The sequence below is a fragment of the Streptomyces sp. NPDC045955 genome, assembly GCF_056430805.1.
The window spans coordinates 92,976-150,646 of the sequence record NZ_JBWKKY010000013.1; the positions used below are offsets into that span (position 1 = coordinate 92,976).

41 protein-coding genes and 5 pseudogenes (1 of these 46 only partly in view) are annotated in these 57,671 nt (G+C 71.6%); 17 read left to right on the forward strand and 29 right to left on the reverse strand.

All coding sequences use genetic code 11. From position 1 onward, the window contains the following. Window positions 1-514 (reverse strand): annotated as a pseudogene (locus AC07F0_RS26385) (hypothetical protein); the annotation flags it as partial. Here AC07F0_RS26385 and AC07F0_RS26390 point away from each other — a divergent pair. The 8 genes from AC07F0_RS26390 to AC07F0_RS26425 all read left to right on the forward strand — a co-directional run bounded on the left by AC07F0_RS26390 (window position 500) and on the right by AC07F0_RS26425 (window position 11,264). Continuing rightward, window positions 500-2,182: an ATP-binding SpoIIE family protein phosphatase gene (locus AC07F0_RS26390; protein ID WP_478982541.1), complete on the forward strand. Its 1,683-nt coding sequence runs from the start codon at window positions 500-502 to the stop codon at window positions 2,180-2,182. The pseudogene AC07F0_RS26385 and the gene AC07F0_RS26390 sit on opposite strands and share 15 nt — an antisense overlap. Window positions 2,183-2,250: 68 nt before the next feature. Next, complete coding sequence (locus AC07F0_RS26395; RefSeq protein WP_478982399.1) at window positions 2,251-3,909, forward strand: sugar ABC transporter ATP-binding protein; 1,659 nt, start codon at window positions 2,251-2,253, stop codon at window positions 3,907-3,909. After that, the gene (locus AC07F0_RS26400; RefSeq protein ID WP_478982401.1) at window positions 3,906-5,039 is read left to right on the forward strand and encodes an ABC transporter permease; all 1,134 of its coding nucleotides are present in this window, start codon (window positions 3,906-3,908) and stop codon (window positions 5,037-5,039) included. Before AC07F0_RS26395 ends, AC07F0_RS26400 begins: the two co-directional genes overlap by 4 nt. Window positions 5,040-5,085: 46 nt before the next feature. Next, window positions 5,086-6,249: a substrate-binding domain-containing protein gene (locus AC07F0_RS26405; protein ID WP_478982403.1), complete on the forward strand. Its 1,164-nt coding sequence runs from the start codon at window positions 5,086-5,088 to the stop codon at window positions 6,247-6,249. A 169-nt stretch (window positions 6,250-6,418) separates the two neighbouring features. Further along, the gene (locus AC07F0_RS26410) at window positions 6,419-7,525 is read left to right on the forward strand and encodes an FAD-dependent oxidoreductase (protein WP_478982405.1); all 1,107 of its coding nucleotides are present in this window, start codon (window positions 6,419-6,421) and stop codon (window positions 7,523-7,525) included. A 144-nt stretch (window positions 7,526-7,669) separates the two neighbouring features. Continuing rightward, window positions 7,670-9,070 (forward strand): cytochrome P450, encoded by a 1,401-nt coding sequence (locus AC07F0_RS26415; RefSeq protein WP_478982407.1) that lies wholly within the window; start codon window positions 7,670-7,672, stop codon window positions 9,068-9,070. Between the two features lie 396 nt (window positions 9,071-9,466). Beyond that, the gene (locus AC07F0_RS26420) at window positions 9,467-9,691 is read left to right on the forward strand and encodes a hypothetical protein (RefSeq protein ID WP_478982409.1); all 225 of its coding nucleotides are present in this window, start codon (window positions 9,467-9,469) and stop codon (window positions 9,689-9,691) included. 157 nt (window positions 9,692-9,848) lie between these two features. Continuing rightward, window positions 9,849-11,264, forward strand: coding sequence for an MFS transporter (locus AC07F0_RS26425; RefSeq protein ID WP_478982543.1), 1,416 nt, complete (start codon window positions 9,849-9,851; stop codon window positions 11,262-11,264). A 17-nt stretch (window positions 11,265-11,281) separates the two neighbouring features. Here the strand turns inward: AC07F0_RS26425 and AC07F0_RS26430 are convergent, their stop codons facing one another. Then, window positions 11,282-13,270, reverse strand: a complete 1,989-nt coding sequence (locus AC07F0_RS26430; RefSeq protein ID WP_478982411.1) for a GDSL-type esterase/lipase family protein — start codon at window positions 13,268-13,270, stop codon at window positions 11,282-11,284. A 316-nt stretch (window positions 13,271-13,586) separates the two neighbouring features. Here AC07F0_RS26430 and AC07F0_RS26435 point away from each other — a divergent pair, with 316 nt between their 5' ends. After that, entirely contained in the window at window positions 13,587-16,970 is a 3,384-nt protein-coding gene (locus AC07F0_RS26435; RefSeq protein WP_478982413.1) for an NACHT domain-containing protein, read from the forward strand. Between the two features lie 40 nt (window positions 16,971-17,010). On the opposite strand, the pseudogene AC07F0_RS26440 reads toward AC07F0_RS26435, so the two are convergent. From AC07F0_RS26440 to AC07F0_RS26455, 4 genes and pseudogenes are all read right to left on the reverse strand, one after another. Further along, window positions 17,011-19,921 (reverse strand): annotated as a pseudogene (locus AC07F0_RS26440) (ATP-binding protein). Between the two features lie 209 nt (window positions 19,922-20,130). Then, window positions 20,131-21,135 carry a (-)-alpha-amorphene synthase gene (locus AC07F0_RS26445; protein WP_478982415.1) on the reverse strand — a complete coding sequence of 335 codons (1,005 nt, stop codon included), beginning with the start codon at window positions 21,133-21,135 and terminating at the stop codon, window positions 20,131-20,133. Then, window positions 21,119-22,603, reverse strand: a complete 1,485-nt coding sequence (locus tag AC07F0_RS26450; RefSeq protein ID WP_478982417.1) for a cytochrome P450 — start codon at window positions 22,601-22,603, stop codon at window positions 21,119-21,121. Before AC07F0_RS26450 ends, AC07F0_RS26445 begins: the two co-directional genes overlap by 17 nt. 213 nt (window positions 22,604-22,816) lie before the next feature. After that, on the reverse strand, window positions 22,817-25,711 hold the full coding sequence (locus AC07F0_RS26455; protein ID WP_478982419.1) for a glycosyl hydrolase 115 family protein: 2,895 nt from the start codon (window positions 25,709-25,711) through the stop codon (window positions 22,817-22,819). A gap of 551 nt (window positions 25,712-26,262) precedes the next feature. Here AC07F0_RS26455 and AC07F0_RS26460 point away from each other — a divergent pair. Then, the gene (locus AC07F0_RS26460) at window positions 26,263-26,973 is read left to right on the forward strand and encodes a chorismate mutase (RefSeq protein WP_478982421.1); all 711 of its coding nucleotides are present in this window, start codon (window positions 26,263-26,265) and stop codon (window positions 26,971-26,973) included. 127 nt (window positions 26,974-27,100) lie between these two features. Here the strand turns inward: AC07F0_RS26460 and AC07F0_RS26465 are convergent, their stop codons facing one another. From AC07F0_RS26465 to AC07F0_RS26485, 5 genes and pseudogenes are all read right to left on the reverse strand, one after another. Beyond that, complete coding sequence (locus tag AC07F0_RS26465) at window positions 27,101-27,544, reverse strand: DUF779 domain-containing protein (RefSeq protein WP_478982423.1); 444 nt, start codon at window positions 27,542-27,544, stop codon at window positions 27,101-27,103. Between the two features lie 79 nt (window positions 27,545-27,623). Beyond that, a complete protein-coding gene (locus AC07F0_RS26470) occupies window positions 27,624-28,055 on the reverse strand; it encodes an SDR family oxidoreductase (RefSeq protein ID WP_478982425.1) in 432 nt (143 codons plus the stop codon). Window positions 28,056-28,101: 46 nt separating this feature from the next. Next, window positions 28,102-28,344 (reverse strand): annotated as a pseudogene (locus AC07F0_RS26475) (hypothetical protein); the annotation flags it as partial. Window positions 28,345-28,466: 122 nt separating this feature from the next. After that, the gene (locus AC07F0_RS26480; RefSeq protein ID WP_478982427.1) at window positions 28,467-30,509 is read right to left on the reverse strand and encodes a CocE/NonD family hydrolase; all 2,043 of its coding nucleotides are present in this window, start codon (window positions 30,507-30,509) and stop codon (window positions 28,467-28,469) included. Between the two features lie 45 nt (window positions 30,510-30,554). Then, a complete protein-coding gene (locus AC07F0_RS26485) occupies window positions 30,555-31,850 on the reverse strand; it encodes an ATP-grasp domain-containing protein (RefSeq protein ID WP_478982429.1) in 1,296 nt (431 codons plus the stop codon). A gap of 211 nt (window positions 31,851-32,061) precedes the next feature. Here AC07F0_RS26485 and AC07F0_RS26490 point away from each other — a divergent pair, with 211 nt between their 5' ends. Continuing rightward, window positions 32,062-32,967, forward strand: a complete 906-nt coding sequence (locus AC07F0_RS26490; RefSeq protein WP_478982431.1) for an SDR family oxidoreductase — start codon at window positions 32,062-32,064, stop codon at window positions 32,965-32,967. A gap of 21 nt (window positions 32,968-32,988) precedes the next feature. On the opposite strand, the pseudogene AC07F0_RS26495 reads toward AC07F0_RS26490, so the two are convergent. Continuing rightward, a pseudogene (locus AC07F0_RS26495) lies at window positions 32,989-33,237 on the reverse strand (ATP-binding protein); the annotation flags it as partial. A gap of 264 nt (window positions 33,238-33,501) precedes the next feature. Continuing rightward, window positions 33,502-34,119 carry a LysE family translocator gene (locus AC07F0_RS26500; RefSeq protein WP_478982433.1) on the reverse strand — a complete coding sequence of 206 codons (618 nt, stop codon included), beginning with the start codon at window positions 34,117-34,119 and terminating at the stop codon, window positions 33,502-33,504. 111 nt (window positions 34,120-34,230) lie between these two features. On the opposite strand from AC07F0_RS26500, the gene AC07F0_RS26505 reads away from it, so the two are divergent. After that, window positions 34,231-34,683: an Lrp/AsnC family transcriptional regulator gene (locus AC07F0_RS26505; RefSeq protein WP_020275150.1), complete on the forward strand. Its 453-nt coding sequence runs from the start codon at window positions 34,231-34,233 to the stop codon at window positions 34,681-34,683. Between the two features lie 51 nt (window positions 34,684-34,734). Here the strand turns inward: AC07F0_RS26505 and AC07F0_RS26510 are convergent, their stop codons facing one another. Further along, window positions 34,735-35,685 (reverse strand): aminoglycoside phosphotransferase family protein, encoded by a 951-nt coding sequence (locus AC07F0_RS26510; protein WP_478982435.1) that lies wholly within the window; start codon window positions 35,683-35,685, stop codon window positions 34,735-34,737. Window positions 35,686-35,951: 266 nt separating this feature from the next. Between AC07F0_RS26510 and AC07F0_RS26515 the strand changes: the two genes are divergently transcribed. Further along, window positions 35,952-36,608, forward strand: a complete 657-nt coding sequence (locus tag AC07F0_RS26515; protein WP_478982545.1) for a DUF5701 family protein — start codon at window positions 35,952-35,954, stop codon at window positions 36,606-36,608. Window positions 36,609-37,019: 411 nt separating this feature from the next. Here the strand turns inward: AC07F0_RS26515 and proP are convergent, their stop codons facing one another. Beyond that, window positions 37,020-38,516, reverse strand: a complete 1,497-nt coding sequence (gene proP, locus AC07F0_RS26520) for a glycine betaine/L-proline transporter ProP (RefSeq protein WP_478982437.1) — start codon at window positions 38,514-38,516, stop codon at window positions 37,020-37,022. Window positions 38,517-38,731: 215 nt separating this feature from the next. Here proP and AC07F0_RS26525 point away from each other — a divergent pair, with 215 nt between their 5' ends. Further along, window positions 38,732-40,243: an MFS transporter gene (locus AC07F0_RS26525; RefSeq protein WP_478982439.1), complete on the forward strand. Its 1,512-nt coding sequence runs from the start codon at window positions 38,732-38,734 to the stop codon at window positions 40,241-40,243. A 57-nt stretch (window positions 40,244-40,300) separates the two neighbouring features. On the opposite strand, the gene AC07F0_RS26530 is transcribed toward AC07F0_RS26525, so the two are convergent. Beyond that, window positions 40,301-40,801, reverse strand: coding sequence for an ATP-binding protein (locus AC07F0_RS26530; RefSeq protein WP_478982441.1), 501 nt, complete (start codon window positions 40,799-40,801; stop codon window positions 40,301-40,303). A 235-nt stretch (window positions 40,802-41,036) separates the two neighbouring features. Here AC07F0_RS26530 and AC07F0_RS26535 point away from each other — a divergent pair, with 235 nt between their 5' ends. Continuing rightward, window positions 41,037-42,776 carry a PP2C family protein-serine/threonine phosphatase gene (locus AC07F0_RS26535; protein ID WP_478982443.1) on the forward strand — a complete coding sequence of 580 codons (1,740 nt, stop codon included), beginning with the start codon at window positions 41,037-41,039 and terminating at the stop codon, window positions 42,774-42,776. A gap of 3 nt (window positions 42,777-42,779) precedes the next feature. Here the strand turns inward: AC07F0_RS26535 and AC07F0_RS26540 are convergent, their stop codons facing one another. Continuing rightward, window positions 42,780-43,811 carry a zinc-dependent alcohol dehydrogenase gene (locus AC07F0_RS26540; RefSeq protein WP_478982445.1) on the reverse strand — a complete coding sequence of 344 codons (1,032 nt, stop codon included), beginning with the start codon at window positions 43,809-43,811 and terminating at the stop codon, window positions 42,780-42,782. A 78-nt stretch (window positions 43,812-43,889) separates the two neighbouring features. Here AC07F0_RS26540 and AC07F0_RS26545 point away from each other — a divergent pair, with 78 nt between their 5' ends. Then, the gene (locus AC07F0_RS26545; protein ID WP_478982447.1) at window positions 43,890-45,605 is read left to right on the forward strand and encodes an IlvD/Edd family dehydratase; all 1,716 of its coding nucleotides are present in this window, start codon (window positions 43,890-43,892) and stop codon (window positions 45,603-45,605) included. Between the two features lie 196 nt (window positions 45,606-45,801). On the opposite strand, the pseudogene AC07F0_RS26550 reads toward AC07F0_RS26545, so the two are convergent. The 5 genes and pseudogenes from AC07F0_RS26550 to AC07F0_RS26570 form a co-directional block, all read right to left on the reverse strand. After that, window positions 45,802-46,386: pseudogene (locus AC07F0_RS26550) on the reverse strand (sigma-70 family RNA polymerase sigma factor); the annotation flags it as partial. Between the two features lie 19 nt (window positions 46,387-46,405). Next, complete coding sequence (locus AC07F0_RS26555) at window positions 46,406-47,410, reverse strand: TAXI family TRAP transporter solute-binding subunit (RefSeq protein WP_478982449.1); 1,005 nt, start codon at window positions 47,408-47,410, stop codon at window positions 46,406-46,408. After that, window positions 47,407-48,798 carry a sensor histidine kinase gene (locus tag AC07F0_RS26560; RefSeq protein ID WP_478982451.1) on the reverse strand — a complete coding sequence of 464 codons (1,392 nt, stop codon included), beginning with the start codon at window positions 48,796-48,798 and terminating at the stop codon, window positions 47,407-47,409. Before AC07F0_RS26560 ends, AC07F0_RS26555 begins: the two co-directional genes overlap by 4 nt. A gap of 25 nt (window positions 48,799-48,823) precedes the next feature. Continuing rightward, window positions 48,824-49,483, reverse strand: coding sequence for a response regulator transcription factor (locus tag AC07F0_RS26565; RefSeq protein WP_478982453.1), 660 nt, complete (start codon window positions 49,481-49,483; stop codon window positions 48,824-48,826). Between the two features lie 20 nt (window positions 49,484-49,503). Further along, window positions 49,504-50,853, reverse strand: a complete 1,350-nt coding sequence (locus AC07F0_RS26570) for an MFS transporter (protein WP_478982455.1) — start codon at window positions 50,851-50,853, stop codon at window positions 49,504-49,506. Between the two features lie 169 nt (window positions 50,854-51,022). Here AC07F0_RS26570 and nshR point away from each other — a divergent pair, with 169 nt between their 5' ends. After that, window positions 51,023-51,832, forward strand: coding sequence for an NshR/TsnR family 23S rRNA methyltransferase (nshR, locus tag AC07F0_RS26575; RefSeq protein ID WP_478982457.1), 810 nt, complete (start codon window positions 51,023-51,025; stop codon window positions 51,830-51,832). Window positions 51,833-51,887: 55 nt separating this feature from the next. Here the strand turns inward: nshR and AC07F0_RS26580 are convergent, their stop codons facing one another. From AC07F0_RS26580 to AC07F0_RS26610, 7 genes are all read right to left on the reverse strand, one after another. After that, window positions 51,888-52,253, reverse strand: a complete 366-nt coding sequence (locus tag AC07F0_RS26580) for a hypothetical protein (protein WP_478982459.1) — start codon at window positions 52,251-52,253, stop codon at window positions 51,888-51,890. 1 nt (window position 52,254) lies between these two features. Beyond that, complete coding sequence (locus AC07F0_RS26585) at window positions 52,255-52,920, reverse strand: DUF5825 family protein (RefSeq protein WP_478982547.1); 666 nt, start codon at window positions 52,918-52,920, stop codon at window positions 52,255-52,257. 22 nt (window positions 52,921-52,942) lie between these two features. Then, on the reverse strand, window positions 52,943-54,883 hold the full coding sequence (locus tag AC07F0_RS26590; RefSeq protein ID WP_478982461.1) for a RiPP maturation radical SAM C-methyltransferase: 1,941 nt from the start codon (window positions 54,881-54,883) through the stop codon (window positions 52,943-52,945). Between the two features lie 89 nt (window positions 54,884-54,972). Further along, window positions 54,973-56,037 (reverse strand): hypothetical protein, encoded by a 1,065-nt coding sequence (locus AC07F0_RS26595; protein ID WP_478982463.1) that lies wholly within the window; start codon window positions 56,035-56,037, stop codon window positions 54,973-54,975. A gap of 210 nt (window positions 56,038-56,247) precedes the next feature. Further along, the gene (locus AC07F0_RS26600; protein ID WP_466351039.1) at window positions 56,248-56,451 is read right to left on the reverse strand and encodes a thiocillin/thiostrepton family thiazolyl peptide; all 204 of its coding nucleotides are present in this window, start codon (window positions 56,449-56,451) and stop codon (window positions 56,248-56,250) included. A 67-nt stretch (window positions 56,452-56,518) separates the two neighbouring features. Beyond that, window positions 56,519-57,460, reverse strand: a complete 942-nt coding sequence (locus AC07F0_RS26605; protein WP_478982465.1) for a thiopeptide-type bacteriocin biosynthesis protein — start codon at window positions 57,458-57,460, stop codon at window positions 56,519-56,521. Further along, on the reverse strand, window positions 57,441-57,671 hold the final stretch of the coding sequence (locus tag AC07F0_RS26610; protein WP_478982467.1) for a lantibiotic dehydratase. Its footprint extends 2,439 nt past the window's final position; 231 of the gene's 2,670 nt are visible here — the last part of the coding sequence; its start codon lies beyond the right edge, outside the window; its stop codon occupies window positions 57,441-57,443. Before AC07F0_RS26610 ends, AC07F0_RS26605 begins: the two co-directional genes overlap by 20 nt.

The window sequence follows — 57,671 nt, forward strand, 5'->3', positions numbered from 1 at the left end:
GGCGGTCGGTGACGGCGGCCGGGCCGAGGGCGGCAGGGGTGTGGCCGAAGGCGGTACGGATGCCGCGGGCGGCGGCAGGGGTGCGGTCGAAGGCGGTACGGATGTCGCGGGCGGCGGGGGCGGGGTCGACGGCGGTGGGGATGCGCTGTACGGCGTCGGGGGTGCGGCGGTCGGTGACGGCGGCCGGGCCGAGGGCGGCAGGGGTGTGGCCGAAGGCGGTACGGATGCCGCGGGCGGCGGCAGGGGTGCGGTCGAAGGCGGCATGGATGTCGCGGGCGGCGGGGGCGGGGTCGACGGCGGTGGGGACGCGCTGTACGGCGTCGGGGCGGTCGGTGACGGCGGCCGGGCCGAGGGCGGCAGGGGTGTGGCCGAAGGCGGTACGGATGCCGCGGGCGGCGGCAGGGGCGGGGTCGACGGCGGTGCGGACGCGCTGTACGGCGGCAGGGACACCGCGGGCGACCGCACCGGCTCGCCGTTCCCGGCCCGGGGGCTCGTCATGGTGGGCGAGCCGCACGTCGGGGCCTACGCCCTGGCCGCGCGCCGACGCCTGGAGCTGCTGTCCGAGGCCAGCGCCCGCATCGGCACCACCCTGGACGTGCGCCGCACCGCCGAGGAACTGGCCGAGACGGCGGTCCCGCGCCTGGCCGACTTCGTCACCATCGACCTGCCCGACGCCGTCCTGCGCGGCGAGGAGGCCGCCGACCCCCTCGCCGACCTGCGCCGCACGGTGCTGCACGGTGTCCGCGACGGCCTGCCCTTCACACCGCCCGGCAAGCGCATCGACTTCGGCCCGACCGCCCCCCAGCTGCGTTGCCTGACCACGGGCGAGGCGGTGCTGGAACCGGACCTGGAGGCCGCCGCGGGCTGGCTCGCCCAGGACCCCGAGCACACCGCGCGCCTGCTCGCCCACGTCCGCTCCCTCATCGCGGTGCCCCTGCTCGCCCGCGGTGTCGTCCTGGGCATCGCCAGCTTCTACCGCGCCGGGAGCGCCTTCGGGGACGACGACCGTTCGCTGGCCCAGGAACTCGCCGCCCGCGCCGCCCTGTCCATCGACAACGCCCGGCGCTACACCCATGAACGCGCCATGGTCCTGGCCCTCCAGCGCAGACTCCTCCCGCACGGTCTGCCCGACCAGGACGCCGTCGAGGTCGCCCACCGCTATCTGCCGGCCGAATCCGACGTCGGCGGGGACTGGTACGACGTCATCCCCCTCTCCGGCACCCGCGTCGGGCTCCTCGTCGGCGACGTCGTCGGCCACGGCATGCTCTCCGCGGCCACCATGGGCCGGCTGCGCACGGCGGCGCGCAGCTTCGCCGAGCTGGACTTCTCCCCGGACGAGGTCCTCACCCACCTGGACAACCTCGTGGGCCGCCTGGACCGGGAGGACCCCGACGGCAAGGGCGCCGGCGTCATCGGTGCGACCTGTCTGTACGCCGTCTACGACCCGACCGAGCAGCGGTGCCTCATGGCGCGCGCCGGTCACCCGCCGCCCGCACTCGTCCACCCCGACGGCACCGTGTCCTATCCCGACCTCCCGGCCGGGCCCCCGCTCGGTCTCGGGGGGCTGCCCTTCGACACCGTCGAGATCGACGTCCCCGAGGGCAGTCAGCTGGTGCTCTACACCGACGGACTCATCGAGGACCGCCACCGTGACGTCGACGTGGTGCTGGAGCAGTTGCGCGCGGCCCTGGCCCATCCGGAGCGGGCGCCCGAGGAGACCTGCCAGGCGGTCCTGGACACCGTGGCGCCCGCGCACCCGCACGACGACATCGCCCTGCTCGTCGCCCGCGTGCACGCGCTGGACCCCGGCCGGATCGCCGTCTGGGACCTGCCCGCCGACCCGGCGCTCGTCGGCGAGGTCCGGGCCTCCGCCATGCGCCGCCTGTCCGACTGGGGGCTCGACGAGACCGCGTTCGCCGCGGAACTGATCCTCAGCGAGCTGATCACCAACGCCGTCCGGCACGGCACCGGGCCCATTCGGGTCCGGCTGCTGTACGGGCGCACGCTGATCTGCGAGGTCTCCGACGTCAGCAACACCGCCCCTCATCTGCGCCGGGCGGCCAGCACCGACGAGGGCGGACGCGGCCTGTTCCTCGTCGCGCAGCTCTCGCAGAGCTGGGGCACGCGCTACCTCCCCGAGGGCAAGGTCATCTGGGCCGAGTGCGGGCTCGACGCCGCGTGAGGCGTTCCGCCGACCCGCGTGGGACTCACAGCAGCCGAAAGATGCCCGAAATGCTGTAATTTGATCGGGTGCGCGACGCTCCTGACACGCCGGTGAAGGCGGCTTCACCCTTCGGGCCGGAGCCCTTGGTCCGTATCCGCGGGCTCGGCAAGCGGTTCGGCGGGACCGTCGCGCTGGCCGGGGTCGACCTCGACGTCCACGCCGGCAGCGTGCTCGCTCTCCTCGGTCCCAACGGCGCCGGCAAGTCGACGCTCATCAAGGTCCTCGCCGGCGTCCACCCCGCCGACACCGGACAGATCACCGTGGACGGCATGCCCCTCGGCGGCCCGGACGCGTCCCGGAGCATGTCCTTCATCCACCAGGACCTCGGCCTCGTGGAGTGGATGACGGTCGCCGAGAACATCGCCCTGACCAATGGGTACGCGCGCCGGGCCGGGCTGATCTCCTGGCGGCGCACGCGCGAGCGCTGTGTCGACGCGCTGCGGATCGTCGCCGGGCACCTCGACCCCGACGCGCCGGTCTCCGGGCTCGCACCGGCCGAACGCTCGCTCGTCGCGATCGCCAGGGCCCTCGCGGCCCGCGCGAAGCTCATCGTCCTCGACGAGCCGACCGCCCGCCTGCCCGCCGCGGACAGCGCCCGCCTCTTCGGCGTCCTGCACGACCTGCGCGACCGCGACCACGCGATCCTCTACGTCAGCCACCGCCTGGACGAGGTGTACCAGGTCGCCGACACGTTCGCCGTCCTGCGCGACGGCCGCCTGGTGCGCCACGGCCGCCTCGCGGACCACGCCCCGGCCCGCCTGGTCCACGACATCGTCGGCGCGGCCCCGGAACCTCCAGCCCGCCCCGCTGGTGCTCCGGTCGCCGAACACCCGGGCGGCACCCCCGCTGCCGCCGGCCGCGCCGGTGCTCCGCTCGCCGGCCGTCCGGACAGGTCCCAGACCGGGGGTCGCCCCGCCGGTGCCCTGGCCCGCACACCTCCCGTCCTGACCCTCGACGGCGTGCGGACCGGGCGGGTCGGGCCGGTCAGTCTGGGGCTTGCCGCCGGGGAGGTGCTGGGGCTGGTCGGGCTCTCGGGTGCCGGGCACGCGGATCTGGGGCGCGCCCTCGCCGGGGACCGGCGCCTTCTCGGGGGGCGGGCCGTGCTGCACGGGCGGCCCTATCAGCCCGGCTCGGTCGCGGAGGCCGTCGCCCGTGGCGTCGGCTTCGTGCCGGGAGACCGGCTGCGGGAGGGCTGTCTCGCGGAACTCACCGTACGGGAGAACCTCCTGGCCAATCCCCGCGCGGGTGGAGGGCCGGCGCCGCGCTGGATCGGTCCCCGAAACGAGCGCGCCGAAGCCGCCGCCCTGATCGAGCGGTTCTCCGTGCGCCCCCGCGACAGCGAGGCCCCCATCGCCACGCTCTCCGGCGGGAACCAGCAGAAGGTCATGATCGGCCGCTGGCTGCGGACGGAGCTGCGGCTGCTGATCCTCGAGGAGCCGACCGCGAGCGTGGACATCGGTGCCAAGGCCGCGATCCACCGCCTGCTCGACGAGGCGCTGTCCGCGGGCCTCGCGGTGCTGCTCCTGTCCACCGACTTCGAGGAGGTCGCGAGCGTGTGCGGACGCACCCTGGTCTTCGTCCGCGGGTCCGTGACGGCCGAACTGAGCGGTAGCGCCCTCACCGTCACCGGGCTCACCCGGGCCGCCTCGGCCATGCCCCCGCTCACGTCCGCGACGAACCCATGACCGAGCCGCCCTCCCCCTCCCCGCCCCGCCCCGGGCGCCGGCGCGCCCCCGGCGGGCACCGCATCGGCGCCTACGGTCTGCTCGCCCTCACCGCCCTGCTCTACCTGGTCTTCTCCCTCACCCTGCCGGACACCTTCCCCACGCTGGACACCGTCGACTCGATCCTGTCCAACCAGTCGATCCCGGCCGTCCTCGCGCTGGCCGCCATGGTGCCCATCGTGACCGGCGCGTTCGACCTCTCCATCGGCTACGGCCTCGGACTGGCCCACGTCATGGTGATGCAGCTCGTCGTCAACGCGGGCTGGCCCTGGCCGCTCGCCTGCCTCACCGTGCTCGCCGGAGGCCTGGCCGTGGGCGTTCTCAACGGCGTCGTCGTGGAGTTCGGCCGGATCGACTCCTTCATCGCCACCCTCGGCACCGGCAGCATGATGTACGCCGTGACCGGATGGATCACCGACGGCAGCCGGATCGTCCCCGGCCCGCAAGGCCTCCCGCCCGCGTTCACCGACCTCTACGACTCCACGTTCCTCGGCCTCCCGGTCCCCGCCTTCTACGTGCTGGCCCTCGCCGGAGTCCTCTGGCTGGTGCTGGAGCGGCTGCCGCTCGGCCGGTACCTGTACGTCGTCGGATCGAACCCGCGCGCGGCCGACCTCGTCGGCATCCCGACCCGCACGTACACCGTCTACGCCTTCGCCGCCTCGGGCCTGATCGTCGGCTTCGCCGGTGTGCTGCTCGCGTCCCAGCAGCAGATCGGCAACCCGAGCGTCGGCCTCGACTACCTGCTGCCCGCCTTCGTCGGCGCCCTGCTCGGCTCCACGGCGATCAAACCGGGCCGGCCCAACGCCCTCGGCACCGTCGTCGCCGTCGCCGTCCTGGCCGTCGGCCTCACCGGCATCGCCCAGCTCGGCGCCGACTTCTGGACGGTCCCTCTGTTCCACGGCGGCACCCTGCTCATCGCCGTGGGCCTCGCCGGATACGCCGCCCGCCGCCGGCTGCGCGGCGGCGCCGCGGCCCGCGACACACCCGCCGCGCCGCCCCCGCCACCGTCTTCCACCCCGCCACCTTCCTCGCCGTCCTCCCCGCCACCGTCCTCCCCGAGGCCGGGCGGCACGGCAGGCACGCCCCCCTGACCCCTCGGCACCTCCCGCCGCGCCGATCCCCTCACAGGAGCCCCCCGTGCACCGCAACCGCAAGGCCGCCCCCGGAGCCCGCACCGCGCGGCTCGTCTGCTGCGCCCTGCTGGCGACGGCGACCGCCCTCGTCGGCTGCGAGCGCGGTTCCTCGGACGGCGCGGACGAGACCGCGACGGGCCCGAGCGGCTGCCCCGACGTCCAGGCCGGGGCGCGGGCCGCCGTCGCCCGGGCCGAGCGGACCGACATCCCCTGGGGCGGACCCACCACCGGCCCCGGGGCGGTGTCCGGCAAGACCATCGTCTACGTCGCCCAGACGATGACCAATCCCGGCGTCGCGGGCGCCGCGAGGGGGGTGCGGGAAGCCGGGCGGGTCATCGGATGGGACGTCCGGGTGATCGACGGCGGAGGCACCCCGGCCGGCATCCAGGCGGCCATGAGCGAGGCCGTCGCCCTCAGACCCTCGGGCATCGTCATCGGCGGCTTCGACCCCGACTCGACGGCACAGCAGGCCGCCCGGGCCAACGCGCAGCGCATCCCGCTCATCGGCTGGCACGCGGTCCCCGAGCCCGGCCCCAGCCGGCGGCCCGACCTCTTCACCAACGTCACCACCCGCGTCCAGGACGTGGCCCGCATCAGCGCGCAGTGGGTCATCTCCGACTCGGACGGCCGCGCCGGGGTCGTGCTCATCACCGACGCGTCGATCCCCTTCGCGAGGAACAAGTCCGACCTGATCAGGAAGGAGCTCAATAGGTGCCGGGGAGTGCGGCTGCTCTCCGTCGAGAACATCCCGATCCCGGACGCGAGCAGCCGCACCCCGCGGGAGATCTCCTCGCTGCTCTCCCGGTTCCAGGACCGGTGGACCCACTCCGTCGCCATCAACGACCTGTACTTCGCCGACGCCGCCCCCGCCTTCCGCGCGGCCGGCGAGAAGGGCTCGGGGCCGCCCTACAACATCGGCGCGGGCGACGGCGATCCGTCCGCCTTCCAGCGCGTCAACAGCCGGCAGTACCAGGCCGCAACCGTGCCCGAACCGCTGTCCCTCCAGGGCTGGCAGATCGTCGACGAGTTCAACCGCGCCTTCTCCGGCCGCCCGGCCAGCGGGTACACGGCCCCCGTTCACATCGCCACGGCCGGCAACAGCGAAGGCGCCACGACCTGGGACCCGTCGGGCTACCGGGAGGCGTACCGGAGGATCTGGGGGAAGTGACGGCCGGTCAGGTGCCGATCTCTTCACGGAACATGCACGGAACCTCGGGGACCCTTTAAGTTTCAAACGCTAACCTCGCCATCAGTCGAGTGGCCGCCGGGGGTCGATCCGAGCGGGGACCGTTCCGCGGCGGCACTCGCAACCCCCCACCAGGCACAGGAGACTGGGCGTGTACGACGGCGACGTAGTGGTGATCGGCGGCGGCTATGGCGGCGTCCGGCTGGCGAGGCGGCTGGATACGACGGCCCGGGTCACACTGGTGGACCGCAAGGAGGTCTTCTTCCACCGCGTCGCCTCCCTGCGCGCGGGTGTGCGCCCCGAGTGGACGCACACGCCCTTCATCCCGCACGACCGGTTGCTGAGGCGCGGCCGCGTGGTCGCCGGCAAGGCCGTCCGTATCGACACCGCCGAGCGGCAGGTCGTCCTCGCCACGGGCGAGCGGCTGCCCTACGACGTGGTCGTGATCGCCACCGGCGCCGACTACCCGGAGCCGGCCCGCTTCGTGGGCACCACCGTCGACGAGGCGGCCAAGTCGTTCGCCGAACACCAGCGCAACATCGCCACGGCCGAGCACGTCCTCGTCGTCGGCGGCGGCCCCGGCGGCGTCGAACTCAGCGCCGAGATCCGCCTCGCCCGGACGGACGCCCGCGTCACCCTCGCCCACTCCGGACCGGCCCTGCTCGACTCCACGGACAGCGCGCGGCCCGGACGCAAGGCCCTCGCGTGGCTGGAGGCCCATGACATCGAGGTACGGCTCGACTCCTTCATGTCGCCCGGCAACGACTTCGGCACCTACCGCGACGGCCGTGGCACCGTCATCGAGGCCGACCTGTCCTTCTGGGCGACGGGCACCACACCCAACACGCTCTGGCTCCGGCTCGCCGGACACGGCGACTGGCTGAACCGGGACGGACACGTCAAAGTCGACCGGACGCTCCGGGTGGAGGGCAGGCTGGACGTGTTCGCCGTCGGCGACGTGAACGACGTCAGCGAACTCAAGATCACCCCCGCCGCCCTCGCCCAGGCCGACATCGCCGCCCACAACATCCGCGCCTACCTTCAGAGTTCTGGCAAGCACCGCAAGGAGCCGCGCTTCTACCGGCCGGTCCAGCGCACTCCGCTCATCGTGCCGTTCGGCCCGGCCGACGGACTGACCGTGCTGCCCGTACCGGGCGGCGAGTCCGCGGTCCTCGGCAGCCGCACCACGGTCATGGCCAAGGCGAAGACCCTCATGACGCCCTACATGCGCCGCCAACTCGGTTACACCGCTGCCTGACCCACGTTTCACCCGCCGGATCACCCCGAGTCATTCCCACCCCCCGTCGTTACCCGCCGGTTGCCTCTGGGGTAGGGTCCCCACCGTTTCCGGCTACCGCCTGATGGTGCGCCGGTACAGGGCGTGTCGGAGGGTGGCAGGACGATGGACTCCCAGTGGGGTGACGGCGGATCAGTGGACCTGGACGACACGCGGCTGGAGGCGCTGAGTCCCGAGCCGCTGCTGACACGTGACTACGAGACGCGCCCCGCGCTCGTGTACGAGCGGCTGAGGCAGCAGCACGGTCCCGTGGCGCCGGTCGACCTGCTCGGCGTGCCCGCCTGGCTGGTCCTCGGCTACCGCGAGGCGCTCCAGGTCCTCCAGGACAACGACGGTTTCCCGAAGGGGCTGGAGAACTGGCGGGCCCGCTCCGAGGGCCGGGTGCCGGCCGACTGGCCGCTCGGCCCGTCCCTGGAGGTCAACCACATCCTGATCCAGGGCGGCCCCGGCTACCGGCCGCTGCGCACGGCCTGGGACGTGGCCCTCAAACCGTTCCAGGACCCGCGCCACCCCCAGGCCAAGCGCCTCAAGGCCGCCGTCACCGCCTACGCCGACGAGTTGATCACCCTGGTCGGGCAGGGCGGGAAGACGGGCGTGGCGGACCTGTCCGCGCAGTTCTCCCGGCCGCTGCCGCTGATGGTGGCCAGCCATCTGCTGGGCTTCCCCGGCTCGCAGGGCGACGACGCGCTGATGGACATGTGGCGCGTCCTGGACGCCGGACCGGACGCGGAGGCCGCACTGGAGCGCCTGCTGGCGACCCTGGCGGAACTGGCCGCGACGAAGCTGGACAAGCCGGGCGACGACTTCCCCTCCTACCTGCTGGCCGCGCACCCCGACCTGTCGCTCGACCAGCTGGCCCGCGAGCTGTTCATGCTGCTGGGCATGACCTCCGACCACGTCGGCATCCTCATCTCCAACACCGTCGTGGAGGTCATCTCGGGCGAGGGCAGTGTGCGCGCCAGCCTGTCCGCCGGGATGGTCAGGGAGGCCATGAACCGGTCCGTCATGCGCAAGCCGCCCCTGGTGAACTTCGTCCCGCGCTTCGCCGCCGAGGACACCCCGCTCGGCAACTACACGATCCGGGCCGGCGACCCGGTGTGGGTCTCCTCGGCCGCCGCGCACGCCGACCCGCTCTTCGCCGACCACGTAGCCTCCGGCACCACCATCAGCACCCGGGCGCACCTGTCCTGGGGAGCCGGGCCGCGCCAGTGCCCGGCGCGGGAGCTCGCCTCGACGGTCGCGGCGGCCGGTGTGGGGCGGCTGTTCGAGCGGTTCGACCACCTCGACCTCGCCCTGCCCGCCGACCAGCTGCCCTGGCGCTCCTCCCCGTTCATGCGCGGCCTGCGCTCGCTGCCGGTACGGTACGACCTCTCCCCGGCGCCCGTACGGCCGTCGGCCGACGGCCCTGCGCCCGAGGTGGCCGAAGAGGTCCTGCCGGACCGTACCGCCCGGCAGCGGTCCTCGCTGTGGCGCTATCTGACGGGCCTGATCCGCGGCGGCCGCTGACGGGGAGCGGGGCCGGAACACCCATGGCGTATCACCGTTCCTCCCGGTCCGGGGTGACGGTCTCATGCCGCACGCGTGACGAACGGTGCTGTTGCGCGGTTTCCCGCTCCGCGATGCTCGTCAGAGATCGGCGGGACAGGGCGCGAGGGCCCGCGGGGGCCGGGCAGGTCGACCCCGATGACCTGCCCGGTTCCACCCAGCCGTCGGCCCCGGCGACGACCTACACGTGCGGTGGGTGATCGGCGTCGCTGCGACGGTGTCGGCGTTCGGAGCGCTGTTGTGGCTGGGGCGGGTGCCGTCGTTCGGCTGGCTTCCGGACGGTGAGGCGGAACGGTGGGCTGTGGCGGTCGCGTTCGCCACGCTCGGCGCGACCGCGGTCCTCAGCGCGCTGGGCTGGTGGGCCGCTCAGGCCCCGGCGAGCCGGCCGCGGCGGGGCGCACGGTCCGTCTCCGCGCGAAAGCCACCGGCAGGGGACGGGTCACCCAGACCGCGGGCCACCACTACGACACGGGCCGGGCCGGCCCCGCTCCCGACCAGGCAACTTCGCCCGAGCACATCCGGATGAGGGCGACGGCCTCCGAGGACGGGCAGACCACCCAGACCGGGGGAGACCACACCTGACGTCACCGGCGCGCGGGTCATCGGCACCGACGTTGATCGAGTGGTGAGGTCCAAAGCGCGGGCATACCGTCGAACGGTGGACACCGCAGGCAGCAGCCCGCAGCCGGCTTCACCACAGGCGTCCACCACCAGGGAATCCGGTGGTGGCGGAAACGCGATGGCGCTCTTCGTCATCGCCTCGTGCCAGCTGATGGTGGTCCTCGACATCACCATCGTGAACATCGCACTGCCGCACATCCAGAGCGCGCTGGACTTCTCCACCACGAGCCTGGCCTGGGTGGTCAACGCCTACACCCTCACCTTCGGGGGCCTGTTGCTGCTCGGCGGCAGGGCGGGCGACATCCTGGGGCGGCGACGCGTCTTCATCTTCGGTGTGCTGCTCTTCGTCCTCGCCTCCCTGCTCGGCGGGCTCGCCCAGAACGCCGGTCAACTTCTCGGCGCACGTGCCCTGCAGGGCGTCGGCGGCGCCATCGCCTCCCCGACGGCCCTCTCCCTGATCAGCACCACCTTCCGCGAAGGACCCGAACGCAACCGCGCATTCGGCGTGTTCGCCGCGGTCTCGGCGGGCGGCGGAGCGATCGGCCTGCTCGCGGGCGGCATCCTGGTGGAGTGGCTGAACTGGCGGTGGGTGCTGTTCGTCAACGTGCCCATCGGCCTGCTCATCGTGCTCGCCACCCCGCGCTGGATCAGGGAGTCCGAACGCCACCCCGGGCGCTTCGACGTCACCGGCGCGCTCGCCTCCACCGTGGGCATGGTGCTGCTCGTCTACGGGTTCATCAGGGCCGCGCAGGAGGGCTGGCGCGACGCCCTCACCCTCGCCTCGTTCGCCGCGGCGGTCGTCGTCCTGACGGGGTTCATCCTGATCGAGCGGCGCTCCAGACAGCCCATCACGCCCCTGCACATGTTCGCCGACCGTAACCGCGCGGGCACGTACGGCATCATGCTGTGCCTGGCCGCCGCGATCTTCGGCATGTTCTTCTTCCTCACGCTCTTCGTGCAGAACGTGCTGGGGTTCAGCCCCCTCGAAGCCGGACTGGCCTTCCTGCCGGTCAGCGCGGTGATCGCCATCGGCGCCGGACTGGCCTCGCGGTTCCTGCCCGTCTACGGCCCCAAGCCGTTCATGGTGATCGGCGCGATCCTGGCCGCGGCCGGGCTGTCCTGGCTCACTCTGACCGACGTGCACTCCACGTACGCGGGCAGCGTCCTCGGCCCGATGCTCGTCTTCAGCCTAGGCATGGGCATGGAGTTCGTGTCGCTGACCCTCATGGCGCTGTCCAACGTGGCCACGCCGGAGACCGGCGCGGCCTCCGGGTTGCTCAACGCGACCCAGCAGGTCGGCGGTTCGCTCGGCCTGTCCATCCTGGTCACCATGTACGGCACGGCCAGCACCAACGAGGCCGAGAAGCAGCCGAGACCCGGGCCCGACGAGATCCTCACCGCAGGGGTCTCGGCCGCCTTCATCATGGCGGCGATCTTCACCGCGGTCGCCGCGCTGATCGCCCTGATCGTCATCCAGGTCCGGCCTTCCGACCTGGAACGCCTCAAGGGAGGGGCGGGCCCCGGCCCGTTGTGAGGCCCGCCCCGCTCCCGCTACCCTCCGATCTTCCCGGCGATGACCGGTGCCAGCCGGTCGGCGATGACCCGGTGCCCCCGGTCGTTGGGATGCACCGAGTCCGTGAGATCGCCCGAGCCCAGCCAGCCGGTCGTGTCGACGAAGGAGACCCGCGTGTCACCGCCGGCGACGGCGGCCTTCACCGCGGCCTCGGTCTGCGGGACGTACCGCCCGCGGAACGTCTCCAGCGCGAAGATCCACGCCTGCGGATACGCCGTACGGACCTTGCGCAGCAGACTGCCGTACGCCGACTGGAACTGCGCGGAACTCACCCCGTGCCCGACGTCGTTGGTGCCGAGGTTGATGACGACCGCGTCGGCCCGGTAGCGCGAGAAGTTCCAGTCGGGCGTCGCGGCGTTCGGATTGAGCTTGGTGAACTGCCGCTCGAGGCCCACACAGCCGTCCGCCGCGGCCACCAGGCACGCCCCGCCCTGCGCGATCTGCGTGTGCTCCACGCCCAGCCGTTCCCCGATCAGCCAGCCGTACGCGGTACGGGCGTTCTGCGAGGTCGTCGTGCCCACGGTGATCGAGTCGCCGACGAACTCGACCAACTTGGCCGGGGCCGGCGGGGCGAAGGTCGTCGCGCCGCTGTCCAGGACGAGCCCCTGGAAGACGGCGTCGCCCTTGTACGATCCGGCCACCACCTGGTAGTTGACCTGGAGCGTGTGGTTGCCGGAGGAGAGGGCCGACGGGGTCAGGTTCACCGTCCCCTTGACGTCGTCGTAGAACGTCACCGGCCCGTTGTCGATCCGCGCCCACAGATCGATCGTGCCCCGCTGCTTCAGCTTGACCGTCCTGCCGGTGAAGCCGACCCGGTAGTAGGCGCCCGCCCAGTACGGGGTGTAGGCGGTGGCGGAGCTGGTGGTGTCCCAGCGGCCGACGAACTTGATGTTGGGGTCGCCGGGCTGCCCGGGAGCCGCCGCCTTCACCGTGGCGCCGCCGCCGAGCCGGGCGCGGACGACCGGGGCCAGGCGCTCGGCGAACTTGGTGTGGCCCGCCTCGTTCGGATGCCCGTTGCCGTCCTCGTAGTCGGCGCCGTCGGTGAGCCAGCCCGAGGTGTCGACGTAGTGCACCCGGGCGTCACCGGCGCTGTTGCGTGCGCTGACGGCGGCCCTGGTCTCGGTGACGTAGCGCTTCTTCAGCGTCTGCACCGCGAAGAGGTGGGCCGCGGGGTACTTCGCGCGCACGTCCCGCAGGAACGTGGTGTACGCCGACCGGAAGTCGGCGCCGGACACGCCGTGCCCGATGTCGTTGGTGCCGAGGTTGATGACGACCGCGTCGGCCCGGTACCGGGAGAAGTCCCAGTCCGCGCCGCCCGTGCTGGCCGTCTTGAAGAACTGCCCGCTCAGACCGGTGCACCCCGACCGGGCCACCAGGCAGTACCCGGACCGGGCGATCTGCGTGTGCCGCATGCCCAGCCGCTCCCCGGTCTTCCAGGCGTACGAGTCCAGCGCCAGCCGGTCGGTCAGGGCCCCGGCGGTGATGGAGTCGCCGACGAACTCCACCAGCCCGGACGGGGCGCCGGCGGCGACGGTCCGCGCGCCGGAGTCCAGGACCAGACCCTGGAAGACGGTGTCACCGGAGCGGTAGGACAGGCGCAGGGTGTGGGTGCCGGGGGAGAGCGGCCGGGGGGTGAGGTTCACCGTGCCGCGCACACCGGCGTGGAAGACGTCGGGGCCGCCGTCGATGCTGGCGTAGAAGTTGACCGCGTTCCTGGCCCTGACCTTCACCGTGGTGCCGGTGAAGCCGGTCTGGAGGTAGCCGCCGGTCCAGTGGGGCACGGCCGCGGTCGAGGAGGAGGTGTCCCAGCGTCCGACGTACGCGATGTTGGGATCGGACACCGAGCCGTCCCCCGCCGCGGCCCGCGCGGGAGAGCCGCCCGCCAGGAACAGCAGACAGGCGAGCAGCGCGGCGGTCAGGAGAGCGGGCAGGGCGCGTCTGAGGGAGGTGTGGGAGGAGGTCTGCACGGGGTCCCTTTCACGTGGGGGGTGGTCTGGGAGCGCTCCCATAGGCAGCCTTCCGAGGGAAGCAGTGAAACGGTTCAGGCGTCAAGTAGTCGGGCGCGGGCGAAAGTTGCGCACGGGGTGTCCCACGCGAACCCGGTGTGACGGGTACGGCCGGGTGGCGGGCCCCGGAGCTTCCGTCGGGTGAACCTGCCGCCCGCGGACGCCCGGGAACCCGCGAGCGCGGAACCCTCACAGGGTGAACGGTGGTACGCGCGCTTCCCAGGGTCCTGCTGCCCCGAGCCACGAAGGAGGAGGACTGCCGCGACTGCTCGGGCGGATGCTCCGCGACGGGCTCGGCGTGCGCCGCGCGCTGCACCGGCGCCGGCTGATGCGGCAGGGCTACGACCGGACCAGGACCTGGCGGGTCCGCAAGAGTGGCGGGTACGTGGCGCTACTGGTGCTGACGTTCCTCGGGGCGCTGCTTCTGCTGTTCCTGGCGGTCACGGCAATCATCACCCTGCCGCAGGAGAAGAGTTTCGAGTCGCCCGTCAGATGGGTGGACAAACAGTGCACAGGGGATGGCTTCAGCTGCACCGTCCTCCAGTCCCTCTTCATGCCCTTCCTCACCCTAGCCCTGGCCACCGTCACCTACCTGTTCTTCCGGTTCAGTCATGTGCGCCGGGCCTACCTGCGGAAGGCCCGCCTGGAGCCCCACGCACTCGTGGAGACCGCGGGCGGCATCTTCGGGCGGGTCGTGGGCCGCGACCAGCTCTGCTCCGTCCTCATGGAGGACCTCAGGGACCGCCGCTTCCGCCGTACGCACGTCGTCGTCGGAGGCGTCGGCACCGGGAAGACGGCGCTGGTCGTGCTGCTGACGCAGCGGCTCGCGGAGCGCGGGGCGGTGCCCGTGCCGCTGCGGCTGCGCGCCGCCGACAAGAACATCGACTTCCGGGAGCTGGCCTTCGAGCGCTTCTGCCGGGAGGTGCAGGGCAATATCCGCTCCGGTGCCGAGGCGGAGAAGGTGTGGCGGCGCCTGTGCCAGCAGGGGCGGATCGTAGTGCTCGCGGACGGCCTGGACGAGGCGCTGACCACCGAAGACCTGACGGAGGAACGCGACACCATCATCCGGCTGGCCATCCGCCGCGCCAACGAGGAGGGCCTGCCGCTGATCATCACCTCCCGGCCGCACGACTCGCTGCGCGGCATGGAGGCGTCCCTGACCGAGCTGGAGCCGCTGAGCGAGGAGGCCGCCCTCACCTACATCTCGTCCGGGGGCACCGGGGAGGACCGGCAGCGGCTGGACTGGATCGTCGAGCGGGCCGGTGTCGCGGAGGCCCCGACGTACCTGGAGATCGCCGCCGAACTGCACGAGCAGGGACTGCTGGAGCGCGCACTCGCCGGCCGGGGGGAGGAGGAGGCCGTGGAGACGCGGGGCGGCGACCGGGCGTCGCTGAGGTTCCACCTCTTCGAGACCTGGATCAGCGCCCTGATCAGCGGCCGCTTCGGGCCGCATCTGCCGCTGTCTCCCGAGGAGCGCCGCTCGGTCGTCCACTACCTGTCCGCGCTGGCCTGCGTGGGACTCGCCCTCGACACCTCCGAGGTGCGGTTCGCCGATGTCGTCGACGAGCAGGACCCGGCCCGCTCCCGCTTCCCCGAGATCGTCCGTGAGCTGGCCCGCAGGGTCGGCGACAGCGGCATCGACCTCAGGCTCGCCGCCCACTGGGGCGCCGGGATGAATCTGGTCGAGCTCGGCGGCGACCGCGTCCGCTTCCAGCACAGCGTGATCCAGGCCCAGTTGGGGGCCCGCTTCCTGAGCGCTGTGATCCACCCGGACGTCCCGGCACAGCCGGAGGAGGGCTCGTACTTCCCTGCGGCCCTGCGTGAACCGGGCCGGGAACTGCTGATCGCCATGGTGCTGCACTCCCGGCTGCCCGACGGCGCGTGCGTCCACGAGGAGCCGGGCGCGGCGGGCTCCGAAGGGACACTGTGGTGCCCGGTGAGCGCCGCCCGGGACCTGCTGATGGAGGCCGCCTGCCAGGCACAGACGGTCCGGAACACCGGACCCGGCAACAACGACGACAAGCACCGGGTACGGCCCCTCTTCGGCCGCACCCTGCACAGCAAGGCCCTGGAGCTGTACGCGGCCGCCCTGGAGATCGACAGCGTCGACGCCCAGCCGGAGCAGCACCTCATCGCCATGCGGCTGTGCACGTCCTGGCCGGATCTGCGGGCCCGCGACCCGCACACCCTGCGCACCGCGAAGGCCCTGCTCGTGGAGAGGTTCGGCGAGGCCATGCGCGGCGTCGCACAGCGGCAGACCCTGCGGCCCGCCTATCTGGAGATGTTCGAGATCGCCCGCCTCGAACCCTCGTACTCGGTCCGGCTGGCCATCGCGCAGGAGATCGGCGCCGGCGGGGACCTCGCCTTCGCGGCGCTCCAGCCGAGGCTGCGCGGGCCGCAGCTCGTCGAGGGCCTGCGGGTCGAGCGGGAGCCCGACTGGCGGGAGAAGCTGTGGGGCGGGCAGCAGCCGGAGCTGGTGGGGGAGCGGGAGACCAGACTGCGCCGGCAGGGCGAGGGCCAGGTCGCGCGCATGAAGCGGGAGCTGAAGGAGCGCGCGGACGAGCGGCGCCTGGAGCGCAGACGGGAACGCGAGGACCGCGAGGCCGAGGAACGGCAGTGGCGGGACAACACCCTGTGCGCCTGGCTGATCCCGCTGCTCGTCGGTTCGGTCACCACCCACCGGCACCAGGACACCCCGTACGCGTTCCTGGAGAGCTGGGTGCGACGCGTCGGCGTCCCGGCGGACGGTCTCGACGGGCCCGCCGGACTCGACCTCAACGTGGAGGTGGCGCTGGCCCAGGGCTTCAAGTACGCGGCGAACCGCCGGCACCGCCATCCGCACGCCCGGCCCGAGGCCCGGGAGTACCTGAGCGAGCAGGCGTGGGACATGCTCAAGCGCTCCCGGTTCTGGTTCACGCGCCTCACGCTGCTGCACGCGCTGACCCTGTGGGACCTGCCCGACGGCAACTCCGCGGGACGCCGGTCACGTGGTCACGGGTCCGACCCCGCGCAGCAGGTCCGTCAGTGGCTGGCCCGGCCGGACGGAGAACCGGAGCACCCGTTCGTGACCGCGGCCGGGAAACTCTGCGTCTGGGCCCTGGAGACGGGGCAGCCCGAACGGTTCCTGTGGATCGACGAGTCGGGCGTCGCCGCACACGTCGGTTCCCAGACCGCCAGGGGCGAGGTGCGCAAGCACAACCTGTGGATCCCGCCCTCCACGGGCTGGAGCGCCCTGCACCCGACCGCGCAGCAACTCCTCGGCGATGTGCTGCTGCTCCTGAACCTGGCCGAACGGGGAGACTGGCCCACCGACCGCATCCGGCGCCTCCAGCACACCGCCCGGCCCGACCTGCCGCCCTGCCTCACCCAGGACCGCACCCCGCTCGACCCGGGCCGCGCCACCGTCCGCACGAACTCCTCCCAGGCGGGCTCCAACTGCCGCGACGACTGCGCCTTCGAACTGTGCCCGTACCCGCCCAAGGACCTGGACGGCCACCGGGTGGAACTCGGCGAGGCCTTCTGCCGCGCCCAGTCCACCCTCCTGTCGCGCTCCCCGTTCCGCCCCAAGGCCTCCTGGCAGCGCCGCACGAACATCACGGAGCTGCGGAGGTTCTGGGAGTCGATGGGACATCGGGCGCAGCACAATTCGAAGGTGCGGTGAGCGAACCGGCGGCCGGGGCGGGCGGCCGGGCTCCGGGCCGCTACCGCTCGTGTCGGAAGCGGTTCGACAGGGCGTCGGGGAGGCCGGACGCGTCCGTGCCGAGTTTTCGGTACACCGAGGACAGCAGTTGCCGTACGCCCTGCTCGGTGAGCCGCAGATCCTTCGCGACCACAGAGGCCGGGTGGCCCAGGGCCGTCATCTCGGCGGCCCGGCGCTCCTGGGCCGTCAGTATGTCCGTCTGCGGGTAGCGCAGGGGCAGCGGGCGCAGTCCCGCGGCGGCGAGCTCCTGCCTGGCCCGGGCGGCCAGGCCCCCGGCACCGCAGTGCACCGCGCCCTCCAGGCCCTGGTAGAGCCGGTCGGCGGCGTCGTGCAGGCGCCCCTTGCGGGCCAGTGCGGCACCGTGGCCGACCAGGGCGCGGGCCAGTTCGTACGCGGCGGGCGACTGCTCCAGCTGGTCGACGGCCTGCGCGTGGAGGTCGAGCGCCGCCTCCCCGCCCGTCACCTCCGCCTGGACATGCAGCGCCCGGCCGATCGCGGAGGCCGCACCGAAGTCCCGGGCCCGCTTGACGGCGTCCTGGGCATGGCGGACCGCCTCGTCCGGGGCGGTGCGGGCGAGCGCCGAGGCCAGTCCCAGCTGCCAGGGGCACCACGCGGGGTTGCGCCAGTCCCGCGCCTCCAGCCACTCCCCGACCTCGGACAACAGCCGCGCCGCCTCAGAATGTCGCCCCTCCGCCAGGAGCAGGTCGGCGTACACCGTGCGGGGATCCGGGAAGATGACGGCGTTGGGGACCACGTCGCCGTAGTGGTGGCTGTCGGCGAGCCGGCGTGCGTCGCCGGTCCGCCCACGGGCCAGCAGGGTCTGGATGAGAATGCCGATGGCGAACCACTGGGCGGGCACCGCTCCTTCGACGCGCTCGGCGGTGTGCAGCCCGGCCTCGACGAGTTCTTCCGCCTCACGCAGGCAGCCACGGCGGTAGCGGATGTAGCCCAGGAGCGTCTGGCCCTGCGCCAGATGGGAACCGCGCCACCCCATGTGCTCGCACTCGGCCATGCCTTCGGCGAAGAGTTCCTCGGCCCGCCGTGGCTGATCGCAGTACATGAACAGCAGGGCGACCGCGACGGGCACCTCGAAGCCGCGGTTCTCGTCGGTCCAGCTCATCCCCCCGCGGAGGGCCTCCTCGGCATGCCCGAGGGCGGTCCGCCGCGGCTCGCCGCGCACGAGGGCGTCCCACGCCCGCAGCCCGAGGATGTAGCGCTCCTCCAGGCCCCGGCCGGGCAGCTTGTCCGCCAGCCGCGCCAGCCGGCGCGAGCGGGCGGAGGAGTCGGGTTCGTCGGCGCGGAACGCGCTCCACACGAAGTGATCGGCCTGCATGCGCAGTTTGACGCGTGCGTTGATGGCGCGCCGCGCCTCGTCGGCGGCCACGGTCGCGGCCTCGGTCAGCCGGTCGGTGTGGGCCAGCGCCTGGGTCAGCCGGTAGACGATGGAGGCGCGCAGGTCGGGGTCGATTCCCGGCTCCTTCAGCGCCTCACGCAGAAAGCCGATCGTGGCCGTGGGTTCGATCAGGAAGGTCGAGCAGGCCAGCTCGTGGAGAAGGGCGGCGCGGTCCTCGGCAGGAGGTGGTTCCCGCAGTGCTCGGGTCAGCACGCGCCGGGCGGCCTCCGGGGCCCCGGCACGGAGGTACTCACGCGCGGCGGCGCGCAGGCACGCGACCGCCTCGGGCCGGCCGTCGCAGGGAACCTCCAGTAGGTGCCGGGCGGCGACGGTGGGGTCGGCCCCGACCGCCTGGGCGGCATGGGCGGCCGCGTTGTGCATGCCGACCCGCAGGCCCGGGGGGGATGTCGCGGTAGATCGTCGTGGCGATCTGCGGGTGGACGAACTCCAGTCCGCCCGCGGGCTCTTCGGTGTCCGCGAGAATGCGGCGGGCGCGCAGCTTCTCGGCCGCCTCGGCGGCCTCCTCGCTGCCGAGTACCGCGAGGTCGGCGGCAACTTCCGTTGAGAACGGCCCGCCCAGGACAGCGCCGGCCCACGCGAAGCGGATGGTGCCCGGGCCGAGCCGTTTGAGGCGCTCGATCAGGCCCGGGCCCTTGACCGCAGCGGCGAGGTCCCGCATCAGGGGCAACTCCTCCTGGGTGCCCCTCACTCCCCGCTCACGGAGCCTGATGGCCAGTTCGACGGTCTCGAAGGGGCTTCCACAGGTGACCGTCCAGCACTCGCCGCAGAACGCGTCCTCGGCTTCCGCGCCCACTTCGCTCCTGATGATCCGCGCCACGCCGGCCTCGCCGAGCGGGGACAGCACGTGCGGGCGCTGCTCGTGGCGTTCGACGAGCGTACGGAACGAGGTCGCGTCGGACGGAAGTTCGTCGGGCCGGTAGCCGACGACGATCAGCAGCGGGAGGTTCGCGACCCGGGGTGCGAAGGAGGCGAGCCAGTCGAGGGATTCGGCATCGGCCCAGTGCAGGTCGTCCAGGAGCAGAACGACAGGCGAGTTGAGCATCGTCAGTCGCGTCATGACCCAGTCGAGCCCGTCCCGTACGCCGGTCGGGTCCGGCACCCGGGCGGGGTCCGTCGCCTCGAGACCGAGCGCGGCGCCGACGATGTCGTACCAACTGCCCAGGAAATCCCGGCGCTCCGCCTCGCCCATCCTGGCCAGGATGGGATGCATGGCCTGGCGGACGACGCGGAACGCCATTCCCCGCTCGTTCTCGCCGCCCTTGCCGGAGAACACCGTGAATCCGAGGGCGGCGGCGCGGGCCCGCACCGTCGCGATGAGTGTGGTCTTGCCCAGCCCGGCCTCGCCGGTGAAGGCGAGCAGTCCGCCGCGCGGTACCTGGGGCACCCCGTCGACGGTGTCACGGAGCTCGGCCAAGGCGTGGCCGATGGCCCGGAGTTCCTCTTCGCGTTCGAGCAGAGGCCGTTCTTCGATGATCGGTTGCCGCAGCCCATGGGTCATGTGGTCTACCGCTTCCTGTCGTTGCTCCCCGCCGGACGGGGCGAGCGTACGCCCTCGTGCACACCCCATGGCCGGGTCGGAACGGGAGATCGACAGAGCGGGTGAATTTCCCGCGCGGGAGCGGTTCGGGTCTCAGTCTTTCGGGTATTCTGCTGCGTTTCGCCCCTCTCTAGACCCCTGCAGGTGGAAACGACCGGTCGGGCAGCGGGTCAGAGCGCCGCGGGTGCGGCCATCGTGTCCGCGTAACGTGGCACGGTCCGGGACCAGAAGTAGCAACCGCGGATCCAGCCGGCCATGCCCTCCACGTAGCCGACGCCGGACGGGCTCAACTCCGGTCGCAGTTCACCGAAGAGCTCCTCGAACTCGCGGATCGTGCTGTTGATGTGCCGTGTGGCGAGCGTGACGGCCACCGGCAGGGAGCACCGGTGTGTCCGCTGGTAGGCGAGGGCCAGGTTGATCACGCCGCCCGCCCGGTGTTCCTTCACCGCGGAGAACAGGTCCGGTATCCACACCGCCGCGTCGGCCGACAGTCGGCTCAGGCGTCGCATGACGGGGTGATGGATCTCCTCCGGGGTCAGTTCGCACGGCTGCGCGGCCTCGCACAGCGGGTAGAACGGCTCGACGCCCGCGATGAGGGAGCGTATGGACCGGCAGAGCCCGCTTCCCACCGGGACGGACTGGGTCTGGGCCACCGCTTCGTACAGCAGGCCGTGTACGTACTCACGGCTGTTCCAGGCCCAGCGGGCCGCCTGAGCGGGTGTGCACCGCTCCTGTACCTGTCGATGGAGGTCCGCCAGGGCCGCCCCGAGCGGTGTGGTGGGCGGTTGGCCGTCCCGCAGGATCGCGATGCTCTCGCACAACATGGGCAGCAGCCGGTCCGGCGTGTGCCGGCCGACGTCCTCCGCGCGGTCGTCGTAGATGAACTGGTAGGCGATCTGGGCGGCCATGATCTGGAGGAGCCCGGGGTCCATGGTCGGACTGTTGTAGGCCGCGAGTTCGGCGGGGCGCGTGGCGGCGATCATGGCCGCCACGGCCGGGTCGTCGGTCAGCCCCCAGGTGCCCAGCCATTCCTCGACGCCTGCCGCCGCTTCGAACGCGTGGGGATTGCGCTGGAACGGGAAGGGCATGTAGAGGTTCGCGTCGATCAGTTCCCTCAGATCGACGACCGGATTCTCCTGCGCGGCGAGCGCTATTTCCTTATGCGTCGCGGACATCGTTGCCACCTGCCGTTCGTGAGTTGAGGACGACGGGTACGACAGTTGTCCCGGGTGAGAGTGAATCCCCCCGACGCGGTGGGTCCGCCTGCCGCCTCGTTCGCGGTTCGCTGACCATCACCAATCCTCTGGGCCCCAACGACGCGGCGGGGCGCAGCCGTTCGGTATGGCCGGGCAGATGACGCAGCCGCCAGTGCCGGGCGATGAACGCGACGGCCACCGTGGCCTCGGTCAGCGCGAGTGTCTCCCCGATGCATTTCCGGCTGCCCGCACCGAACGGAATCACCGCCCCGGGCGGGACCGCGACGGCCTGCCCGGGCAGCCAGCGGTCGGGGAGGAAGCGATCGGGGTCGGGGAACAGAGCGGGGTCGTGGTGCAGGAGGTACGGGCTGAACATGACGGTGGCCCCCTGCGGGAGACGGTGCCCGGCGAGCTCCGTCTCCCGCGTGGTGACGCGGGTGAAGAGCCAGCCGGGCGGGCGGTGGCGGAGGGTCTCGGTGAGGACGCACCGGGTGCGGACGAGGCGCGGCAGCTCGTCGGGGCCGGGCGGTTGCCCGGAAGCGAGCACGGCGTCGGCTTCGCGGTGCAGGCGGCGTTCCTCCTCGGGATGCCGTCCCAGAAGCTCCAGGGCGGAGGAGAGGCACAGGGCGGTGCTCTCGGCGCCGGCGAACATCAGCGTCAGCACCTGACCGTGGACTTCCTGGTGGCTGATCGCCGTCCCCCCGCCGTCGCCCCGCGTGGCCGCCAGCAGGGTTCCGAGCAGGTCGTCGCGGTCGTCGTCGGAAGTGCCTCGCCGGCGCTGGGTGATGACCGCGTCGACGATCGCGCGCAAGCGGTCGGAGGCATGCCGGTAACGCCGGTTCGCCGGCGTGGGAACACGGAACAGGGCGTCGACCGGCATCACCGTCCGGACGAACATGCCGCGGACCACAGTGGCCAGGCACCTGCGCAGCTCGGCGGCCGTCGCGGTGTCGAGCGAGTCGGAGAAGAGGACGCGGCTGACCACGCGTGTGGACAGGTCCAGCATGGTCGCGCTGATGTCGACCGCCTGCCCGGCCCGCCACGCGCGGCACACCGACTCCACCTCCTCGCCCATCAGGCGCACCTGGTCGGCGACGCGTGCCTTGCGGAACTCGGGCTGCAGGAGCCTGCGCTGGCGCCGGTGATCGTGGTGGCGGCAGGTGCCGACGCCGTCCCCCAGCAGCATCCGCAGCCTGTCGTAGAGCGGGCCGCCCTTGTCGAACGTGCGCGGGTCCCTGAGGACCTGGTGGACCAGGTCCGGGTGACACGTCATCCAGGCAGGCTGCGGGCCCAGACGTATCTCGACCAGATCCCCGTGTTCGGGCAGAGATTTCAAAAAAGCCAGCGGCCGACGGACCAAGTCGATACCGTGGCCGATGAATGGGAATATGCCTGGAGCAGTCCCCACTGTCCAATCTCGGGCTGGTCCGGAAACAGAGCCGCTCATCGAATACCACCTGCCTCATTTGGCACACGGGATTCCGGTGCGGTCGCACCGACTTGATGCTCGCCCCATGTCCTGCCCAGTGGAAACCGCCGATCGCTCGCCGAATCCTTTCTCCTTAGGGGCGCACGGATGCACGGAGGGGCATCGAGCGCATCACGGGGGCTGCGTGCACCGAGCTCTTTGAGTTTCGGTGCACGCGGAACTGTGGTCCCGTCAGCGCTCCTGAAGAACGGGGCCGGGGTTGAAGACGCGGTGATAACTCCGCGGCGGCGCGAGATAGCTCGCGGGCAGGCCACCCGTGTCGATGACGATCTGGTCCACGGCGATCGCCGGGTCGGTCATGAACAGCCGCAGGACGTGTTCACCCGGCTCCGTCACGGTCACCGTGGCCGTCAACTTCTCCACGCCCTCTTCGACGTTGCGAGCCCATGCATCCCCCCGGTTGCCCGTGGCGATCGCCTGGCCGGACAGGATCGTCGGCGGATGGTCGTCGAGGGCGAGTGCCAGCCGGCGCTTGCCCCGCTCGTCGAGGGAGGGCAGCCGGAAGACGGTCACCGGGAAGGTGCCGGTGCTGGTGAAGCACACCCGGTAGCGCAGCTCCGGTGACCGGGTGGGAAGGTCCTCGGTGATCGGCGGTGCGGTCGTCGGGACCGCCTCGACGGCGGCCGTTCGGCGTCCCAGGCCGCGGACGACCCGCCACCGGGCCCCGCCGCGCGCCACCCGGCGGTCGAAGTGCGCGGCGGCGATCGACACGTAGCCGTGGGCCTCGACGAAACCGCGGGCGCGCTGCCGGGCCCGTTCGCCGTCGTTGACCACGCGCAGGGGCACTTCGGCGGTCGTGCCGGCGCCGGTGAAGGTCAGGGTGGGGTGGTGGGTGCCTTCCGCTGCCCGCGGCCAGTCGATCTCCACCCATATCCGTGTCTGGTCGGTGAGTTCGCCGCCCGCGGTGCTCAGCCGGATCCACGGGTGACTCGGCTCGGCCCGCCACTGAACGGGGAGGAAACCCGTGTTGAAGACGTCCACGAAGCGGCGGTCGCGGGTGTAGGAGGAGAAGGAGAGCGGCCGGCTCGCTCCCGTGTCGTTGCCCTCCGCTGCCAGTCCCAGGCCGGAGGTCTCCCGGCGGGGCACCCGTGTGACGGCCGGACGGCCCGGGACCTTGGGGATCTGGGACGGGTAGGGGTTGACGATGCCGTCCCACTTGCCGCCCGCGATCTGCGTGTTGTACCGGCGGGTGATCTCCTGCTCCTCGGCGTGCGCGGCCTCGGCCAGGTCCGCGAAGCGGTTGATGCCCGCGCCGCGCCCCTGACGGACGGCGAGCGCGTTCCGGTCCGCCCAGTAGTACTTCAGGTTCATCAAGTAGGCGCCGTGCACCGGGTATTCGACCAGCTCGTAGAAGGCGTCACGGTAGGGCTCGGGCAGTTTCGCGCCCAGCTTGCGCACCCGGTCCAGTAACTGCTCGTATGCGGCCAGCCGGCGGCCCGCCTCGTCGCCGTGGTGCACCGTCGAGAAGATCGCCTTGTCGATGAACTCCGGGCGCCGCTCCGCCGCCAGGCGGTAGTACTCCGTGCGGATGGCGGCGATCTCCGGGCCGTGGCGCCGGCCGAACTGACGCCCCGCCCACTCCACCAGGAAGTCCTCGACGTCGTCCGGGCCCCAGCGGTCCACGTCCCACGCCATGTCCAGGCAGAAGGACAGGCCCGTCTCGATCGACTTGATGTCACCGACGTTGAAGATCCACATCCGGTCGGCCCGGTGGTCGTGGACCCGGCGCAGCTCCTGCCACACCTTGCCCAACTGCGTGGTGTCCAGCCAGAGATAGCTCCGGGGACGGCCCCAGTAGGAGAGGTGGTAGTAGATGCCGTTGCCGCCGGAGCGGCGCCGCTCCGCCTCGTCCGGGAGCTGGCGCATGTTGCCGTGGTTGTCGTCCGGCCAGATCAGCGTGACGTCGTCGGGGACCTGGACGCCCGCGTTGTACAGCTCCAGGACCTCCTTGTACGGGATGAAGATCTGCGGCTGGGCCGCCTCGCCCACCTCCTCGGCCAGGATGCGGCGCTGGTCGCCGATGATGTCGTTCATCACCGCGACCTTCTCCGGGATCGTGGTGGCGTACTTCGTCTCCAGGGCGGAGTCGTGCAGGCCGCGCATGCCGATCGTCCAGCTGCTCTCGTAGGCGGCGTTCTGCCGGGCCCGCGCCCGCCAGTAGTCGGAGATGACGGCCGGGTTCACCGTGTAGTCGTAGACCGGCAGGGTGCCGTCGGGGTCGCGGTGGTCCTCGGCCCAGGGTTCCCACTCGTGCACGCCGTTGCGCAGCATGGCCTCGGGGTGGCTGGAGCCGACCACGATGCCGTAGCGATCGGCCAGTTCGGGGTTCTCGCGGTGCTTGTTGAAGAAGTCGGAGTACGGGTGCATCGCGGGCCAGAGGTAGTTGGCCTTGAGGCGGAGCAGCAGCTCGAAGACCCGCTCGTAGGTCCGGGGGCCGATGTTCTTGTCCGGCTCCTGGGTGCGGTGGGACCAGGTGGTGAGGTTCTGCTCGTCGTTGATGAAGATGCCGCGGTAGCGGACGGCGGGCTCGTGGCGTACGAAGGGGCCGGCCGGGACCGTCACCGTGTCGCGGCGGACCACCGGCACGTCGGCCCACCAGTACCAGGGCGAGACGCCGATGCGCTCCGAAGTGTCGTAGACGGCGTAGATGGTGCCGCGCCGGTCGCTGCCCGCGATCACCAGGGCGCGGTCCACGCCGGGCAGCGGACGATCCACGACCCGGGTGACGGACGCCTCCCAGCGGCCCTGGACCCGGGAGACGTCCAGGCGTCCGTGCCGGACCAGCCGGTCGATCAACGGGCTCGCGCCGAGCGTCCCCACCAGGACCAGGAGTCCGGCCCGCCGGGGCACGGCGTGCAGCAGCCGTGGCCTGACACCGCCGACCCGCTCCACGTCCGCCACGAGGTCACCGGCCGCGCGGACCACGGCGGGGTCGTCCGCCGCGTCCACGAACACGTCCGTGGCGGTGCCGTTGCGGAGCAGCGGAAAGTCCGGCCGGGCCGAGGCGGCGGCGTCGGCGGCGGGGAGTACGGCCGGGAGCAGGGGAGCGGCGCCGACGGCCGCCATTCCCCGTAAGAACGACTTGCGGGTCACCGAGGGGGAGGAAGAACTCTGCGGCGACGGAGACGAAGGTCTGTGCGGCACGGGGCACTGCCTTTCCGCGTCAGACCCGCGTCGGTTCCTCGTCCGGGCCGTCGGCGGGGCTGCGCGCACGTGGGATGGGACAGGGCTGGGTTGGCACGGGCAGGCTAGAAAGCGCTTGCCGTCGCACCCTAGGTGAGCCCGCGTCAGGGCGTCCAGAGGTCGCGAGGCGTCCACGATCGCGCCGCCCCGGCCCTTCCGTGCCTCTACCGCCCCTGCCATGAGCAGCCCCGCAACAGCGCCGTGCGCGGCGGGATGTGGTCCAGCAGGACCCGCCGTGTGGGTCCCGCACTACTCCCATCCCTCCTGCACCCAACACGCCCCCGACGAAAACCTGTTGTGGTCGGTGGCCCGCGAAGGGCAGCGCATCATGGCGGAGTTGTTCTGGGACCTCGGCGCACACGCGCCTGAGGCGGATCGATAGGTTGCGGACGGCGCCGCGGTCCGGCGCCTCGCCCCCACGGAAGGACACTCCTGTGCGCCCTCGACGTCCCCGGTCCGCCCTCACCCTCCTCAGTACCCTGACGGCCGCGGCAACTCTGGCCGTCGGTACGGCAGGCCAGGCCATCGCCGCCGAGCGGCCCGCTCCCGTGCGTCACAACGCCGCCGCGCACGGCGTGGCGCCGGGCCTGTCGTCGGTGACCGAACTGCTCGCCCAGCGGCTGCTGCTGGCCGACAAGGTCGCCGCCGCCAAGTACGGCACGGACACGCCGATCGACGACCCGGAGCGCGAGGCGCGGATCCTGGACGACGTCCGCGCCCGGGCGGCCGGCCTGGGTCTCGACCCGGATGCCGTGGCCGCCGTCTTCCGGGATCAGATCGAGGCGAACAAGCTGGTGCAGCGCGGCCTGTACGCCCGCTGGGACGCGCACCCGGCCGAGCGCCCCACCGAGCGGCCCGACCTGGCCAAGGAGGTCCGCCCGGCCCTCGACCGCATCACCACACGGCTGCTGGCCGCGCTCGACGACACGGAACGGGCCCGGACCCTGCCGTCGTGCGGCCCGCGCCTGGCCGCGGCCGCCGGCTGGTCGGCGTACACCCACCGGCTCGACACGCTGCACCTGAAGGCACTCGGGCGGGCACTGCCGTCGGTGTGCGCGGCCGCCCGTGACGGGCTGAGGACCAGACTAGGGCTTGTCGTTTGGATCAGGTCGCAGGAAAGCGACCGTGCTGTTCAGCGCCGGTGAGCGGGGTCTGGTGCGTGCAGCTGCAAGGCGGAGGAGGGCGTCGACGCGGAGCGTCGGCAACCGACGACAACGCGGCAGATGGCGCGTGCCAGACCCCGCGTCTGCGGCGTGATCCAAACGACAGGCGCTAGGCGTCCTGGTCCGCCCCGGTCGGCAGGGGCGGTTCCGACTTGATGCGGCGCAGTTCCTCGTCGGTGAGGAGGCGGGAGCGGAGCAGGAAGCGGACGCCCTCCGGGGCCTCCAGGGAGAAGCCGCTGCCGCGGCCGGGGACCACGTCCACGGTGAGGTGGGTGTGCGACCAGTACGCGTACTGGTCCCCGCTCATCCAGAACGGGGTGTCCCCGGCGACGTGCCCGAGCAGGACATCACCGGCGCCGACCCGGAACTCTCCGCGCGGGTAGCACATCGGGGCGCTGCCGTCACAGCAGCCGCCGGACTGGTGGAACATCACCGGCCCGTGCGTCCCGGTCAGCCGCCGCAGCAACTCCTCGGCTGCGGCAGTCAGTTCGACACGTCCCGTGCGCGCGGTCGTCGGCAGCACGCCGGGGTCGGGGGCGGGTGAGTCGGCCATGGTGTACCTCCCTGCGGTAGGGGTGCCCCGTCATGGTCGCGCGGAAGTGCCCGTCCCGGAAACCCGGCCCCGGTGACCGTCAGCCCGCACGCCGCCTGTGCCGGCGGATCCAGGCCGCCTGACCGCCGTCCACCAGGAGGTCGCTGCCGGTGATGTACCGCGCCTCGGGGCCGGTGAGGAAGGCCACCGCGTCGGCGATCTCGCCGGGCGTGCCAGGCCGGCCCGCACCGCACGCGTCGAGCATCGCGAGCATGTGCCCGTCGGCGTCCGAGTCGGCCTCGGCCTTCGCCATGGCGGTGGCGATGACACCGGGGCTGATGGTGTTGACGCGGGCGCCGAGCCGGTTCCAGGCGAGGGCGGCGGCCTGCACGCGTACGTGGTTGGCGCGTTTGGCCAGGATGTAGGCGGCGGTCGCGTCGTCACCGAGGGCCGTGACCGCCTTCAGCCCGAGCAGCTCCTCGGCGGGCGCCGTCGCCAGCGCGGCCTCGTCCTCGTCGTCGAGCGAGGCCATGTGCCCGGCCAGGCTGGCGACACACACCAGAGAGGTGCCGCGGACGTGCGGCGAGCAGGGTGGCGGTCACCGCCCAGGCGGCGTCCGACGGCGAGGCGTGCGGGTACTTCGGCAGCTCGGGGACGATCGGGATGACCAGGGTCTGCATCAGCGAGACCACGATCCCGGCGAGGGCGAGCACCGCGACGACGGCATTCGGTCTGGGCGGTCCGGGTGGGGCGGAGGCCCCGGCCTCCGCGTGGCTGGTGGGGTGTCGGGCATGGCGGGCCTCCGTGGAGCGGGGGAGCAAGATGCTTGACTAGGCAAGCAGTTGCCCATTGCCTAAGTCAAGCAACGTTTCCTCGGGTGGCTCCGCAGGCGGCTCACCAGGTGGCTCCTCGGGTGGCTCCTCTCACCCCACTCGGCCCCCCGCTACAGCAGGTCGCGCGGGACCTTCTCGTTCCAGGTGCGGGAGAACACCCGGCGATCGGCCTCGTACGCGTCGAGGGTGGCGTCCACGAAGAAGTCCGAGTCGTCACAGCTCAGCTGGGTGTGCGTCACCACCCGCACGTCCCAGTCGTCCCGCTGGAACCGCATGGTCCACGTGGACTCGCCGCTGACCGAGGTGAAGTCGTCGGCGACCGCGGTGTAACGCTCGTGGGCGCGGCGCCCGGCCTCCAGGCCGATGTGCTCGAAGCGGACCGTGCCCCGGTCCTTCACGATGTCCAGCTCCGAGTGGTAGCCGACCAGGTCCCGCTTGACCTCCCAGCGCTCCTCCGGGGGCGTGACCTGGCTCGTCGCGAGCGGGGGAGTGCCCTCGGGCTCGCCGAAGGGAGACGCCGGCACCTCGTCCGGTTCCTCCACCGGCCGCACCGGCAGGGTGAGCGCGCTGGAGTGCTCGTGGACGCTCAGCAGGGCCGGCTTCGGCGGCGGCCAGGCCAGCGGCCAGTAGGACGTGGAGAGGGAGAGCCGGATGCGGTGGCCGGGCGGGAACGCCTGGGCCACTCCGTTCAGCGGGATCGTGGCGCGGTAGCGGCGGCCCGGCTCGAGCGGCTCGGGGGACTCCGTGCCGTCGCGGCGGGTGAGGTTCAGGATGCCGTACGAGACACGCGTCGCGGAGCCGTCCGGGCTCACGTCGGACAGCCGCGCGGCCACCAGGGCGACCGGTTCGCTGACCGACAGGTCGAGTTCCACGGTCGGTGAACCGAGGATCTCCACCTGCTCCGTCAGCGGCTCGGTGTCGAAGACGAGGGAACCGCCGTCCTCCTCACGCTGGTCGTACGGCAGGTCCGGGGGCGCGTTGTAGGAGGCCCACTTGCCCGCGAACTGGCCCACGGAGAGCGGCGACTGTACGGTCAGCGCGTCGCCGCCGGCGGTGTCCCCATCGTCCGTCTCCTCCCGCGGAGGCCCGATGGTGTGCCGGGTGAGCGGATGAACGGTCTGCCGGATGTGCGGGGAGGGCCATTCCGGTTCGCCGACCCAGCGTCCCGGCCGCTCCTCGTACGCGGTGGAGGGCGGCACGCTGTCCTGCATCCACGCCTGCAGCATGGGGCCGTCCATCACACCGTTGTCGACGCCCTTCAGCCAGTGGTCCCACCACCGGACGAGCTCCTGGAGGTAGCCGATGGCGGGGCCGGGCTCCCCGAGGTGGGGGAACTTGTGCGACCAGGGGCCGATCAGCCCCTTGCGGGGCACGTCCAGGTGGCCGAGCAGCCGGGTGACGGCGTTGGAGTAGCCGTCCGCCCAGCCACTGGAGGCCAGGACCGGGCAGCGCACGCTGCTGTAGTCCTCGCACACCGAGGCGTGCCGCCAGTAGTCGTCCCGGCGCTGGTGGCGCAGCCACTGCAGGACCCAGGGCTCGGTGTGCTCCAGCCGTTCCCGCCACATCTCGCGCCACCGGTCGCCGACCACGGCCGGGTCGGGCGGGCAGGTGCCGTAGGCGAACATCGTGCCCGCCTCGGCCAGGTTGTCCGACAGCAGGGCGCCGCCCATGTAGTGCATGTCGTCGGCGTGCCGGTCGTCGGTGAAGGAGGCGATGGCGATGGCCTTCAGACCCGGCGGCTGCCGGGCCGCCACCTGGAGTGCCGCGAACGCGCCCCAGGAGATGCCCATCATGCCCGCGCCGCCGTCACACCAGGGCTGTTCCGTCAGCCAGGCCAGCACCTCCTCGGCGTCCGCCTGCTCCCGCTCCAGGTACTCGTCCCGCAGCACGCCCTCCGAGTCGCCGGTGCCGCGCAGATCGACGCGGACACAGGCATAGCCGTGACCCGCCAGGTACGGGTGGTGGATCGAGTCGCGTACGGCCGTGAGGTCGCGCTTGCGGTACGGGATGTACTCCAGCACCGCGGGCACCGGCTCGTGGTCGGAGGAGGTCGGGCGCCAGATGTGCGCGGAGAGCCGGACCCCGTCGGACATCGGGATCGTGACGTGCTCTTCTTCCTTCGTCGCGTACGGCAGGTTGGTCACGTAACGCATGGAACCCACGTGCTCCTTACTGTCGGGGTTCACTCCGGCCGGGCTTCACTCCTGCGGGGGTTCGTCGAAGGCGAGGCCCAGGGCGGCCACGCAGTGGTCGAACTTCTCCCGCAGCTCCGCCTCGTCCGCACCGCCGGTGTAGATGTGCGCCAACTCGTAGCTGTAGCTGTCCTGTCCGGGGAGATCCGAGAGCCGGGTGCCCTCCTCGGGGACCACCTCGATGCGCACGCCCGGCGTCTCCCGCTCGATGCGGGCGATCTCCTCGGGGCCGGGCACCTGGCGCACCACGCCGTCGGTGAACCACCGGTGGTACCACTTCGCCGCCATCGCGTACGGGCCCTCGCGGTGCGGCATGCGCGGGTCCTCGCCGAGCGCGAGGCGGACCATGCAGTGGTGGTTGGGGACGCCGTCGACGTACTGGAACAGCTCCGCGTGCGACTGGGAATGCCGCGGGTTGATCTCCAGCAGGTTGATCGACTGCGTCCGCGGGTCGTAGAAGTACTCGATGCTGAAGGTGGCCGAGTCCATTCCGATCTGCCGCATCACCCGCTCCGAGACCTCGTGGAGCTCCGCGATGACCGCCGGCGGCAGCGTCGAGGGGTACTGGTGGCGCAGGAAGCAGGGGGAATCCGGGTACTGGATGGAGTCCAGCACTCCGTAGATGGTCACCTCGCCCTGGTGGCTGTAGCCCTCGACGGCGACCTGGACGCCGGACATCGCCTCCTCCGCCAGACAGACCCGGCCGCCGACGCCGTCCATCTCCGGAGGCAGGTCGATGCGTTCGAGGATGTGCTCGAAGGGGCGGCCGATACGGGAGATGCCCTCGCGGATCTCGGTGACGGCCTTGCGGAACTCCTCTTCGTCATCGACGCCGAAGGCGAGTTCGGAGGAGTAGGAGAGCGCGGGCTTGACCCACATCGGGAAGGTCACGTTCTCGGGCGGGCGAGGCGGCTCGGCCGACAGGTCGACCCGGTCGAAGGCCGGGTGCCGGTCGGTCGCCTTCTGCTGCTCGAGACGGCTCCAGTACTTGTGCTCGCACTTGACCACCGACTCCAGGCTGGTGCTCCGCGTCCCGTAGCGCTCGCTCAGCATCGGCACGAGGGTGCTGACCGGGAAGTCCCAGTAGCCGACGATCGCGTCGATGCTGCCGTCGAAGGCGTCCAGCACCTCCCGCGCCTTGTCGAACAGTGTGGGCAGGTGCACCTCGCCGACCTGGAGTTCCTCCACGGTCAGCAGCTGGTGAAAGCGCAGCCGGTCAGCTCCGGGAACCGCCCGCAGCGTCGGCAGATTGGCCTCGTCGAGCCCGATCACGAAGACGTTCTTCACCGTCTCGTCAGACACGGATCTCCTTTCGACAGCAGGCCCTCCGGCCGGGCCTTCCAAGATCGACTGAGTACCCCTCGCGGGTGCGGCCATGCCGGTCGGCGCGGCACCGGCCGGGCGACACCGGGGTACATGCCTGCCGCCGATATGGGCACGCGGTGCGGGGAGGAAACGGCGCGACCCCAGGTGAACGGCCGCGCCGTGGACGACACCGGCGAAAGGAAATCCCGTGCAGCCCGAGCAGGAACGGTCCGCACCGCAGGTCGTGTCCGAGCCCGACCCGCCCTACGACTCCGACAAGCAGCCACGGCCCGGCCTCGAGGCCGACATGCGCACCCCGCCGCGCTACCGGGCGAGCCGCTACCGGGCCAGCGGGAAGCTGGAGGGCAAGGCCGCGCTGATCACCGGCGGCGACTCGGGCATCGGGCGGGCGGTGGCGCTGCTGTATGCGCGGGAGGGCGCCGACGTCGCCATCGTCTATTTGCCGGAGGAGCAGGTGGACGCGGAGCGCGTCCGGCGGGAGGTGGAGGACCAGGGCCGGCGCTGTCTGCTGCTGCCCGGCGACCTCACCGACCCGGAGTTCTGCCGCGAGGCCGTCGAGCGGACGGCGGCGGAGCTCGGCGGGCTGAACATCCTGGTGAGCAACGCCGCGTACCTCAACAGCAAGCTGGAACTCGACCAGTTGACCGCCGAGGACTTCGACCGGACGTTCAAGACGAACGTCTACGCGTACTTCCACCTGCTCATGGCGGCGCTGCCGCACCTGGAGCCGGGCGACGCCGTCATCGCCACCGCGACCGAAGAGGCGCTCAAGGGCAGTACGACGATGATCGACTACGCGGCGTCGAAGGCCGCGCTGATCACCCTGACCAAGTCCGTCGCCGTGCACCTGGCCAAGCGCGGTGTGCGCGCGAACGTGGTCGCGCCGGGCCCGACCTGGACGCCGCTCAACGAGGCCGACCAGCACATGCCGCCGGAGGGGCTCGCCCACATCGGCAGCGAGGCCCCGCTCGAACGCGCGGCCCAGCCGGAGGAGATCGCACCGACGTACGTCTACCTCGCCTCCGACGCCGACTCCAGCTACACGGTCGGCGAGGTCATCGCGGTGACCGGCGGCATCGTCGACACCCGATAGCCGCCGGCCGTCGGCCGCTGTTCAGGAGGACGGCTCCGTGGGCCGTGGTTGTTCCGCCCAGATGCACTTGCCGGTGGGGGGCCGGCGGCTGCCCCGGCGTTCGGCGAGCCGGGCGACCGGCAGCAGTCCCCGCCCGCCCTCGTCGGACACGCGGGCCCGGCGCAGGTGGGGTGCGGTGCCGCTGCCGTCGGACACCTCGCAGATGAGGGCCGAGTCGCGGATCAGGCGCGGTTCGATGGGCGAGCCGCCGTACCGCAGCGCGTTGGCGACGTCGCGTGGAACCGGGCAGGGCGGCGGCGAGCAGGCGGATGACGGCCCGGCCCACGACCTCCCCGGGTTCGTATCCGAGCAGCCGTCCGGCGCCGTCGCCCCACACCGTGATCACCCCACGGGCGTCGACGACGACCGCCAAGTCCTCCGGTACGCGTCCTTGCCCGGTGCCTCCGGATGTGACGCCCCCGCCGCTTCCCCGGTCATCATCTCAGGAAGGCCCGCCGGGGACCCCTCGCCGGTTTCCCGGGGGTGCACCCGTTGTCAGCGGGCCAGTTGCTCCACCAGCAGGAAGCCGCCGATGACGATCATCATCGCGCCGGAGACGCGGGTGACCGCCCTGGCCGCCGCGGGCCTGGTCTTCAGCACGGTGCGGGCCAGGACTCCGACGGTGAGGTAGACGACGGCGCAGGCGGTCATGTGCAGCGTGCCGAGCAGGCCGGTCTGCGTGGCGACCGGCCAGCGGCCCGCGGGATCGAGGAACTGAGGGAACAGCGAGAAGTACAGCAGCAGCGCCTTCGGGTTGAGCCCGCTGATCCCGGCTCCCCTGAGCATGGTCCGCAAGCGGGAGGAGCCCACGTCGCCCTCGGGGGCCGTCAGGACGGCCGGCTGCCTCAGCACGCCGCAGCCGAGCCACACCAGGTAGCCGGCCCCGGCTATGGTCAGCGCGGTGAGCAGGGCCGCCGAGTTCGCCACGATCACCACCAGGCCGGCGACCGCGAGCAGGGTGTATCCCGCGTATCCCGCGACCAGCCCGGCGACCGCCGGGACGACCGACCGGCCCCTGATGCCCGCGGTGATCGCGTAGGCCCAGTCCGCGCCGGGGGTCAGCACCAGCAGCAGATCCACTGCCAGGAAGGCCGCCAGTGTCGTCGTATCCATGGACCGGTCCCTCTCACGTGCTGTGTCGCGAGAGGAAGGCTAGGCCGGATCAGCCCGAAAGTGTTCCCTGCTTTACCCCTTGCTCACGGGATCTGGGGCAGAATCTTCTCCATGGATGCCCTGGACCGGAAAATTCTTACCGAGCTCCAGCTGGACGGCCGTCTCACGGTCACCGAGCTGGCCGCCCGGGTGAAACTGAGCGTCTCGCCCTGCCACCGCCGCCTGCGCGACCTCGAACGCGAAGGCGCGATCCGCGGTTACCGGGCGGTCGTGGACCCGGCCGCCGTGGGCCTCAATTTCGAGGCCCTCGTCTTCGTCACCCTGCACTGGGAGGACGCCGACACCGTCTCCGCGTTCGAAGAAGGCGTGGCCGCCGTCCCGCACGTGCTCCAGGCGCAGCGCCTGTTCGGTGACCCCGACTACCTCCTGCGCGTCGCCACCACCGACCTGGCCGCCTTCCAGCAGCTGTACGACCGGCAGCTCGCCCGGCTGCCCGGCGTCCAGCGCCTGAACTCCACCCTCGTCATGAAACACGTCGTCGACGACCGGCCCCTGCCCGAGTGAGCAGAGCCGGCCGCTGGAGCTCAGCCGCCGAGCAGAGCCGCCGCCCGGCGCTCAGCCGCCCAGGCCACCGGCGAAGGGCATCGTCCGCCACTGTTCGACGGCCGGCTGCAACGCGTCCACGAGCATGGGCAGTTGGGGCGCGAGCGCGAGACACGCCACCGCGCGGGACATGCCCACGGCGTTGACGAGCCGCAGCACACCCTCGTCCAGCCGCCGCAGGCCCCGGCGTTCGGCGGCTGCGTCGTAGGCGGCCTCGCATGCGGGGCCGAGAGCCGCCAAATCCCACTCGACCGGTCCGAACGTGGTCAGCTCGAAGTCGGAGTACAGCTCGCCGTCCTTGGCGGAGACGATGTTGGCCGCGGGGGAGTCACCGTGAATGGTCTGGAACTCGATGCCCGGGAACGCGGCCTCGAACCGCGCGCGTGAGCTGATGACGGGCTCCAGGGCCTCCCACTCGCGCCGCGCTCGGTGCAGGTCGGCCGGGTCCAGCAGGTCGGGCCGCCGTTCGAGCGCGGCAAGCCCCTCGGAGACGAACCGGGGTTCCGCCGCCGACAGGAACGGCAGCTCACCCGGGTACGAGCGCAGCGCGGCGTGCAGGCCGGCGACCCGGCCGGCGTTGTGCACGTAATCGGGCTCCACGCTCTGGTCCAGCTCGACGAACTGCCAGAACGTCATCGAGAAACCGTCCCGCAGCACCGGCTCCCGCGGCACCAGCGGGCTCGGCGGAATCACCGGGTGCCCCTGGTCCGCGAGCCACCCCGTCACATCGAGCTCCTGCCGCTGCCGCGCCGCCTGGGACTCGGGACCGGAGTACGACGGCAGGACGGTCGGCACCCGCACCACCACGGGCGACGGAGCGAGATGCACCACGACCGAGAACACGTCGTAGAGCACCCTCGCGTCGGTCACCGTGAGCCCCAGATCACGACCCGCGGCGACGGCCGCCGCGCGAGCACGGGACGTGCGAGCTTCCATCTGATCAGCCGTCAAGAACCCTGCCATTCCAACGATGTTGTCACGCCGGCCACGGGCGTGCGACAGATTAACGGCCCTCCGAACACGGTCCCGCCTGCGGTGCGAACGCTCCGCCTCCCAGGCTCCCGAGACCGCCGCGGCCACCCTCGTACGCGTCAAGGTGTGACGCCCCGCGAGGGGCGGACGCACGGCCTGTCCGGCGACGGGCGGAACGGAGGTGAACGGGAGGGAACGCCTCCGTGAAGCGGCGCGTTGCACAGGAGTTCGCCCACGTCGCCGACCCTGGGAGCATCGTGCCCGACACCACGCCCGCCCCGTCCACCGTCCTCCCCGCACTCCCGCCCCTGAGCGCGCAGGCCGAGCGGCTGATCGAGCTGGGGGTGCACGACACCGCCGGGCTGTCCGCCGACGAGATCCGCGGGTTCGCCGCCGAGACCGACGGCGAAGGTGCCCTGCTGGCCGTGCATCCGGACAGAGCCCCCGCCTCCGCCCTCGCGCCGGTGCTGCGCCGCGACGGCAAACCGGGCTTCGTCGTCGTCGACATGCCCGACGTCGACGCCTTCACGCCCTGCGCCGTCGAACTGCCCGACACCCCGCTCTACGTCGTCACCGGCCTGGACCGCGGTGACCACATGGCCAACTGGAGCCCGGACGAGGCGCTGCCCGCCCTCACCAAGGAGGACCGCACCCCGCTGCTGCTCACCGAGGGCATCCACTGGGTGCTCCAGCAGCCGGACGCCCTGGAGCGCAACCGCTGCTTCATGACCATCGGCTCCCGGCTGCGCAAGCCCGACGGCAGCCTGGACGCCCGCACCCCGGCGATCTGGATCAGCAACGGCACCGGACGCGACGGCCGCGAGCGCCGCAACGCCCCGAAGGTCGGCTGGTGCTGGTGGAACAACCGGCACACCTGGCTGGGCTTCGCCTCCACTACGGGCCGCAGGTTCTAGGTGTGCCGACCGGACAGGTTGGTGACGCGGCTGGCTGGGGTGTGGCCGCTGATTCCGGTGTGGGGTCGGTGGTAGTTGTACCAGTTGTGTCCGCAAAGTCCCGCCTTCCCCGCGGCGTCTGGCACGCTCCCCCACTGCCTCAAGGGCGTGGGAGGTGCCTCCACTCGCCGTACCGGACGAAGCCCCGAGTACATCCAGTAGGAGGGACTCCGCCGGCGCGCCGAGAGCACGCACCAGACGCCGCGGGGCCCGCCCTCCAGGCGGACGACGGGACTTTGCGGACACGACCTAGCCTGGAGGGCATCGGCACTGGACAGCAGGGATGCGCGCCCGGGGCAGCGGCGGGACGGTACGACCGCCGTCGCTGCCCCGGGCCTGTGACGCGAAGAACCGCGGTCGTCCGACGGGAGGTCAGAACCTGGGCCGAGGGGCCTGTTCCTCGACGATCTTCGCGGCCTCCGCCTCCGTCTCCACCGACGGCGGGGAGCCGGCCAGGGGCTTGTTGGCGGTCTCCTTCATGCACAGCACGGCGATGACGCCGATGACCGCGGCACCCGTGGAGTAGTAGGCCGGCATGAGGGTCGAGTCGAAGGCACTGATCAGGGCGGTGATCACCAGGGGAGTCGTGCCGCCGAAGATCGACGTGGCCAGGTTGTAGGCGACCGAGAGGGAGCCGTACCGCACATGGGTGGGGAAGATCGCCGGGAGCGCCGCCGACATCGTGCCGAGCATCGTCACCAGGGAGAGCCCCAACAGCAGCAGTCCCAGGGCGATCAGGACGACACTGCCCTGCCGGATGAGCAGGAAGGACGGCAGGGACAGGCAGAGGAACCCGAGCATCCCCGCCATCAGCAGCGGCCGGCGCCCGAAGCGGTCCGACAGCCGCCCGACCTGGTTGATGACGCACATCTGGAGCACCATCACGAGCAGCAGGATCAGCAGCCCGTGGTTGGTCCCGTAGCCCAGCTCGTCGGACAGATACGTCGGCATGTACGACAGCAGCATGTAGTCGGTGATGTTGTACGCCGCGACCAGCGCGAGGCACAGCAGCAGCGGCCGCCAGTACCGGGTGAAGATCTTGCCGAGGTCGGCCGCGGCCGAGGTCTCCACGGAGTCGGCGGCCTCGCTCGCCTTGACCTGGCCGCCCTCCAGCTTCTGGAAGGCGGGCGTCTCGTCCAGCTTCAGCCGCAGATACAGGCCGATGAAGCCGAGCGGGGCCGCGACCAGGAAGGGGATGCGCCAGCCCCACGCCAGCATCTGGTCGGCGCTGAGGACCATCTGGAGGACGACGACGAGGCCGGAGGCCCCGACGTAGCCGGCGAGGGTGCCCAGCTCCAGGAAGCTGCCGAAGAAGCCGCGCCGCTTGTCGGGCGCGTACTCCGCGATGAACGTCGAGGCGCCCCCGTACTCCCCGCCGGTCGAGAAGCCCTGCACCAGCCGGAAGAAGATCAGCAGGGCCGGGGCCCACAGACCGATGACGGCGTGCGAGGGGACGAGGCCGATGGCGAAGGTCCCCACCGCCATCATGATCATGGTGAGGGAGAGGATGCGCTTACGGCCGACCTTGTCGCCGAGCGGCCCGAACACCATGCCGCCGAGCGGACGCACGAGGAAGGCCACCGCGAACGTCGCGAAGGAGCTGAGCAGCTGCGCGGTGTCGTTCCCGGACGGGAAGAACACCTTCCCTATGGTCGAGGCCAGATAGCTGTAGATGCCGAAGTCGTACCACTCCATCGCGTTGCCGAGGGCGGCCGCCTTCGTGGCGCGCTTGACCGCCGCCTCGTCGGTCACGGTGATGTCGCTGCGGCGCAGCTTCGGGTGGCGTCGCTTCTCGATCGCCCGGAACAGCGCCCGGTGTCGTCTCACGGCTGCGTGGTCCACCGACTCGTCGTTGTCGGGCGCCGCCATCACGTCGTTCCTTTCGCCGGTCGTCCATCCCAACCACAACGCCTGCACAGATCTCGCGTGCTCAAACGAGCCCCTTCGCGCGTCACCCGGATGATCACTCCGGGTGACGGCCGGGTGCCTTCGGTGAGACCCATGCCGCTGACCTGCCGTGGTGTGTCCGTGTCCCGGAGGGGGAACTTGGTTCGCCGGTGCGCACACGGTGAGAGGAGCCCGATGTGACAGCGTCAGCCGCGGGCGACCGGAACCAGGGCGCGCAGGAGGCCGGATACGAACCGGATCCGCGCCGGTGGCGGGCCCTGTGGGTCACCCTGGTGGCCGGCTTCATGAGCCTGCTGGACGTCTCGATCGTGGCGGTCGCCCTGCCCTCCGTCCAGCGCGGCCTGGACGCCTCGCCCGCGCAGGTGCAGTGGGTGGTGTCCGGATACGCCCTCACCTTCGCTCTCGCCCTCGTCACCGCCGGCCGTCTCGGAGACGCGCTGGACCGGCGCCGCATCTTCCTGCTGGCCCTCAGCGGCTTCGTGCTCTTCAGCATGGCCTGCGGGGCGGCCCCCAGCATCACGCTGCTGGTGGTTGCCCGCCTCGCCCAGGGCCTGGCGGCCGGTTTCATGGCGCCCCAGAACTCCGCGCTCATCCAGCAGATGTTCCGCGGCGCCGAACGCGGCCGTGCCTTCGGCCTCTTCGGCGCCACCGTCGGCATCTCCTCCGCCGTCGGCCCGCTCGCCGGCGGCCTGATCCTCGCCCTGGCCTCCGGCGACCAGGGCTGGCGGTGGATCTTCTACGTCAACGTGCCCATCGGGATCCTCGCCGTCCTCCTCGGCCGCCGGCTGCTGCCCCGCACCCGGCGGTCCGGCCGGCAGCACGTGGACCTGCCCGGCGTCCTGCTCCTCGGCCTCGGCGTCCTCGCGCTGATGTATCCGCTCGTCCAGGCGGGCTCCGGCGGACTCGGCCGGCTGTGGTGGATGTTCCCCGCGGGTGCCGCGATCCTCTTCGGCTTCACCCGGTGGCAGCGCCGCCTCGTCGAGCGGGACGTCCAGCCACTGCTCGATCCGCGCTTGTTCACCACCGTGCGCGGCTACGCCGTCGGCGCCGGCGTCGGCACGCTCTACTTCATCGGCTTCAGCGGTGTCTGGCTGGTCTTCGCGCTCTTCTACCAGGACGGCCTGGGCTTCTCGCCGCTCCGGTCCGGCCTCGCCGTGACGCCGTTCGCCCTCGGCTCGGCCTGCGGGGCCGCGGTCGCCGGCCGGCTGGTCGACCGGCTCGGCCGCATGCTCACCGTGGGCGGCCTCACGGCCGTGATCGCCGGCCTGGGCGGCACCGCGCTCCTGCTGCGCTTCGCGCCCCTCGGCATCGCGCCCTGGGTCGCCGCCCCGGTGCTGTTCCTCGGCGGCGTCGGCAGCGGCTGCGTGATCTCACCGAACATCACCATGACGCTGCGCGACGTGCCCGTGCGGATGGCGGGCGCGGCGGGCGGCGCCCTCCAGACCGGGCAGCGGCTCGGCGCCGCGGTGGGCACCGCAGCCCTGCCCGGCCTCTTCTACGTGGTGCTCGGCAGCGGCGACGACTACCGCGGCGCCCTCGCCACCGCACTGGGCGCCGCCCTTTTCGGCATGCTGGCCTCTCTGGCCCTCGCCGCGTCCGACCTCAGGCGCGACCGGCGGACACGGCAGCAGCACGGGAAGTGCCCGGAGGACGTCGCCAACAGCCCCGTACACGCACGGCAGAGCTGATTACGCGAAGCGCCGGCCGAGCACGGAAACGGCGCCGGCCGCGTACGGGGACCCGGCTCAGCCGGCGGCCACCACGGCCTGCCCGGCACCCGCGCCCACCTGGTCGTTCGGGGCCAGCCGCAGGTAGGCCGTGATCTGCTTTCCCCTCGCGCGGTTTGCCACGGCGACCCGGTCGCTGACCGTGTGCACCAGCCTCAGCCCATGGCCGCCGACGCGGAACCGGTCACCCTTCTGCACCGCGGGCTGCTCCGCCGAGGTGTCCCGCACGGTGATCGCCAGCCTTCCCCGGAACAGCCGCAGGATCAGCTCGCAGGGCCCGGGAGCATGCCGGATGGCGTTGGTGACCAGTTCGCTGACGACGAGTTCGGCATCCATGGCCATAGAGGCCGGAACCGGGGCGAGGGCGGTGTGCGGGCCGTGGGCGAGGAAGGCGCGCAGGGCCAGACGCGCGTCGACGGCGCTGGCCGCGCCGTCCGCCCAGACCGCGCCGAAGCGCAGCGTGGCGTGCTCGTCCGCGCCCGGCCGATCTGCCGCCTGCTTCCCAAGCGGGAGGACCATACGGAGGCTCTTTCGTTGTGTTCGCCCCAGCGGGGCGGCTCTGTCGCCCTGCGTTTACCCGGGTGCGGACCACGCATACCAGGGCAACCCCAGGCGTTACCTGTCTGCCCCGAGCGGCAGAGCCACACGGGGGCTGGTTTCGCCGCCACGGGGCACACGGGGAACGCCGGAGGGCATCCCTCAGGGGACGAGCCGACAGCCGGCAGGCGCGGCTGATCAGCGAGGAGGCGACGACATGGCAGGGCCGGAGCGTACGGAGACTGCGACGCGGCAGCCCGTGGCCGTACTCGACGCCTCGGTGACGCGAGGACTTGAGGCCATCGGAACGGGGGCCTACGTCGTGGACGAGGAGGGCCGCATCCTCGCGGTCAACAGCCGCGCCCGGGACCTGCTCGCCCGCACCACCGAGGACCTGCTCGGGCACGACGCGCACGACCTGCTGCACCGCGACGCGCACGGGCAGCCGCTGCCCAGGACCCGGTGCGCGATGCGGCAGGCCTTCCACGCCGGACGGACCGCCCAGGCCGAGGAGGACTACTTCGCCCGCGGAGACGGCTCCGTGCTGCCCATCGCCTGGCTGCTCACCCCGTACGACATCGGCGAGGGCACAGCCGGCACGCTCGTGCTCTTCCACACCGTCGGACACACCCCGGAAACCGGCCCTCGGCCGGACCCGACGGCCGGGCCCTTGCGGGAGCTGGAACGACTGGCCCTGCTGGCCGACGCCACCACGCGGCTGACCTCCACGCTCGACGTCGACGAGGCGCTGGAACGCCTGGTGACCCTGGTCGTGCCCAGGCTGGCGGACTGGGTGGTCATCGATCTGATCACCGAGCACGACGAAGTCTGGCGTACCGAGGTCGTCCACGCCGAAGGCGGCACCCTGGTGCGCCGGGACGACCTTCAGGGTCCCATGCCGCCCGTCCCTGAGGCGTCCCCGATGCCCCTGTCCAGAGCCCTGCGCGGCGTGGCCTCCACGGTGGCCGGGCCCGGCACCTACCAGCACGAACCGGATTCCGGCATCGCGCTCGAGCAACGCCGGCTGTTCGACGCCACGGGGATGCACTCGGCGGCCATCGTGCCCATCCGCAGCACCCGCGCGGTCCTGGGGGCCCTGACGCTCGGCCGTGCCGAGGACCCGGTCGCCTTCACCTTCGCCGACCTTCCCCTGGTCGAGGACATCGCACGCCGGGCCGGCCTCGCCCTGGACAACGCCCGCCTGTACCAGCGTCAGCGCAAGGTCGCCGAGACCATGCAGAACCATCTGCTGCCCCAGATGCCATGGGTCCCGGGCCTGCAGATGACCGTCCGCTACCTGCCCGCTCCCGACGCCTCACAGGTCGGCGGCGACTGGTACGACGCCTTCCCCATGTCCGACGGATCCACGGCCCTGGCCGTCGGGGACGTCGTCGGCCACGACCTGGATGCGGCGGCCGGCATGGCCCAGGTGCGCAACATGCTCCGCGCCTACGCCTGGTCCCAGCACGAATCGCCCAGCCGGATCGTCACACGGCTCGACGAGGCGCTCCAGCACATCACGGACGTCGACATGGCCACGATGATCTTCGCCCGGATCGAGGCGGCCGACGACGGCCGGTGGCAGCTGTCCTGGACCAACGCCGGCCACCCGCCGCCCCTGCTGATCAGCCGCGACGGCCTGGCGCGCTACCTCACCGACGGTCACGGCATCCTCCTGGGCACCGGGGCCGACGGCACGCGCCCCGACGCCACGACCCTGCTCCCGCCCGGATCCACCCTCGTGCTGTACACCGACGGTCTGATCGAAGCACCCGGCCACAGCCTCGACGAGGGCCTGAACCGGCTGCGCCTGCACGCCGCCGCCCTCGCCCACCGCCCCCTCCCCTCCTTCACCGACCACCTGCTGCGCCGCGTCCGCCCCGCCGAGAACGAGGACGACGTCGCCCTGCTGGCCCTGCGTACACCTGCCCCCAGGGCGTCGGCCGCCGGCCGGTGACCCTCAGGGCTCGACGTGGATCTTGGGGCCGGGCCCTAAGCCGGCCGGGCGCTCGCCGGCGAGGACGGGGCCCACCGCGTCGAGTCCCACGGTGGCGGCGACCAGCGGCCTGGGGTCGACCGTTCCGGCGGCGTACGCGCGGATGGTGGCGTCGAGGCCGGGGGACGCGGACAGGACACCGGTCGCGGTCACGTCCTTGAGGACGAGCGTGCGGGTGTCGATCCCGCTGGGCTCGCCGGCCAGCCCGATGTACACGAGACGGCCCCCGGGCTCGACCAGCTCCAGGGCCAGCCCCGGCAGCGAGGCGGCGTTCGAGGCGTCGACCACCGCGTCGAAGGACACGTCCGGTACCGACCGCTGTGTCCACACGTCCTCGAAACCCAGGGAGCGGGCGAAGGCGAGGGAGCTCTCGGTCGTACCCAGGAGGTGCACCTCGGCACCGGACGCGCGCAGGAACATCGCCACCAGCAGCCCGATCGTCCCCGGCCCCAGGACCAGGGCGCGGTCCCCGGGCGCAGGCTTGGCGGCCCGAGCGGCGCGCAGGGCGTTGCCGCCGGGCTCTACGAGCGCGCCGAGCACGGCGTCGACGGCGTCGGGCAGGGCGTGCAACGAGGAGGCCGGTACGGCGAGTTGCTCCGCCAGCGCGCCGGGCTGGCCCCCGCGGATGCCGACCTCGCGCCGCTGCTCGCACACATGCCGGCGGCCGCGCCGGCAGCGGCGGCAGGAGCCGCAGCCGAGCATGGTGTCGCCCATGACGCGGCGGCCGAGCCAGGCGGGATCGACACCGTCACCGACCGCCGCCACCCGCCCGGCCCACTCGTGGCCCGGCCGCATCGGGTAGGCGGAGTGGCCTTGGTGGAGGTAGGCCATCGCGCCGGTGAAGAACTCCGCGTCCGTGCCGCACACCCCGACCCGCTCGACGTCGACGACGACCTCGCCGAGACCGGCCACCGGCGCCGGAAGCTCCTGGACCTCGTACGCGCCGGGCCCGGTCAGGACGAACGCGCGCATCACCGGGCGGCGCTCGGTGGGCATGTCGCGCGGTCGACCGTCTGCCTATGCTTCATGACGTTCCGGAATCTAGACCGCTGTACCGTCCATTGGAAGGGCTCCATGGAGAGACTCCGCAGCGCGCAGTGGTACGAGGGACAGGACCGCAACGCCTACATCCACCGGGCATGGATGCGGCGCGGCGTGCCCGGCGACGCGTTCACCGGACGGCCGCAGATCGCCATCGCCAACACCGCCTCGGACCTGACTCCGTGCAACGCGCATCTCCACGAGGTCGCCGCCTCGGTGCGCAACGGCGTGTACGAGGCGGGCGGCATTCCGCTGGACCTGCCGGTGGTGTCGCTGGGCGAGACCCAGGTGCGGCCCACCGCCATGCTGTGGCGGAACATGGCGGCGATGGCCACGGAGGAGATGCTGCGGGCCAACCCCGTCGACGGCGTGGTGCTGCTCGGCGGCTGCGACAAGACGATCCCGTCACTGCTCATGGCCGCGGCCTCGGTGGACCTGCCCGCGGTGGTGGTCCCCGGCGGTCCCATGCTCAACGGGACCTTCCGCGGTGGTCTGCTGGGCTGCGGCACCGGTGTGTGGCAGCTGTCGGAGGAGGTCCGCGCGGGCACGGTCACCCCGGAGGAGTTCACCCGCTCCGAGTCGGCGATGATCCGCAGCCGTGGCCACTGCAACACGATGGGCACGGCCTCGACGATGGCGCTGGTGGCGGAGGCGCTCGGCACGGTCCTCCCCGGCACCGCCGGGACCCCCGCCCCCGACAGCCGGCTGCTGGAGGCCGCGCACCACACCGGCCGGCTGGCGGTGGACATGGTGGGCGCCGGCCGGCGGCCCGCGACGTTCCTGACCGAGGCGTCCTTCCGTAACGCGATCGTCGCGCTGGCCGCCATCGGCGGCTCTACCAACGCCGTCGTCCATCTCCTCGCCATCGCGGGCCGGTTGGGCATCGACTTGTCGCTCGACGACTTCGACCGCATCGGTTCCCGCGTGCCGGTCCTGGTGGACCTCCAGCCGGCCGGCCGCTTCCTCATGGAGGACTTCCACCGCGCCGGCGGCCTGCTCGCCGTGCTGCGCGAGGTACGCGAGCTGCTCGACCCCGACGCGCTGACCGTCACCGGCAGGCCGCTCGTCGCCTGCCTCGACGACGCCGAGATCTGGGACGGCGAGGTCATCCGCACCCGCGACCGGCCGCTGGTCGCCGAGGGCGGTATCGCCGTCCTGCGCGGCAACCTCGCCCCCGACGGCGCGCTCGTCAAACCGGCCGCCGCCTCCCCGCACCTGCTCCGACACCGGGGCCGGGCCGTCGTCTTCGACAGCATCGAGGACTTCCGCGCCCGTATCGACGACCCGGAGCTCGATGTCGACGCCGACTCCGTCCTGGTGCTGCGCGGCTGCGGGCCCAAGGGCTACCCGGGCATGCCCGAGGTCGCCAACATGCCGTTGCCCAAGAAGCTGCTGGAACAGGGTGTCCGGGACATGGTCCGGGTCTGCGACGGCCGGATGAGCGGCACCGCGTACGGCACGGTCGTCCTGCACGTGGCCCCCGAGGCAGCGGCCGGCGGCCCCCTCGCCCTCGTACGGTCGGGGGACTTCATCACCCTCGACGTCGAGGCCCGCCGCATCGACGTCGACGTGCCGGACGCCGAACTCGCCCGCAGGGCCCCCGACCAGGCCACCCTCGCCGGCTTCGCCGCTCCCCGGCGCGGCTGGGAACGCCTCTACGTCGACCACGTCCGCCAAGCCGACACCGGAGCCGACCTCGACTTCCTCGTCGGCTCCAGCGGCTCCGAGGTGACCCGTGAGTCGCACTGACACCTGATCACCCCGGGGATTCACCACGTCACGGGCAGCTCCTCGGCGAGCCGCAGACCGGGCAGACAGCGGGCCGGCATGGCGAGAGTCGTGCAGGTGAAGGGTCGCTTCAGGACTCTCGACACGCAGCACATGACCGAGACGGTGTGCGAGCGGGCCGGCGGAGGCCCGTCCCGGGGGCGTCCCCGGCGCCGCCGAGCGGCTCGGTCCGGCCGCTGGTGGCGGCCGCGAGGAACTCGTCGACGATCCGCCGCGCGGCGGCCTCGTCGACCTCGGTGCGGGCCCTGCCCTGCGCGACGTGCTTCTTGGCGCGGTGGAAGATCTGCTGGCTGGCGGCCTCGGTGGTGTCGAGGAGCTCGGCGATCTCCCGGTGCGGGTAGTCGAACGCCTCCCGCAGGACGTACACCGCCCGCTCGTTGGGGGCGAGGCGCTCCAGCAGGGCGAGGACCGCGTACGAGAGCGATTCACGCTGTTCGGCGGTGTCGGCCGGGCCGAGCATCGGGTCCCCGGCGAGCACCGGCTCGGGCAGCCACTGGCCCACGTAGGTCTCCCGCCGCGCGCGGGCCGAGGTCAGCTGGTTGAGACACAGGTTGGTGAGCACCTTCGTCAGCCAGGCCTCGGGGACCTCGATGCGGTCGACGTCGGTGGCCTGCCAACGCAGGAAAGTCTCCTGCACGGCGTCCTCGGCCTCGCTCGCGGAACCGAGGAGCCGGTAGGCGATGGCCTCCAGGCGGGGCCTGTCTGCCTCGAACCGGTCCACGTCGTTCATGGTCAGGGCCATGACCAGGATCCTAGCGTCGTCAGCCGTGCAGTTCGCGATAGGCGGCGACCGCCCCCGGATGCAGGGGGACGGCGCCGGTGGAGATCAGGCTGCGGGCGTCGAGGAACTGGGTGCCGAGCGCCGCGGCGGGGACGAGACGGGTGGCCCGGCGGACCAGGACGCGGGTGAGGGCGGCGGCGACGGGGGAGGGGAGGCCGGGGCGGCACAGCAGCAGGTTGGCGACGCCGATGGTGGGCACCTCGGGGGTCCCCCGGTACGCCCCGGCCGGCACCGTCACCGCCTCCAGGCCCGACCCCTCCGGGCCGAGGCCGGCGCGCAGCCGGGGCAGCAGGCCGGACAGCGGCAGCAGACGGATGCCGGGACGGGTGTCGAGCCCCGACAGCACGGGGAGCGGTACACCCCCCGCGACCAGCAGGGCGTCGATCGCGCCGGCCCGCATCGCGCGGGCCGCCTCAGGCATCAGCAGATGCCGGACCTGTACGTCGGCGCCAGGGGTCAGGCCCGCGACGCGCAGCAGACGGTCGCCGAGCACGGCACCGCCGGACGCGGGCGCACCCAGCGAGACGGTGCGGCCCGCCAGGTCGGACACGCTGTGCAGGGGCGCCTCGGCGCGCACGGCCAGCTGGACGTAGTTCTCGTAGACCCTGCCGATCGCCCTCAGCGGGATGCGGCGGCCGAACGGCGCGGTGCCGCCGTGCGCCGCCCACGCGATGTCCGACAGGGCCAGGGCCACGTCGGCCCGGCGGGCCCGGAGCAGCCGTACGTTGGCCACGCTGCCCTCGCTGTGGACCACCTCGCAGGACAGCCGGGGGTAGGCGGCCGTGACCTGGGCCGCGAGCAGCCGGCCGAAGGCCGCGTAGAACCCGTCGGTCTCGCCGGTCGCGATCCTCAGCTCTCCCTGCGGGCCGCTGTCCGCGCGCCGCGCGTCCGCCGCCGCGAAGCCCGCGAGCAGGCCGGCACCGGCCGCGCCGAGTGCGGTGCGCAGGACGGTACGGCGGGTCGTGGGGCGGGCGGGGCCGGTCATGCCGTGTGCCCCTTCGGGAGGACGACCCGGACGCACAGACCGTGCGGTTCGACCGCCGTGAACTCCACGTGTCCGGCGTGACCGGCCACCAGCCGCTCGGCGATCGCCAGGCCGAGGCCACTGCCGCGTACCTCGCGGTGGCGTTCCGAGCGCCAGAAGCGGGTGCCCGCCCGGGGGAGTTCGCCGGTGTTCAGGCCCGGCCCGTCGTCCCGCACCTCGAACACCGCGTCCGCGCCGTCGGTGAAGCAGCGCGCCGCCACGCGGGCGCCGCTCCCCGCGTACTTGATCGCGTTGTCGAGGAGGATGTCGGCCACCTGGGCCAGCTCTCCCTCGGGGCAGGCCATGAGGACGGCAGGACCGGGGGCGAACTCCAGGCGCACACCGGCCTGTTCGGCCACCGGCTGCCACAGCCGGACCTGGGCCGCGGCGACCGCCGTCGCGTCGCAGCCCGCATCCCGCGCGTCCGTGACGGCCAGCTCACCGGCGCGGTGCTCGGCGTTCGCCAGCGTGAGCAGGTCGTCGAGGAGGTGCTCCATGCGTTCGAGCTCGGACGTCACCCCGGTGTAGGTGCGGCTGGCGGAGGTGCGCAGATGGGGCTGGAGCGAGTCGATACGCAGCCGCAGGGCGGCCAGGGGGTTGCGCAGCTGGTGCGAGGTGTCGGCGACCAGCCGGCGTTGCTGCTCCAGCGCGGTGGTGACCGCGTCGGCCATGCGGTTGAAGCCGGTGGCCAGCTGCCGCAGCTCCGGCGGGCCGCCCACCCGCGCGTGCTCGGGCGGCAGGCCGGCGGCCAGGGTGCCGACCGCGTGGTCGAGGCGGTGCAGCGGCCGTACGACCCACCGCGTGGCCCGGCGGGCGAGCAGCACACAGGCCACGGCGAACAGCCCGGCGCCGGCCAGCACCAGCGCCCACCGCAGGGCGATGTCGTCCGCAGCGGCCCGCACCGAGGCCCGCAGCACCACAGCGCCGGACACCCTGGTGCCGGTGCCCACGGGCCGGGCGAGCAGCCGGTCGGCCCGGGACCAGGGCCGCAGCGTGCCCCCGGACGAGACGGGCTGGTTGCGCAGCGCCGCGTCGACGAGCCGGGCGACGGCCGGGTCGGCGGCGCGCAGGCCACCCGTCTGCACCAGCGGGGCGCGGCGGGCGTCGACGACCACGACGGCCTCGCCGTAGATGTCGGTGTAGCGGCGGACGTCGGCCGTGAGCGCGCCGGTGTCGTCGCTCTCGGCGGCCTGCTCGGCCAGCCCGGCGAAACGGTCGAGGTCGGCGGTGCGCGCCGCGACGAGCTGCTGGGTGCGCTGCGCGGCGGTGACGGCCAGCAGCGGGACGGCGAAGCCGGCCACGGCGAGGACCACGAAGGCCAGGACCACGGTGAGGACGCGGGTGCGCATGAACAGGGCTGCCGTACGTGACCGGCTAGTCGCCGAAGCGGTAGCCGAAGCCGCGGATGGTGGTCAGCAGCTCGGGGCGGCCGAGCTTGGCCCGTACCTGAGTCAGGTGCACGTCGAGCGAGCGGGACACGGCGAGGAAGGCGTCGCCCCACACCTCGTCCATCAGCTGCTGGCGGCTGACCGCCGTGCCGGCCCGGGCCGCCAGCGCGGCGAGGACCTCGAACTCCTTCGGCGTCAGCCGCACCTCAGCGCCGCCGACCGTCACCCGGCGCGCGTCGAGGTCGACCTCGACGTCGCCGACGCGGACGATGCGCGGCGCCGGGGCGGCGAGTGCCGTGGCGCGGCGGGTGACGGCCTCGATACGGGCCAGCAGCTCGGCCAGCCGGACGGGCTTGACCAGGTAGTCGTCGGCGCCGAGCCGCAGACCACGCACCACCGACCGTTCGTCGCCCCGCGCGGTGAGCACCACCACCGGCAGGGCACTGACCGCGCGCAGCTTGCGCAGCACCTCCAGGCCGTCCAGGTCGGGCAGGCCGAGGTCGAGCAGCAGCAGGTCCGTCTGCCGGTGGCGGGCGAGCACGTCCTCGCCGCGCCGCACCCGGGCCGGCAGGTGGCCGTTGTCGTACAGCGCCTCGGTCAGCGCGCCCGCCACACCGTCGTCGTCCTCGGCCAGCAGCACCCGCACGGTCGCCTCCTTCCCGCTCGTCAGCCGCGAGACCGGGAAACGTCCTCGTCCAGCGGCGACGCGTCGGAGGTCTCGCGCATCCGAATGTAGACGAGCAGCGAGATCAGGACACAGGCGGTGACGTAGTAGAAGTACCAGTTCTCGTGTCCGGCGTTCTTGAACCAGAGGGCGACGTACTCGGCGGTGCCGCCGAACACGGCCACGGTCAGCGCGTACGGCAGGCCGACGCCGAGCGCCCGGATCGAGGTGGGGAACAGCTCGGCCTTCACCACCGCGCTGATCGAGGTGTACAGGGAACTGACGGCCAGCGGCCCGACCATCAGCAGGAACGCGTACACGGGGTCGCTGGTGTGCGACAGCAGGGTCAGCGAGGGCACCACCACCACGCTCCCCAGCACCCCGAACGCGATCAGCAGGGGACGCCGCCCCACCCGGTCGGAGAGCAGGCCCATGACCGGCTGGAGCACGACGAACACGAGCAGCGCGAAGAAGTTGATCCAGGCCGCCGTGGGCTTGCCGATGCCGCTGGTGTTGACCATGAACTTCTGCAGGTAGGTGGTGTACGTGTAGAAGAACAGCGTGCCGCCCATGGTCAGCCCGACGACGACCAGGCACTGCCGCGGATAGGACAGCAGCAGCCGCAGGCTGCCGCGGGCCGGGCCGCTGCGCTCCTGCTCGCCTTCCGACGCGGCACGCTCGAAGCTCTCGGACTCGTCCATGCCGCGCCGCAGCCACAGCACGACCACCGCCCCCGCGGCGCCGACGACGAACGCGACCCGCCAGCCCCAGGACTCCATCTGCGCGGGGCTGAGCAGCTGTTGCAGCACGATCTGCAGGCCGAGCGCGGTCAGCTGGCCGGCGATGAGGGTGACGTACTGGAAGCTGGAGTAGTAGCCGCGGCGGCCGGGCGAGGCCACCTCGGACATGTAGGTGGCGGAGGTCGAGTACTCACCTCCCACCGACAGACCTTGCAGCAGCCGCGCGGTGACCAGCAGTACCGGCGCGGCGACCCCGATCGAACCGTACGACGGCGTCAGCGCGACGATCAGTGAACCGGCCGCCATGAGCGTCACCGACAGCGTCAGCGCCGCGCGGCGGCCACGGCGGTCGGCGTACCGGCCCAGGACCCAGCCGCCGATCGGCCGCATCAGGAACCCGACGGCGAACACCGCGGCGGTGTTCAGGAGCTGGGCGGTCTGATCGCCGGAGGGGAAGAAGACGGAGGCGAAGTAGACGCTGAAGGCGGTGTACGCGTACCAGTCGTACCACTCGATCAGATTGCCGATCGATCCGCGCACGATGTTGCTGACGACCCTGCGTTCGTCGCGGCGCGGTGTGCGCGCACGCTCGGGGGTGGTCTGTGTGGCCATCGGAACTCCCTTGTCTGCGGCCCGGGAGCACACAGAGTCGACGGCGCGAACAGCGTCGCTCAATGCCGGGAGCCAAGTCCTTACAGTCCCTTAGGGCTCGGGCATGTCGGGAGTTGAGATCTTGCTATCGTGAACCGCGCGGCCTCGAACGGGGAAGAACAGGACGACCATGACTGATCTGGACATCATCGACAATCCGTCCGATCCGGCGGTGCAGCGGATCATCGACGTCACCAAGCCGTCGCGATCCCACATAAAGACGACGTTGATCGAGGACGTCGAGCCGCTGACGCACAGCATCGCGGCCGGGGTGGAGTTCATCGAGGTCTACGGCAGCGACAGCAGTCCTTTTCCGCCTGAGTTGCTGGATCTGTGCAGGCGGCAGAACATTCCGGTCCGCCTCATCGACTCCTCGATCGTCAACCAGCTGTTCAAGGGGGAGCGGAAGGCCAAGACGTTCGGCATCGCCCGCGTCCCTCGCCCGGCCAGGTTCAGCGACATCGCGAGCCGGAGCGGGGACGTCGTCGTTCTCGACGGGGTGAAGATCGTCGGCAACATCGGGGCGATAGTGCGGACGTCGCTCGCGCTCGGAGCGTCGGGGATCATCCTGGTCGACAGCGATATCACCAGCATCGCGGACCGGCGTCTGCAACGAGCCAGCCGGGGTTACGTCTTCTCGCTTCCCGTGGTTCTCTCCGGTCGCGAGGAGGCCATCGACTTCATCCGGGACAGCGGTATGAAGCTGATGACGCTCAAGGCGGACGGCGACATCTCCGTGAAGCAACTCGGGGACAGCCCCGACCGGCTGGCCCTGTTGTTCGGCAGTGAAAAGGGCGGGCCTTCCGACCTGTTCGAGAAGGCGTCTTCGGCCTCGGTTTCGATCCCCATGATGAGCTCGACGGAGTCTCTCAACGTGTCCGTCTCTCTCGGGATCGCGCTGCACGAGAGGATCGAAAGGAACCTCGCGGCCAACCGTTGAGCGTTCGTCAGTGGTGACCACCTCACACGGCGGCGATCACCACTGACGAGTCGAATCACGCCGATTCACCGGCGGGGTCCGCGGCGGACACCTCCTCGAAGGCGCGCCCGACGCCCTTGAACGACTCGATGGCGCTGATGCCTTCCGCGATCGCCTCGACCGCGAAGACGCTCGTGGACGTCGGCGGGTAGCCGATGAGTTCGATCGCCCGGCTCACCGACAGCGGATTCCCCACCTTCGCACCGTCCCAGAGGTACACGGCCCCCCAGTAGCCCCGCTCGGCGTCCGCGAACCAGGTCTTCATCCGCATCCCCTTGAGCGTGGAGAACGCGTCCACCGCGTAGTCGCGAAGGTACTCGCGGAGACTTTCGACCGTGGCGTCCGACTTCTCCAAGTTCCATATAACGATGCTGATGTACATGTCATACCTCCCAGGCCGGCAAGGCCCAGCGCCTCAGCCGGTACGGCGCCCACCAGACACCGCCGCCGATCCGGACGGCCAGGTGCTGTTTCTCGAACGCCGACATCGCCTGGTCCGGCACGGAGTCCGCTCCGCGGTCAGCCAGCAACGACTCGATCGCGTCAACAAGGGGACCGTCCGAGATCGTGAGCCGGCGCAAGCCGGCGTGGCGCCGGTCCCGGATCTGCACGAATCCGGGTCCCCGGCGGAGGAAGCACCGCCCGATGTGGTACCTCGCCCTCCAGGTGGCCAGCACCTCGTCACCGCGCGGCCCCTCCAGGACCGCCGGCGGGAACAGGTGGCTGAACACCCACCACTCGGGACCGCCCGGCTCGAGCTGCGCCCGCCAGTCCACCTCCAGGCCGTAGCTGGTGAGTTCGCGGATGAAGGAGAGCACCGGGATCATATGCTCCGTGCCGGGTCGCCCGCTGAGGTCGACGACGGGTTCGATGGACACGAACCGCGCGCCGGACTGATAGATCTGGTGCGCCTCGTCCGCGACGTCTGTGCCGAGTACGCGGTCGCCGAGATGCATGTTCGGCATGGCCCGCACCGCCGCGTCACCGTGGCGCCACAGGCTGAACCGCACGTCGAACCCGCTCTCGGGAAGGGTCGCGACCCCGTTCATCGCTGTCACTGCGCTCTCCCCCTCACACTGCCACGGGCGCCGGAGCCGGGCGGCCGGCCGCCAGCAGTCCCTGGCCCACCTGGATCTGCATGAACCTCTGGTTGCGGTCCTTCGTGACGACGTGGATCATGCGGCCGGCGTCCGTGAAGAGCAGGCCCAGTTCCATGAACCGGTCGATCACGGCACCGACGTCCGTCTGCCCGAACCGCTTCGCGCACTCGCGCTCCAGGTACTCCATCGACCTCGGCTGGTCGAGGAGCTGGAAGAGCGCCTTCTCGACGTCGGTGGTGAGCTGGACGACGTCCCAGTCGAAGCCCGGCCGGGTGTTGGTGATCGTGATGCCCTCGTCGGTCTCGAAGTAGGACAGCTGGCTGCGCCAGTGCTGGTTGCGCCACTCGTCCAGCCCGGCGCGCAGCTTGTACGCCATGTCGTTCCCGATGCCCTGGTGCGTCGCGTCGAAGATGTACGCGATGTCGAACAGTTCCTTCTCGGGAAGGTCATAGGTGAGTTCGTACTGCGTGGCCGCCCACCGCTCCTGGAAGCCGAGTGAGGGGTTCTCGAAGTACGGGGCGAAGCGCTGGACGGCGAGCCGGTCGTCGCCGCCGGCCGGGCCCAGGTGGTGCAGCTTGGGGAACTGCTCGATGATCTCGGCGTAGTCCTCGTCGGTCTCGCCCGGGAATCCGTAGAGGTAGGCCCAGATGACGGTCAGCCCCAGCGACTCGGCGTCCCGCAGCATGCGCACGTTCAGGCATCCGGAGACGCCCTTGTCCATGAGCTTCAGCACCTTGCTGCTGAGGCTCTCGACACCGGGCTGGATGCAGACCACGCCGCCCTTGGCGATGATCTCGAGTTGCTCGTAGCGCAGGTTGGCCTTGATCTCGTACATCAGCCGCAGGTCGATCTCCGCCTCGGCGAGATGGGGCAGGAGCGAGTCCAGGTAGGCCATGTCCAGGATGTTGTCGACGATCATCACGTCGAGGATCCTGTGGCGCTTGGCGAGGGTCACGAGGTCGTCGATGAACTGGTCCGGCCGCTTGCTGCGGAACATCATGCTGGCGCCGTTCAGCCCGCAGAAGGTGCAGTGGTGCTTCTCGCCCCACCAGCAGCCGCGGGAACTCTCGATGACCAGCCTGGGCTCCAGCCAGAACCGGGCGTGCGACTTGGCGAACTGCTCGAAGTACTCGTCGTAGTGGGGCAGGACCATCGCGGCCGGCGGCAGCGGCTTGGTGCTCACCGCGTTGAAGACGGAGGTGCCGCTCTCGTCCCTCCAGCACAGGCCCGGGACGGCCTCGAAGGCCGGCTCGTCCGCGCGCAGTGAGCGCAGCAGACCGGGCCAGGCCAGCTCGCCTTCGCCGCGGACCACGTAGTCGATGAAACCGAAGTTGCGGTGCAGCGCCTCCCCCATCGGCCCTTCGCAGTTGGCGCCTCCGAACACGGTCAACGTCCGGGGGGACAGTTCCTTGAGGCGCCGGGCGACCGCGAGGGACGCGGTGAGGGTCTGGAACGTAGTGGTGAAGCCGACGACGTCGGGCTCGCCGGAGGCGATGCGCTCGGCGAGTTCGTTGGTGAACTCCTCGACGTGTTCGTGGAGCCACAGCGTGGTCTGCGTCCGGCTTTCCACGGTCGTTCCGTGGGCGAGGTCCTGCCCGGGTTCGAGGGCCGCCTGGGGACCGAACTTCGCGAGGAACTCCGGCACCTTCCACTTCGGGTCGTGGTAGAGGGCCGAAGAGAAGACCCAGTCGCCGGTGCCGATGTAGCAGCTTTCGAGGTCGTAGTACCTGTAGTCCTCGTAGTCGAAATCGGGGCGGCGCGCGGTGATCCAGTCCACGAAGTCGAGGTTTCCGTATACCACGTCGACCTGGGCGTCGGGAAACTCCTTGAGCGTGAGCCTCTTGAGCAGTCCGAGCGCCAGGGATGGAAACCCGATCGGACTCCACGGCACATTAGCGAGCACAATGTGCATGATTCTCCTCCGTTGAGGTCAATTTCGGCCGGACCATTGCGTAGCTGGAGGCGTGCGGAGCCAGATCCAGACGGATTCCGGTAGTAGAGCTATCGATGCGCGAGTTCCTTGGCGACGGCGTCGAGTCCCGCCGCCAGTTCCTCGGTTGACTTTCCTGCCAGCTCCTCGTTGGCGCGGGCGAGGAGGTAGCAGAGGAGGAACCGCTCAGCCAGGTTGAATCCCATGGTGTAGAGACAGCTGTACAGCAGGCTCGTCTGAATCCGGTACGCCAGGAAATCCGGGTTCCGGTGCAGGAGGTCCGACATCTCGTGCGACAGTTCCTTCGAGTGGAAGCTGCTGCGCGACAAAGCGGCGTCGGGGGTTTTGTGCAAGTCGTCGAGCGTAGGCCCGTCGTGGACGATGAGTCCGGCGCGGCATTCGTCGCGCAGGGTGCCGAAGTGCTGCCGGACGACGTCCACCCAGGCGCGAGCCGGCTGGTCGTCGGCGGCGGGCAACGGGGCTGACGCACAGTCGCCGATGAATTCCCGGGCAGCCGAGCCGAATTTCTCGTAGTAGGCGGCACAACGACGCTCAAAGGCATCGGGGTCCTTGGCCTGCGCAGTCTTGGCGCCTTCGTAGTGTGAGCGGTAGCTGAGCATACGGAGGCTGAGCAGTTCGCCGAAGTCGCGGGAGGACATCTGCCGCTGCTCGGACTCCAGCAGGGTGGCGCCCGAATGTGCGACCATCAGGCGCAGTGCGAGCAGGTAGGCCTTGGCCGTGTCGCCGCCGATCTCCGACACGCTGCGGGCGAGGATCGGCGCCACGGCGCGGTAGAGCCGCTTCGCCGCGGCGTCGAACCCGTCCCCGCCGATCCCGGAGTTCCACAGCGGGGAGGGGATCTCCTCGAACGGGACCTCCGCCATGGCCGGACGCAAGCCGTGGCGGTCCGCCGCGCGTTGGACCCGGTCGCGCGCCTCGCCCGCGGTGGCCGCTTCGGACTCGAGGCTGATCTGCAGACAGTCGCGTCCGGTCGTCTGGTCCCACGTGCGCACGAAGTAGAAGTCACCCGGCCAGGGGGGCTGGGCCGGCCCGAACAGGTCGGTGAAGAAACCGCGGACCACCTGCGGCAGCGTTCTGTCGCCCCCGTCGAGGGGGATTGTCACAAAGACATGCACAATACGTACCTCCGGGTACGTCGCTGTCACCGGGCGCGCATTCGGTGAATGGCGCCCGGCGACAGCGACTATCCTCGCCGCCCTGTCAAGAAGACGACGACGATGTCGCGCAGGCCCCTTTCGCGGAATGAGGAAGGAGAAGGATTCGCTGCCGTCGGGCGCGCATTTCGTGAATGGCGCCCGACGGCAGCGACATGTTGAGCCGTCGGGTCAGGACGACGAGGACGACGACGAGCTGGTCGTGCAGCCCGTGGTCGTGCACGAGGCCGCCATGACCTGCGACAGCGTTTCGTCGCTGTAGCTCGAGTCCTCAATCAGATCCGAGATCTCCAGCGCGTTCAGGTCGAGCTGCTCTGCAGCGTCCACTTGAAACACCTCCCTTTCGGTTTCGGTTCCATTCCATCTTACCGCCATATGGCGGTAGTTGTGGTGACAAGAGCTGAGAAATCCACATAGTCACGATCGGATTCCTGCGCTCCGGTCAAGCCTTGTGCGGCACCCGCAGTTCGGTCAGAGAACTCCGGATGACATACGCCAGGAATGCCTCCGCGGCCGGAAGAATCCCCAGGCGGTTGTTGGTCGTGTGTATGTAGTTGGCCAGGCAGCCGGCATACGGGGTTCCCTCGAGCGCGAGCTCCGCGAAGTCACTCCCCGTCGGTTTCTCCTGCACCGCGAGTGTGGAATTCAGCGCCGTGGCGTAGATGTCGTGGAAGACGTCGGTGGCTCCGTCGCGCCAGACCGCGCTGCACAGGTTCGTGACCCTGCTCCGCGTCTTCTCGTACACGGCCGCCCATTTCTCCTCGTAACCGGGCGGCACCCACCTGAGCCAGTCCTCCTCGTAGGCGCTGAGGAAATCCTGGCTCTGCTCCATGTCCAGCCCGGAGCCTTTGAGGGACATGGCCATGATGCGCATGGCCAGACCCGCCGGCGACGCCTTGAGTTCACGGTCCGACCGGTCGGCGAGGAGATCCAGCACCGCGGCCGAAGTGGAGCGGAAGAGCTCCTCGGCGATGCGGAGTCCCGTGGTCCCGCCGTACTTCGCGTACTCGGGCGAGTAGGGGGTGGGCTCGATGGTGCCCGGCGCCCTGACCTCCTCGGGCTTCGCCCCTTCGAGATCTGCCAGGCCCGGCTGGAGGGAGGACTGCTCCTCGTACTCGGAGGCCTGCTCGGCGTTGAGCGTGGGCATCGCCGCGGCCAGCATGCCGCGTACCGACTCGACGGTCTCGTCCGAGGCCCGGTGGAGCCTGAGCCGGATGTGCGGACCGCCCTGCCAGTACCTCAAGTACCAGAAGCGGTCCCGCATCCCGGCGTCCCGCACGACTGGACGGATCACGTCCCGCAGGAAGGTGGGCTGGAGGGACATCGGCAGATAGATATGGAGCGGCCGCCACTCGGCGTCAGGTTCAGTCCCTGTAGAGCTCAACGAAAAACTCCTCTGCCGCCGCCGGTCCTGAGCCGCCGTACTCGTCGGTCGCCGGCATGCACTCTCGAATGGACACATAGACGTCGTCCCGCGTCAGCGCGGTCTTCGCGAAGCTGCGCACCAGATACGGATTGCGGAAGTCGACATACATGGGCTTGTGGACACTGGCCCTGTGCAGGTGGTTGAAGTCGGTCCAGTCCCGTGGGATCTC

Coding starts and splice junctions, on each gene's coding strand:
- AC07F0_RS26505 (WP_020275150.1), top strand. CDS start 34,231: ATGGATGCCCTGGACCGGAAAATTCTTACCGAGCTCCAGCTGGACGGC.
- AC07F0_RS26530 (WP_478982441.1), bottom strand. CDS start 40,801: ATGGTCCTCCCGCTTGGGAAGCAGGCGGCAGATCGGCCGGGCGCGGAC.
- AC07F0_RS26500 (WP_478982433.1), bottom strand. CDS start 34,119: ATGGATACGACGACACTGGCGGCCTTCCTGGCAGTGGATCTGCTGCTG.
- AC07F0_RS26600 (WP_466351039.1), bottom strand. CDS start 56,451: ATGGCGGTAAGATGGAATGGAACCGAAACCGAAAGGGAGGTGTTTCAA.
- AC07F0_RS26465 (WP_478982423.1), bottom strand. CDS start 27,544: ATGGCCGACTCACCCGCCCCCGACCCCGGCGTGCTGCCGACGACCGCG.
- AC07F0_RS26425 (WP_478982543.1), top strand. CDS start 9,849: ATGGCGCTCTTCGTCATCGCCTCGTGCCAGCTGATGGTGGTCCTCGAC.
- AC07F0_RS26400 (WP_478982401.1), top strand. CDS start 3,906: ATGACCGAGCCGCCCTCCCCCTCCCCGCCCCGCCCCGGGCGCCGGCGC.
- AC07F0_RS26435 (WP_478982413.1), top strand. CDS start 13,587: ATGCTCCGCGACGGGCTCGGCGTGCGCCGCGCGCTGCACCGGCGCCGG.
- AC07F0_RS26450 (WP_478982417.1), bottom strand. CDS start 22,603: ATGAGCGGCTCTGTTTCCGGACCAGCCCGAGATTGGACAGTGGGGACT.
- AC07F0_RS26585 (WP_478982547.1), bottom strand. CDS start 52,920: ATGAACGGGGTCGCGACCCTTCCCGAGAGCGGGTTCGACGTGCGGTTC.
- AC07F0_RS26555 (WP_478982449.1), bottom strand. CDS start 47,410: ATGACCGGCCCCGCCCGCCCCACGACCCGCCGTACCGTCCTGCGCACC.
- AC07F0_RS26455 (WP_478982419.1), bottom strand. CDS start 25,711: ATGGCGGCCGTCGGCGCCGCTCCCCTGCTCCCGGCCGTACTCCCCGCC.
- AC07F0_RS26580 (WP_478982459.1), bottom strand. CDS start 52,253: ATGTACATCAGCATCGTTATATGGAACTTGGAGAAGTCGGACGCCACG.
- nshR (WP_478982457.1), top strand. CDS start 51,023: ATGACTGATCTGGACATCATCGACAATCCGTCCGATCCGGCGGTGCAG.
- proP (WP_478982437.1), bottom strand. CDS start 38,516: ATGGCGGCGCCCGACAACGACGAGTCGGTGGACCACGCAGCCGTGAGA.
- AC07F0_RS26470 (WP_478982425.1), bottom strand. CDS start 28,055: ATGGCCTCGCTCGACGACGAGGACGAGGCCGCGCTGGCGACGGCGCCC.
- AC07F0_RS26480 (WP_478982427.1), bottom strand. CDS start 30,509: ATGCGTTACGTGACCAACCTGCCGTACGCGACGAAGGAAGAAGAGCAC.
- AC07F0_RS26545 (WP_478982447.1), top strand. CDS start 43,890: ATGGAGAGACTCCGCAGCGCGCAGTGGTACGAGGGACAGGACCGCAAC.
- AC07F0_RS26445 (WP_478982415.1), bottom strand. CDS start 21,135: ATGTCCGCGACGCATAAGGAAATAGCGCTCGCCGCGCAGGAGAATCCG.
- AC07F0_RS26560 (WP_478982451.1), bottom strand. CDS start 48,798: ATGCGCACCCGCGTCCTCACCGTGGTCCTGGCCTTCGTGGTCCTCGCC.
- AC07F0_RS26535 (WP_478982443.1), top strand. CDS start 41,037: ATGGCAGGGCCGGAGCGTACGGAGACTGCGACGCGGCAGCCCGTGGCC.
- AC07F0_RS26415 (WP_478982407.1), top strand. CDS start 7,670: ATGGACTCCCAGTGGGGTGACGGCGGATCAGTGGACCTGGACGACACG.
- AC07F0_RS26510 (WP_478982435.1), bottom strand. CDS start 35,685: ATGGCAGGGTTCTTGACGGCTGATCAGATGGAAGCTCGCACGTCCCGT.
- AC07F0_RS26570 (WP_478982455.1), bottom strand. CDS start 50,853: ATGGCCACACAGACCACCCCCGAGCGTGCGCGCACACCGCGCCGCGAC.
- AC07F0_RS26540 (WP_478982445.1), bottom strand. CDS start 43,811: ATGCCCACCGAGCGCCGCCCGGTGATGCGCGCGTTCGTCCTGACCGGG.
- AC07F0_RS26590 (WP_478982461.1), bottom strand. CDS start 54,883: ATGCACATTGTGCTCGCTAATGTGCCGTGGAGTCCGATCGGGTTTCCA.